Below are 52,830 nucleotides of genomic sequence, written 5' to 3'. Positions count from 1 at the left end.
TAAATAACTGATCCCAATAGTGCTACACCTTCGCTGTGCCATAGCCATTCCCCGGGAAAGGAGACACGGTATCCATGAAGTGTTTCACTCGGGCCAGCAGGTTTGCCATCCCTCTGCATTGATGATTGCGCGTGATGGTTTCATGTAACTTGTGCCATAGCCGTTCTATGTGATTAACCCAAGGGCTGTAAACTGGCTGGAACACCAGGCAGAACTTGGGATTCTTCTTCAACCATCGCTCGGTCTGTTTGCTTTTGTGAATGATGTAGTTATCGAGGATCAACGTGATGGTTTTGGCTCGTCGGTAGTGGTGGCGCAGCTTTTCCAGCATGGCAATAAACAGCGATGAGTTTTTCTTGATCCCGCTGACGTAAAGTACCCTTCCGTTGCCTGCGTGGAGAACGCCTGCCAGATAATGCTTGGCATTCTGCCCCGGTGTGACAACCCGCTTTTGCTGCGCTCTGAACATCCAGTCGGCTCCTAATTTGGGATTGAGGTCTATATCGACTTCATCCTCATAAAACACCGGATTATCGGCATCACAGCGGGCCAGCGCGGCGTCGATATTCGCCATTTTTTCCTGATAGGCTGGGTCTTTTATCCGCAAGGTCGGCACGGGCCTGCGCCAGACAATGCCCATACGAGGTAACCATCGGCGGAGCGTGGAGGCTGCCACATTGAGCCCTGTTAACCGATTGATTTTTATAGCCAATAGTTCAGTACACCAACGGCTGCGCTGATAACCAAAATCTTGCGGAGAAAACTGCATGAGCAGCACCAGTAAGGTGACAATCTTGGCGATAGGTAAGACTGGGGCACGGCCAGCCGGTAAGGCTTCTAGCGCATCTATGCCTTCATCTCGATACCACCGAAGCCAACGACCGATGGTCGAGCGCGCAGCGCCGGTAAGGTGATGAACATCGGTGATCGTGCGTCCTTCATGTAACAGCAAGATGGCCATCAAGCGACGAGCATGTCCTTTATCACGGGTGGCATGGATGATTTTGTGAATGCGGCGCCGTTGTGGTCGTGGCAGAGGTGGTAGGATAGGCATCAACTCAGTCCTTTGGGTGTGGCTTGTTTTGTTTAGCGACTAATCAGATCGCACAAACTGGACTGAGTTCCCTTCCTCCGGTGATCTACTATTCGGAACAGCTATTTAGCAATGATGCTTGTCCGGAATGTACTTTTGCTTACTACATCTTCATTTCTTTCTGTCATTTTCTATTTACCAGACTGGTTCACAATTTCTGTTTTGGATGTGGCGTTATAAGAAGTAAGTTGCCACTTAGGTTATATTTTTTTTCATGCTTTATGTGAAGAGAATTTACTGAGAATGGCAGCGCTCCTGAATACTTAGGTTTTCAATTGGTACATATTAACCGATGGCGTGGGTATGGAAAACTGGGATGAAGAAAAAATAGTATAGAAGTTCGAATAATGCAGCGTGTTCGGACAATCGAGGGTGTTAGTGTGCCGAAACTATAGCCAATAGCCTGAATCGAACAGGTCAGGTTTATTACGCGGCTATACCTGAGTTGGCTAATGTTGCCTTACAGATGGATCAATACATAAATCAATCCTGCCGCCGCTGGGGTCAATCAGCTGATCACGTTTGGCGATCATGCCCCCTCAGATTTCACCTGTAAAAATGCCGACCCTCGGGTCGGCAGTTTCAAGAAATAGGGTGTGGGGCGAAACAGTATGAGAAATGGTTGCCCTCTATGACCGGGCTATTTATCCGCCTTGCCCGCCGCATCGGCAAGTTTGGCCAGCTGTTTGTCATACCAGGCCACCGGGCGGTTTTCATCTTCCGCACGCTCCTTGCGCCGGATGGCGTTGCGCACCGCCATGGCACCCAGCCAGCGGAATGGCTCTGGCGGGAAGTAGCCGCGCGGGCCGCTTACCAGGGCGCAGTCACGCCAGGGTTTATCCTCCTCCCGCACTTCATCTCTCACCAAAGCCGCCAGTACTTGACCGCCCATCCAGCTCTGCGCCACCCCGTTGCCGGAGTAACCGAGGCCATAGACAATATTGGGCTGCCCTCGCCAGTGGCCGAAGAAGGGGAGGCCATCTACCGAGCGGTCGGAGGCGCCGCACCAGCTGGCGGCGATGGGCACCTCTTTGAGCGCCGGAAAGAAGCGGCGAAGGGTGCGGGTAAGGGGGGCAAGATAACGGCTCGGTGCATCAAACTCGGCCAGATGGCGGTTGGCAAAGGCGAAGGTGTTGCCCCCCTTGCCCAGCATCAGCCGCCCTTGCGAGGTGGAGCGGTAGTAATGCACAAAGGTGCGGCCATCCACCACGGAGCGGCCGTGCTCAAGCTGCTGGGCAGCCAGTGCATCCGGCGCGGGGTCGGTTATCACCATATCGGAGGAGACCAGCACTATGCTGCGGCGAAACTCGCGAAAGTGCTGCACCATGGCGCTGTTGAGGGCCAGCACCACCTTGCGGGCACGTACCTCACCTTGCGGCGTTTGCACCCGTGCAGGCTGGCCCGCCTCAAGGCGCTGCATGGGGGAGTGCTCATAAACCTCGACCCCCAGTTCCCGCGCCACCCGCAGCAGGCCGCGCACCAGCAGTGCCGGTTGCACCGAACCCGCGTGGGGGCTGTAGAGCCCCTCCAGATGAACGTGGGAGCCGCTCTGGCTCGCCAGTTTATCCTCTTCAATCACTTGCCACTGGTTAAGGTCTGCGCGTTTGAGTTCCTGCAATACCGGCTCCATCAGGCCGCGCTGGGCCTCGCTGGTGGCTGTGTAGCAGGTGCCCTCGACCCTCAGCTCCGCTTCTATGTTGTGCGTTTCGCAGAAGCGGGCGATCTCGTGCACCGCCTGCTCGGATCTTTGTACCAGCCAGGCGGCCTGCTCTTCCCCAAAGAGACGCTTTAAGGTCAGGTATTTGGCCGACCAGGTAAGCAGGCAGCCGCCGTTGCGCCCGGAGGCGCCGCTGCCGCAGCGATCTTTCTCCAGCACTATGACGTGCAGGTGGGGCTCGGCCTGTTTAAAGGCGATGGCGCTCCACAGCCCGGTAAAGCCGCCGCCGACGATGCAGACATCGGCCTCGTGGTGGCCGACTAGGGGCGTGGGCGGTGCGGGTTGTTCGGCGGCGAGCGCTTCGGCCAGCCAGAAGGGGAGAGTGGACATGATGACTCCTCGATAAGGTTATTGGTGGCGCCAGCGCTGGGTGCGATCCAACAGGGCGCGGCTCAAAAAGAGCTGGAGCAGCTTGACGGTGGCGGCGGCCAGCAGGATCAGGGTAGCCATGGCGGCGGCCGCGGCGGTATCGCCGGAATCCTCCATATTGAGCACGGCGATGGAGGCGAGCACGCTGTCGCTCGAATAGAGGAAGATCACCGCCGAGGTGGTGGTCATGGCGTTGACGAACAGATAGATAAAGATCTCCAGCAGTGCGGGCAGGGAGGCGGGCAGGGTGACTCGCCAAAACGCCTTCCAGAGCGGAATGCGCAATGAGATGGCCACCAGCTCCAACTCCTTGGGCAATTGCTTGAGGCTGGTCAGCGCCGTCATATGACCCACGGTGTAGTAGTGGATGACGCAGGAGAGCACCATCAGTGGCAGAGTGCCATAGAGGCTGCCAAAGAGCGGATTGCCGTTGAAAAAGAAGATGTAGCCCAGTCCCAGCACTATGCCGGGCACCGCCAGCGACAGCATGGCGAGCAGATGCAGCAATTGGCGAAGCCGTGGGAAGTGGCGCCCCTTCTCCTGCGCCCAGGCCAGCACCATCACCAGCACGGTACCGATAAGCGCGGTATAGAGGCCCAGCTGCAAGGTGTTGGTAAAGGGCTGCCAGCCGTAGACGCTGTTGCTGTCAAAGGCGTAGTGATCCAGCGTCAGCCCGAGGTTGTAGGGCCAGAACTGCACCAGCGAACCGTAAACGGCCATCCCCACCAGCGCCAGAAACAGCAGGGCCCAGAGCGTGCACCAACCGAGCGCCAGCAGATCCCGCAACCGATGGGGTTTGGGTTGATAGGGCACCGCCTTGGTGCTGCTCTGCTCCTGCATCTTGCTGCGCACTCTGTGCTCCAGCGCAAAGCTCAACAGTGCCGGCAGCAGCAGAGTGACGCTGGCAACGGCGCCGAGGGAGAAGTTCTGCATCCCGATCACCTGCCGGTAGATATCGGTGGCCAGCACGCTGTACTGGCCGCCAATCACCTTGGCTACCCCGAAGTCGCAGATGGTGAGGGTGAAGACGGCGATGGCGGCGCTGAGCAGGCCATAACGGGCGGTAGGCAGGGTGACGGTGACAAAGGTGCGCCAGCCGCTGCTGCCCAGCACCCGGGAGGCTTCATAGAGGCGGGCGTCGCTCTGGCCGAGCGCCGTGATAAGGATCATCAGGGCGTGGGGGAAGCACCAGAAGCCAAGACCGATGACGATGCCGATGGGGCCGTAGATGCTCTCGCCGCCGAGCAGCCCCTTGGCGATCCCCTGATTGCCAAACCAGTAGACCAGACTGATGGCGGGCAACAGGGAGGGCATCAACAGCGGGATCAAACCGATGAGGCGAAACAGGGGCTTGCCCGGCATACAGGTGCGGGTGAGGGCGTAGGCGTAGCCAAAGGCGATGGTCACCACCAGCGCGGTGATCAGCACCCCGAGCCAGAGGGTGTTGCCGATGGTGCGCCCCAGATGAGGGGAGTCGAAGTAGGCGCTGAAGTTGGCAAGGCCTATCCAGAGGCCATTTTCATCCTGCAGGCTCTTTTGCAGCATGGTGAGCAACGGTAGCAAAAGGCCCCCCACCAGCAGGGTGATACCGAGCACAAGCAGGATCAGTTGCAGCAGCTGATCCCGGCTCCAGCCGCGACAGAACCGCTGCCAGCGGCCGTCTTGGCGGGCTGTCACTGATGGCAGCAGGGAGGAGGTCGCGAAGGGGGCTGTCATGGGCGATCTCCTTCAAACAGCTGCATCGCCCCGGCGGGCCAGTGCAGCGAGCAGCGCATGCCGCTGCGCCAGCCACCCTGTTCGTGGCGGGGCAGCTCGTGGGTCGGGCGCTCCACCAGGATCTGCTGCGGGCCCAGATAGGTGTCGGCGGTGCAGATAAGACGCTGGGCAGCGCCGAGAAACTCCACCTGATCGATGGTTGCTTCAACGCCATGTTGGCCAAGATACGGCTCGCTCGGCGCACTCAGGGTGATTGCCTCGGGGCGGATCGCCACCTGCAATTTGCTGCCGGCAGCGGCCTGGTTGGCAAGTGTCAGCGGTTGTTCGTTGAGGCGCACCTGATTGGGGCTCAGCACCAGGGTGTCGAGGAAGTTCATGGTGCCGACAAAGCTTGCCACGAAACGGCTGGCAGGCTGGTGGTAGATCTCCTGCGGGGTGCCCACCTGTACGATGCGGCCGCCCTCCATCACCACGATGCGGTCGGCCATGGTCAGCGCCTCTTCCTGATCGTGGGTCACCATGATGGTGGTGATGCCAAGGCGCTGCTGCAGGGCGCGGATCTCGCTGCGAAGGTGGGTGCGTACCAGCGCATCCAGCGCGCTGAGCGGTTCGTCCAGCAGCAGCAGGCCGGGGGAGAGGGCGAGCGCCCGGGCCAGCGCCACCCGCTGCTGCTGTCCGCCAGAGATCTGGCTCGGGTATTTGTGGGACTGGGCAGTGAGATCCACCAGCCCCAGCCAGTGATCGACCCGCTCCTTGATGAGATCCCGCGCCAGCCCCTGATTCTCAAGGCCGAAGGCGATGTTCTGGGTCACCGTCAGGTTGGGGAAGAGAGCATAGGACTGAAACACGATGCCAAAATCGCGCTCCTGGGGCGGCAGGCGGGAGATATTTCGCCCCCCTTGCCAGATCTCGCCGCTGTCCGGCAGATCCAGTCCGGCGATGGCTCTGAGCAGGGTGGTCTTGCCGCAGCCGGAGGGGCCGAGAAAGCAGATAAACTCCCCCGGCTCAATGGTCAGAGAGATCCCCTTGAGGGCCTGAAAAGCACCGAACTGCTTGTTGAGATGTTGAATGTCCAGATAGGGCTGGGTCATGGTTCGACTCGCTACTGATTTGGTATATACCAGTTTGCGGGTGAAGTGTGACGGTCAGGTGATCGGGGGATGACAGCTTGATGACAGTCAAATGAGATCGGGTCGCCAGCAAGTGGCTGGGCACTGTGCGAATGGACTAAGCATCGCTACTTGAAGGCAATGTAAACTCGGGAAGTTAAAACCAAAAAGCGAAGGCCAACAGCTGTTGGCCTTCGACTGGCAGTTTATTGGCAGCGGTGTGTCTGGCGTGAACAAACCGCCGCCCTCTACGCTTACTGTTTGGCTTCGGTCTTGCCGTCGAAGCTGGCACTCCACTGGGCCAAGATGGCGTTACGCTCGCGGGCAGCCCAGCTAAAGTCGTTGTCGATCATCTGGCCTTTGATATCCGCCGGATAGCCCGCTCTAGGTTGGGCTACATCGGGGATGGCGACCACGGCGAACGACTTGTTGTAGAGGGCGTTGGCCTGTTCGGTGGCGGCAAAGTCGAGCAGCTGTTTGGCGGCTTCCAGCTTGGGGGTGCCCTTGATGATGGCGGCAGCTTCCATATCCCAGCCCGACCCCTCTTTCGGGAACACCACCTCGATGGGGGCACCCTTGGCCTTGAGGCTGGTGGCCGGGAAGTCGAAGGAGATCCCGATCACCGTCTCGCCGCTGGCGGCCAGCTTGCAGGGGGCGGAGCCCGAGTGGGTGTAACGGTCGATGTTCTGGTGCAGGCCGTTCATGAATTGCCAGCCCTGCTGCTCACCCATGGTCTGCAGCCAGCCCGCAACGCTCAGGTAACCGGTGCCGGAGGAGCTGGGGTTGGGCATGATCACCTTGCCCTTGTAGATGGGCTTGGTGAGGTCGGCCCAGCTGGTGGGGGCCGGGATCCCCTGTTTTTCCGCCTCTACCTTGTTGAAGCAGATGGCGCTGAAGAAGGCGTCCAGACCGATCCAGTGCGGCTCGGCCTTGCTGTCGCGAAAGCGGCTGTCGAGTTTATCCAGCCCTTTCGGTGCATAGGCATTGAGCATCTGCTGCTGATCGAGCTGCATCAGGCTGGTGGCGGCCAGTCCCCATACCACATCCGCTTTGGGCTGCGCTTTTTCTGCCAGCAAGCGGGCGGTGACCACGCCTGTGGAGTCACGCACCCACTTGATGTTGATGTCCGGATGCTGGCGTTCGAACGCGGTTTTCAGCTCGTTGAGCTGCTCCGGTTCGAAGGCGGTGTAGACGGTGAGATCGGTCGCGGCCAGTGCCGGGGCGGTCATGGCAGCCAGCACGGCGGCGGCCAGCAGATGGGTTCCCTGTTTCATCCTCTTCTCCAGTTAAATTGGTTTGGTATAAACCAGATTGGTCGAGAGAGAGGCTAGGGGATCTTTATGACGTGACCGTGACAGCCCCGTGACGTTTTGCCGTTCCTGATTTATCCGTGACTAATCCTGGGTATCCACCTCGATCTCCAGACTGTCGTGACGCCAGTACTCCAGATCGAAGTCGAGCACCCGGCCGTGCTGATCGAAGTTGAGCCGCTCGAGGCGCAGGGCGGGCAGACCGGCGGTGGCCCCCAGCGCCTTGGCCACCTCGTCCGGCAGGGCGGTGGGGAAGAAGCGCACCTGCATGCGGGCATAGTGGAGATCGTAATGGGCCTGGTAGATCTCGGTCAGGCTGCCGTTGAGATCCAGTGCCAGCAGGCCGGGCACCCGCTCTGGCAGGCAGTGGTTCTCGCAGTAGCAGATGGCGCGCCCGTTGGCATAGCGCAGCCGTTTGAGCAGAAACAGGCTGTCGAACGGCTTGAGCTGCAGCTGCACCATCAACGCGGGCGGCACCGCCTGGCGGCTTTTCTCCAGCAGTTCGGTGCGCGGCTCACCCCCTTGCTCCCGCACTATCTGGTGAAAGTTGGAGGTGCGTCGGGGGTTCAAGCGAAAGCGCGGCGGTGTGACGAACCAGCCGCGGCGATCCTCCCGATAGATAAGGCCGTTCGCTTCCAGCTGCACCAGCGCCTCGCGGATGGTAACCCGGGTGGTGCCATAGAGTTCCCCCAGCAGCCGCTCGGAGGGGAGCTTGTCGTTGGGGGCCAGACCCCCCGCCAGGATCTGGTTGGCGAGGGCATCCTTGATCTGCAGATATTGGGGTTTGCTCATGAAAATCCCTGGTTTTGCAATAAGTTGTGCAATGAGTTGGGCAATGGGCTGGGCACAGGGCAGGTCATCTGCCCGGTCGTTACACGGCAACATCAACATGCGTTGGTAGATACCAGCAGCGCCCCTGCTGTTCAGGCTTCCTAGATTATCGCGATCCCGGCGCTGAAAATGAATTTTTTGTTGCACGTAGCCCCACCCCTTTGACCTTGGCGGGGCAGTTACCCACAATGCGCTCATTCTGGTATATACCAAAAAGGAGCGAAGTCATGACCCATATTCCTGCGGCCCCCGCCGCCGTCGATTACCTGCTGCTGACCCCGGGCCCCCTCTCGACCACCGCGACTGTGCGTGCCGCCATGCTGCAAGACAGCTGCACCTGGGATGCGGACTACAACCTGGGCGTGGTGGAGCCCATCCGCCGCGAGCTGGTGCGCCTCGCCACCGGTCCGGAATATGAAAGTGACTACAGCGCCGTCTTGCTGCAAGGGAGCGGCAGCTATGTGGTGGAGAGTGTGCTGGGCTCGGCGATCGGCGTTGATGAGTGTCTGCTGATCATCAACAACGGCGCCTACGGTGCCCGCATGGGGGAGATGGCCCGCTGCCTTGGCCTGCGCCACCATGAGCTGGACTGCGGCGAGACCACCCGCCCGGAGCCCGCCGCCATCGAGGCGATGCTGGCGCGCCACCCCGAGATCACCCATCTGGCCATGGTGCATTGCGAGACCACCACTGGCATGCTCAATCCGCTTGATGAGGTGGCTGCGCTCTGCCAGCGCCGCGGCATTCGCCTGATCGTCGATGCCATGAGCAGCTTTGGCGGCATCCCCATCGACATGGGGCGACTTGGCATCGAGTTTCTCATTAGCTCGGCCAACAAGTGCATTCAGGGGGTGCCGGGCTTTGGCTTTGTCATCGCTCGCCGCGTGGCGCTTACGGCCTGCGCCGGTCGTGCTCGCTCGGTCTCCCTTGACCTGCATGCCCAGTGGCAGACCATGGAGCAGCAGGGGGGCAAGTGGCGTTTTACCTCGCCCACCCATACCGTGCTCGCCTTTGCCCAGGCCCTGCGCGAGCTGGATGAAGAGGGGGGCATTGCCGCCCGCCATCAGCGTTACAGTGAAAATCAGCGAATCCTGGTGGATGGCATGGCTGCCCTCGGCTTTACGCCGCTGCTGCCCGAACAGTGGCAGTCTCCCATCATCACCGCCTTCTACTCTCCGACCCACCCTGATTACCGCTTTGCCGACTTCTACCAGCGGCTCAAGGCGCAGAGCTTTGTCATCTACCCGGGCAAGGTCTCGCAGGCCGACTGCTTCCGTATCGGCAATATCGGCGTTGTGACCCCGGAGCGGGTGCGGGATCTGCTCGCCGCCATGACCAGCGCCTGTTACTGGCAAGGGGACGCGCGATGACCAGCATGCTGGCTCAGGGTCGTGATCTGCGTGGCCGCGATTTGCATGACCATAAGCTGCACGGCAGCGGCCGCGCCGATAGCGAAGGGGATATCAACCTTGGCGAGGGGCGGGCGCGTTGGTGGGCTGACCAGAGCGAGGCGGTGCAGGCGGGATTGGCGGAGGATAGCCGCTACTTCCTCCATCAGGCACTCTCCACCCCCTGTCTGGATTTGATCGAGGGGGCGCAGGGGAGCTGGTTGACCAGCGTATCGGGCAAGCGTTACCTCGATTTTCACGGCAACAGCGTCCATCAGCTGGGCCACGGCCACCCCAGGGTGGTGGCCGCGGTGCAGCAGCAACTCGCCGATCTGCCGTTTGCACCCCGCCGCTACACCCATCAGGTTGCCATCGACTGTGCCCGCACCCTGGCTGAACTGGCTCCCGGCGATCTCAACCGGGTACTGTTCGCCCCCGGCGGCAGCGAGGTGGTGGGGATTGCCCTGAAGCTCGCCCGTTTCATCACCGGCAACAGCAAGGTGGTATCCCTCTGGGATGCCTTTCACGGCGCCTCTCTCGATGCCATCTCGGTTGGCGGTGAAGCCTGTTTTCGCGCTGGTATGGGCCCGCTGATGGCCGGCGTGGAGCGCATTCCACCGCCCACCCGTTATCGCGGTGTCTGGTACCGCGGGGAGGGGGATGACCTGCACTACGCCGATTATCTGGAGTACGTCATCGAGAAGGAGGGAGGGATCGGCGCCTTTATCGCCGAACCTATCCGCAACACCGATGTGCAGGTGCCCTCGAAGGCCTACTGGCAGCGGGTGCGGGAGATCTGCGATCGCCACAAGGTGTTGCTGATCGTCGACGAAATCCCCAATGCCCTGGGCCGCACCGGCCACTGGTTCAGCTTCGAAGAGTTCGGCATCGAGCCCGACATCATCTGTCTGGGCAAGGGGCTGGGGGGCGGGGTGGTGCCGTTTGCAGCGCTTATCACCCGCGACCGTTTCAATCAGGCCGCAGCTATTTCGCTCGGTCACTACACCCACGAGAAGAGCCCTATCGGCTGCGCGGCGGCCCTCGCCACTATAGAGACAATCCGCGAAGCTGGATTGCTGGCAAAAGCGCAGGAGGATGGCCGTTTTATGGCGGCCGAGCTCGGCAAGTTGGCTAAGCGTCACCCGCTGATCGGGCAGGTGCGCGGTATCGGTATGCTTTGGGCGCTCGATCTGGTGGTCGATCACCAGAGTCGCATCCGCAACAGCCAGGCTGCCGAACGGCTGCTCTACCGCTGTCTGGAGCTGGGGCTCAGCTTCAAGGTCTCCCAGGGCAATGTCATCCAGCTCTCGCCACCGCTCAATATCGCCCGCGCCGATCTGGTGCGCGCTATCACCATTCTCGATCGCGCCCTTGGCGAGATCGCACTTTCACCGAAACAGGAACACCACCATGACTGACTTGCAGATTGCTGTAGACCCGATCACCGACGTAGAGGCGCTGATCCTCGACTGGGCCGGTACCGTCGTCGATTTCGGCTCCTTCGCCCCCACCTCCATCTTCGTCGAGGCCTTCGCCCGCGCCTATGACTTCACCGTGACCCTGGATGAGGCGCGCCAGCCCATGGGCCTTGGCAAGTGGGATCATATCGCCGCGCTGGGCCGTCTGCCCTCGGTGGATGCGCGTTGGCAGGATCGCTTCGGCCACCCCATGAGCCACGCCGAGGTGGACCACCTCTATCACACCTTTATGCCGCTGCAGATTGCCGCCGTGACCCGCTTCGCCGACCCGATCCCCGGCGTGTTGCCGGTGCTGGACGCTCTGCGGGTGCAGAGGCTGCGCATCGGCTCCTGCTCCGGTTATCCCCGTCCGGTGATGGAGGCGCTGGTACCAGCGGCGGCCGATCATGGCTATCGCCCGGATCATTGGGTCGCCACCGATGATCTCAAGGCAGGTGGTCGCCCCGGCCCCTGGATGGCGCTGGCCAACGTGATTGAGCTGGGAGTGAGCGCGGTGCATCGCTGCATCAAGGTGGATGACGCCGTACCCGGCATCAGCGAAGGGTTGAACGCCGGCATGTGGACCGTGGGGCTGTCGGTTTCCGGCAACGAATTTGGTGCCACCTGGGAAGAGTTTGCCGCCATGAGCGAGGCGGAGATCGCCGCCCGGCGCGCACCGGCCGAGGCCAAACTGCGGGCGGCGGGAGCTCACTACGTGATTGATACCCTTGCCGACATCGCCCCGGTTATCGCCGATATCAACCGCCGTCTGGCGGCTGGCGAGCGGCCATAGGCCATCGGTAGGGTCTAACAAAAGCGCTTGGCTGGCTTTAGATACAACACGCCCCCATCCGGGGGCGTGTTGTATTTACAGGGGGAAGCCGTGCGCGGTCAGCGGATATCGACCCGCATCAGGGGAGAGGGGGCGTTGTCGACAAAGTGGTGCCAGATATGGTCGTAGAGCGCCTTCTGGCCGGGGAAACTCACCAGCGCCTTGGCCTCGGCCAGGGAACACCAGCGATAGTCTATGTGCTCGTCGTTGAGGATCACCGCCTGATTGGGCGGGCAATAGACCACAAAGACCGGCACCACCTCCACCGTATTCAGGATCGCCTCGTAAAACTGCTCCAGATACTGGCCGTTGTAGAGCTCGGTGACCCTGATCCCCGTCTCTTCGCCAAACTCCCGAATAATGGTCTGCCAGCCGGTTTCACCCGCCTCCACCGTGCCCGCCACATGGCACCAGAAGCCCCCCTTGACCCGTTTCATCACCAGCAATTTTGTTTCGCCATCGACAGTGGTGAGGGCAACGCCAGAGACGGCCTTGCAGCGAATGGGGATCATGATCTTCTCTCCGGATTTGGGCTCTGTGATAGCCATGAACAGTGTGAAGGCCTGTTAATTGAAATACGCCTCGGCGGGCAGGCCCATGACCTCCATTTCATTCAGTCCATTTTTGGCCAGATAGTTGGCCACCAGATTGAACCCCACCCAGTAACCGGCATATTTGGGAAATGGCCGGTTATTACGGCAGTAGAAAAAGTCTAAAAAGTTGAACTGCTTGCTGGATAGATGGGGTGTCATCTCTGCCAGCAGCGATTGCCAGTCATGATGATGAGACTCCTTGAACAGCGAGGGGAGTGTGCCGCCATTGAACCTCTGCTCAAAGTAGCAGGCCAGCCCTTCAAAAATCAGGTTTTCGGCCAGGGTTTCTGTTTCCACCTTGTTCTTCTTTTGCACGATATGGTGGACTTCGTGGGCCAGCACGGCAGGCAATTCGGTGATGATCACCTCTTTGATGTCGGGCCGTTCCAGATCAAGCTGGAGTTCTATTCGATACATGTTGATGGCCCAGCCACCGATACCTGAGTCGGGCGCATCCCCCTCGGCAAAAGGGCTGAAGGTGACATCCAGTTGGGAGAGATCGAACAAGGCATTCAATTTGTGCGCCGTCTCGGCAAAAACGTGCCTGATGGTGTCATCGAGCCCATCGAATTTGCCCGAGTCGTTTAACAGGGTGAGTTGCATCCAGACATCCTTGTCTATTGAAAGAGAGTGCTGAGCCACTTGCGTGGTCGCGGCGCCATATCATCACGATTACCCTCCTTCAATCAAGGGGTTACCCGCCCATTATGCTTGCCGTCTGGATCGCCTCGATCAGCGCGGCCCGATTGATGCGAGGGCGCTCGCCATCGAGCAGTTGCTGCCACAGGGCAATGGCTTGCCTGTAGCGGCCATGCAGGAAGTGATCGGAGGCGAGCAGCATCAGGGCGCTCACTTCCCCTGCATCTTGCTTGAGGGCGCTCTCCAGCAGGCGGGTTGCCTCGGGAGTCAGCTGCTGGCCCGCCTGATAGTAGAGCACGGTGGCTTGGGCGGCTTGAGTCGCCGCGCTGGCGCCCCCCTCCAGCAGAGCGAGACGCTGGTAGGCGAGCAGGGCGCTGTCATATTCGCCCCGATAGAGATAGAGCTGGCCAAGCGCCGCCCAGCTGTCGAGATCGGCAGGATTGCGCTGAAGTTTCTGATGCAGACTCCCCAGCTCTTTGTCCTGCAGATCCTGCGGGCTCAACCCCGCCAGCGGATCGGGACGGGATGCATAATCCTGCCATGCCTGATAACGGCCGCTGCCGAGATACACAGCGGCAACGGCTACGCATGCCATGATGCCAAGCAGCAACAAGGTCCGCCCGTGCCGGTTATTGCGGCTGCGATTGTCATGCTGGTTGGCCAGTTGCGCGCGCAGGGCCAGCTCAGCCGCCGGGATGGCGTTGGCCAGGCGGGCGGCGCTCAGCTCACTGTAGAGTGGTTGGTCGGGGGAGAGGCCTGCTTGCTCCCCGTGCATGATCAGCAAATTCAATTCGCTGCGCGGATCGGCGGCGTATTGATGGATTGCCTCATCGATTGCCTTAACGACAGGGATGGCCCGCGCGTTCATGCGCGTCAGGCGGCGAAACAGGGTCAACAGCGCCAGCCCCAACAGCAGCAGGGGTCCGCCCCACAGCAGCGCCGTGCTGGCCTTGAAGGGGGGATCGTAGCGGACGAAATCGCCGAAGCGCTCCGTCATGCGGGCGATCACCTGTTCATCAGACTGCCCCTCGTCTACCCAGCGGTAGACCTCGAGTCGCAGATCCCGCGCGATGGGGGAGTTGGACTCCACCAGATTCTGGTTCTGGCACTGGGGGCAGCGCAGGGCGCGGGCCAGCTCTTGCGCCCGATTTTGCAGCTCGGGATGGCGAAACTGATAGGTATCGACCCCGCTGGAATATGCAGTTGCACTCAGCAGCATGCCGAGGGCCAGCAGGGCGCAGGCAAGAGAACGGCGCATCATGGCTGTGTCTCCCGAGCTGATATTGCAATAGTTGGTGCAGTAGTGGCGGCCTTCATTCGCGCATCCGCTCGCGCCTGGTCGAGCAGGGGGGCAAACTGACGTTGCCAGATCCCTTTGGTGAGCTCGCCGGTATGGCGGGCAAGCAGGGCACCATCGGCATCAAACAGATAGGTCTCTGGCGTGCCGTAGACGCCGAGCTCAAGGGCCAGTTTGCCGTCGGGGTCGGCCAGTACGGCGCGATAGGGGTTGCCCGCCTGGATAAGCCAGGCGCGGGCGGCATCCCTCTTGTCCCGGTAGTTGAGACCGTAGAGGGGCACGGTGCCCGCGAGCTCGCTGAGCAGCGGATGCTCGGCGCGGCAGTTGGCGCACCAGCTGGCCCAGACGTTAAGCACAAAGGGCTCGCCCTTGAGGCTGGCGGTCTGGATCTGGCTCCCATCCAGCAGATTGTTGCTTTGCCACGCAGGCAGGGTACGGCCGAGCGTCGCCTCATCCTGGCTGTAGGGATTGTTGCCAAGGCCGAGCCAAAGCAGGGCGCCGAGGCCCAGGGTCAGCAGCAGTGGAAGAAAGAGGCGCAGGCGGGATCTCATAACGCCTCCTGTTCGAGCCGGGGATGGGAGGTGCCAACCTCAACGGGACGGGAGGCAAGCAAGGGGCGACGGGCGAGCAGGCGCAGGGTGCCGCCCGCCATCATCAACAGGCCGCCGAGCCAGATCCAGCGCACCAGCGGCTTGTAGTGCAGCCGCATGGCATAGGCATCTGGTCCCATCTTCTCACCCAGCACCACGTAGAGATCGCCGAGCATTCCCCACGCGATGCCGGGTTCATTCATGTTCATGGTGCGCACGCTGTAGTGACGTCGCTCTGGGGTGAGCCTGGCGATCTCTTTATCTTCTTTATGCACGCTGAGCGTGATGCGCTCGGCGGTGTAGTTGGGGCCGATGATCGGCTCGCGTCCCTCATAGCGAAATTCGAACGCACCGAGCTGGTAGGGCTGGTTGGCACTTAGCACTGTGCCTCCTTCCTGACTGTGGTGGCTCATTTGCGCGATGCCGAGGGCGCACACCGCCACCCCGAGGTGGGCCAGCAGGCTGCCGAACCGATTGAGGGTGAGCTCGCGCAGCGACGTCAGTTGCAAGAGCGGGAGCAACAGGCTAGCCATCAGCCAGAGGCTCACTATATTGGCGAGGATGCCGTTCCAGTTACCGGAAAACGATCCCTGTTCCAGATAGGCAAGGCTAATGAGCCCGCCGCCAAGCAGGCCAAACAGCGGCGGCAACAGAGCGTTGAGTCGGGAATGTGGCGCAAGCTCCTGCCAGCGCAGGCGCGGGATTCGGGTCATCAGCGTCATCAGGCAGAGGGCCAGCGGTACGAAGATGGTATTGAAATAGGGGGCCCCCACCGAGAGCGAGCCCAGATGGAGCGACTGGAACACCATGGGGTAGAAGGTGCCGAGCAACACGCTGGCGCAGGCCACACAGAGCAGCAGGATGGCGGCGCCGAGCAGCCCCTCTTTTGACCAGAAGCCAAAGCGGGCATAGGGGGCGCGAATGTCCGCCCGCAGGGCAAACAGGGTGAGAGCGCTGGTCAATAGCAAGCCGAGCAGCAACAAGAGGGTGAGGCCGCGGCTGGGGTCCACCGCAAAGGCGTGCACCGAGGTGAGCACCCCGGAGCGCACCACAAAGGTGCCGAGCAGGCTCAAGGCGAAGGTGAAGATGGAGAGCAACAGCACGGCATGACCATAGGCGCCGCGCTTCTCGCAGATAATCAGGGCGTGCAGCAGGGCTGTGCCTAGCAGCCAGGGCAAGAGGGAGGCATTTTCTACCGGATCCCAGAACCACCAGCCGCCCCAGCCGAGCTCGTAATAGGCCCACCAGGAGCCCAGCACGATACCGGCGGTGAGAAAGACCCAGGAGCCGAGCGCCCAGGGGCGACTCCAGTGGGCCACGGCACCATCCAGCCTGCCCGAATGGAGCGCCGCCATGGCGAAGGCGAAGTTGACTGCAAAGCCGACGTAACCGAGATAGAGCAGGGGTGGGTGGATGATAAGGCCGATATCCTGCAGCATGGGGTTGAGATCGCGCCCCTCCAGCGGTCCCGGAAACTGGCGGTAAAACGGGCTGGAGAAGATCAGGGTATAGAGGCCGAACAGCCCGACAATCAGCCCCATGATGGCCAGTACTCGAGCTGTGATCAGCGGATCGACCCGCTTTGAACAAATCGCTACCAGAGCGCCCCACAGGGACAGTGCAAAGACGAAAAAGAGCATGGAACCCTCGTGGCCGCCCCACACCGCCACCAGCTTGAAGCCCAGCGGCAGGGCGCTGTTGGCGTGCTGGGCCACATAGCTGACGGTGAAATCATCCCGGGCAAAGCAGCTGGCGAGCAGCAGTAGGGCGGCTAACAGCAGGATGGCATTGATCAGCGCCAGCGGCGTGGCGCTGCGCAGCAGGGTTGGGGAGGCGAGCCGTAATCCCAGCCAGGGCAGTGTGCCCTGCAGCAAGGAGAGTGCCGCCGCCAGCAACAGTGAGAGATAGCCGAGCTCCGCCAGCACACAACCTCCAGTCAAGCATTCGTCTATGTTATGCCGCAGCGTCTGCACCGTACCGGCGCTGGGGGATAACATCCACATTCCTAGCAACAATTCATCGCAACAAAATAAGCGCCAGTCACCCGAAGGTGGCTGGCGCCGGTGAGTATACGGTTACACGACCGTCATCTGGCCGGCATAGAGCACGAAGTAGCGCAGCAGCAAGATCCCCACCAGGGTCAGGCTGCAGACCAGCACCAGATGGCCATTGCGCTCCCGCAGGGGCGCCGGGGTCAGCAGGGCCAGCAGCTGGGGCAGCAGCATGCCGATCCCCACCACCCCTATCCAGAACACCTGAGCCCAGAAGCCGCTGCCGATGGCCGCCCACATCGCCACCTCTTTCTGGCCGCCACCGAAGTAGAGGCCGGTAAAGAAGCAGACCAGCAGCAACACCTCCACCGCCAATACCGGCCGCTCGAAGCGATGCACAAAGCTCACCCCCTGGCTGTGATGGTTCTCCTTGAAGAGCGTCACCGCCAGCAAGATGGTGGAGGCGATACCTGAGCTGATGCCCGAGACCAGAAACAGCACCGGCAGCACCGGGTTGTTCAAGAGCGGATAGGTCTTGAGTGCCGAGAGCAGAAAGCCAGTGTAGGCCCCCAAGAGCACGGCAAGCAGCAGCAAGAGCGGCGCCAGCAGCCGTTCGATGCGGGCGAGCCAGCCTATCAGCTCATCCACAAAAGCGAACTTCTCTTGCAGCAGGTGACGACGCAAGGTCTCAATCTCGGTGCGAAACACCACCGCCAGCCAGGCGAACAGCACCGCCATATAGAGCTGAAACAGCATGACCCCCATCGACATCACTGAGTCGAACTGGTAGTGGAACATCAGCTTCCAGAAGGTCCAGGGGCGGGCCAGATGGAAGATAAGGATCAGTAACCCCAGGATCACGCTCGCTGGCGCCAGAATGGCGGTTGCCTTGATGATGCCGCTCTCGCTGCCTGCCCCCTTGCGGCGCAACAGCACCGAGAGGGTGGTGGCCCCGGCGGAGATGCCGAGCAGGAACAGGTAGATGGCGATCGGCCAGTCCCAGACAAGTGAAGGGAAGTGAAATGCGTCATGCAACATGATCCATTCCTCCCTCTGTTACTGCGGTAGATGGCGATCGGACAAATCCCCAGACAAGGGAGGGAAAATAAAATGCCGCTTGCATGGTCATGACGTTATCTCCCCTTTGGGCACGCGGTACATCTTGGGCGAGGTGCCGAGCGCCTGCTTGTAGCGATAGGTGGTCTCCTTCACCAGTCGTTGGGCGATGGGGCTGTCCGGATCATCCAGATTACCGAACACCAGCGCCTTGGTGGGGCAGAATTCCACGCAGGCCGGCTCCTTACCCACCGCCATGTTGGTCTTGCGGCAAAAGTCGCATTTGTCCGCCACTCGGGTGACCGGGTTGATAAAGCGCACCTGATAGGGGCAGGCGGCGAGGCAATACATGCAGCCGACGCAGAGATCCGCGTCGACATCGACGATGCCATCCTCCTTGCGAATATGGGAGGCGCCGGTCGGGCAGACATGCACGCAGGGGGCGTTGTCGCAGTGCTGGCACGATTTGCGAAAGAAGCGGTACTCGGCGTCGGGAAATTCACCGACGGGGCCGGAGCGGATGATCTCGAGGCGCGAGACCCCTTCCGGCACTTTGTTGACCTCCCGGCAGGCATCCATGCAGGCGGTGCAGCCGATGCAGGCCGTCTCATCGTGGATCATGCCATAGCGGATCCCGTCGATGGTCTGGCTGTGGGCGAGGGGGGTAGCAAGGGAACGAGTCGGCCCCGTCATCATGATAAGGGCCCCCGCACCCACGCCCGCCATAAAATTACGGCGAGAGCAGCTCATGAGGCCTCCTTGCCGGTAGCCGGTTTGGACTGCTCCTGCCGGGCCTTGCTGGCCTCATGTTGCTTGCTGTGGCAGTCGACGCAGAGCTTGATGCGGGATTTTTCCGGGATCCCCACCATGGGCTCCTTGGCCGGATGCAACTGGTGGCAGCTGGTGCAGGTGAGCTTGGTAGCGTGCACGTCGTGGGCCCAGAGCGCCTCGCGCAGTGGTTTGGGCTCGTGGCAGCTCATGCAGACTCCATTCTGCTCGCTGATGGGATAAAGCTTGATGCTCTCTTTATCCTTCAGGCTGTGGCTGAAGCGCATCACATCCTTGACCCCTTCCCGGTGCTGGGGGGAGGGCTGGCCGTGGCAGTTGGTGCAGGTGACAGGTGCCAGGTTGTTGGGATTGGTCGCCTGACCATGCTTGCCGTGCATCCCCTCGCTCTGCTCCTTGTGACAGTCGGTACAGGCCTTGTCGGGATTGCGTAAAAATTCCACCTCATGTGTAGCTGGAACAGAGGCTGCTGCCGACTCGGCCGCCTGACCCTGCAGGCTGGTGAGCAGCATGGCTGCCATCAGCATCAGTCGTAAAAAATCCATCGTTAAATCACCCATAGGAAGCCTCCATCCGCTGCGGGCCTGGTCTGGCCGGGCCCGCAGGCGCCGTTACTGTGCCAGCCGTCCGGCCGCTTTGGCCTCGGCATCCCAGGCGGGGACCGTGGTCTTGAGGAACTGGGCCTTGTCGCTGTTGAACTGCTTCATATCCATGCCAAGGGCGGCTTGCGCTTTCTCCTTGGTGGAGATGTCGGGGATGGCGATTTCGTGGCTGATCCCCTTGCTGGCCAACAGGCGCGCCAGCTTGGTGCGGGCGTCAGCGGCTTTATCCAGTGCGCTGCCAAGTACCTTGAGGGCCACTTCGGGGGCGTGCATCTGCACCCCGTGGGAGGCGATGGCGTAGTCCCAGCGCCACTGGGCGTGACGGATGTCCTGCAGAATATCCTTCATCTCTGCCTCTGTGGCGCCGGCATCCCAGGCCGCCTTGGCTTCAAAGTGGGCGTGAACCAGCTGCTTCTCGACCTTCAGCTTGGTTTCGATCACCGCCTCTTTGCGCTGCTTGACGATCCCTTGCAGCATCTCCTTGCTCTGGGTGTGGCAGTTGCGGCAGGTCTGCTCGAAACGATCGAAGGGGTTACCCACCTTGTGATCCGTGTAGACCTTGCCCTGCTCGTTCTGCACCTTGGGCATGTGGCAATCGACACAGGCGACGTTGTTCTGGCCGTGAATGCCGGCGCGCCAGGTTTCGTACTCGGGATGCTGGGCTTTCAGCATGGGGGTTTTGGAGAGGGCATGAGTCCAGTCGGCAAAGCCGATTTCATCGTAATAGGCCTCCATCTGCTCCACCGTGGTGCCCTTGTCCCAGGGAAATTTGACCGCCTTGGTGGGGCCGCTGAAGTAATACTCCACGTGGCACTGGCCGCACACCTGGGACTGCTGATCAAAGCGCCCCTGCTCCTTGAACGGCTTGCCGATGGCGGTCATGGCCCGATCGGCATAGGGACGGGAGAGGTGCAGGGCAGGTTTACCCTCCTTGAACTCCTTCGAGGCGGTGTCGTGGCAGTCGGCGCAGCCGATGGTGTTGACTATTTCCGGCCCACCCTTGGCCCACATCCCCTTGAAGTAGCCATCTTCACCCTTCTCGTCGATAACGCGGGCCACGTCCGGGCCTTTACAGCTCCAGCAGGCCATCGGCAGCGGGCCATCTTCGGCGGTCTTGGGGGCGCCGGTGCGCAGGGTTTCGCGTACGTCGGTCAGGGCATAGAAGTGACCACGCGGCTTGTTGTAATCCTTGGCGAAGGGGTAACCGCCCCACAGCACCACCATGTTGGGATCTTCCGCCAGCGCGTCGGTGCGCTCCTTGCTTTCGCTGGTGGCTTGCCAGCTGGTGAACTGATCGGCGTGATCCTTGGCGAACAGCTCGCTGCGCGCCTCTATCTTGCCATTGGTGGTTGCGTCATCAGCCAGTGCCCAGCCGCTGGTGCCAAGGCTGGTAGTCAGCAGCAGGGTGGCGAGGCCCAGTTTGATATGCCTGTGTTGTGAACCCACGTTTATCACTCCCAGATAAATGTTTTGGTCTCGTCTGACCCGTTCCATCTTGGTGTGGATCTTCTCCTCGTCGGGCGGGGTGGGCAGACATTCGCTTGCGGGTGAATAAAACCGCGCAATATATGATCGCTCGAGGGTTACCCTAACAAATAGGTAAATTTAATGATGATTTATCGGGGGGAGAGTTGTGCCAGATCAATTGATGCACAGGATTGATTGCTGAAATGAGACCTGGATTAAATTTTATGGAAACTCAACTTCTTGTTAACTGCCGAACATTCGATGGCAGGAGTTTGAACGGAACAGTTACGTACTGGCACTTTTTGCTGCTGATCCTGATTGCTGTCGTATTGTTCACTGATTCTGGCAATGACTTATGCTAATAATTGACTGAATATGCAAATTCTCGGTATTGTGGTGTGAGCTTTTGACCTTCGGATTATGATCCATTTATTGAAGCTGCAGTGGATTTATCGTCAAACGACAGAAATGGTCACATGGAGTCTGATAGGCCTATTAATAAAGGTGATGGGGTTAGGTTCATACAAATCTCATTTTATTAAAAAGGGCCTGTTAGATGCGAAATATTGTAAGTTATGGCCATTTTATGGCAATCATTGCCGAAAATGGCGAAAAGACCCACTTAGTCTGGTTCGGTATGATTATTGAACAGACAAGTACCCTGTAGGTACTGATGTTGGTGGTTAAGGTTTTGCTGGAGGTTGTATGGCAGAGTTGCAAATTGAAAAGTCCACGGTGATCTCCCAACTCGAGGGCTCCGTGTTTGTCATCAGTGCAGATGGATCTGTCATACGAGCAAAGGTGGGGATGGCATTGCAGCCGGGGGATCGCCTGCAAGCTGCCCAAGGGGGCCACTTTCAACTAGCCAAGCCGGGCAGTGATCCTGCTGGTGAGCAAGATATGGCCGCCAAACCTGAGCCCACGAAGCCTGCTGCTGATGGACAACCGACCGATCCGGAACTGGCCTCATTGCAAGAGGCGATCCGTCAGGGTATTGACCCGACCGAATTGTTCCAGGAGACCGCTGCCGGTAACGCAGCCGCCGCGGGTAATATCGGTGGTGTAGCCGGTTCCAGCTCGGGTGGATTTGTGGTGGTCGATCGTACCAACGATTCCACCCTGGCCGAGGCCGGTTTTGATACCGATCATGCGGTGCAACCTGTTGGCGATGAGCTGCTGTTTTCCGAAGAGCGCGATTTCTTTGCTGCCATCACCATCACCGAGCCCCAAACCAGCGACAACATTATCAACGCCGATGAAGCGGCTGGCGTCATCATTCGTGGTGTGGTGGATGATGTGGAGGTAGGCCAGCCGGTCACTGTGACCCTTATCGATCAGGCGGGAAATTCACTGACGGTGACGACAGTGGTGCTGCCCGGCCTGGTGTGGGAAGCCAATTTTGGCGATGTGACCGGCAAGCTGGTGGATGGCCCGTTGCAGATTGTGGCCAATACCCAGGATCAGGCGGGCAACAACGCCAGCGATACCGGACAGACCCTGCTCGATACCATCACCACCATTACCCTCGATCTCGCCGATGAGAGCGACACCGGCGCCAGCCAGATCGATGCTCTGACCCGCGACAATACCCCGCTGCTGCAAGGGAAGGGGGAGCCCGGCGCCACCGTAACCCTGAGCCTTGGCGGCAGCGTGCTCACCGTCCTGACGGTGGATGCCGCCGGTAACTGGCAATATCAGCTGCCGCAGAGCCTGGCCGATGGCCAGTACCAGTTTCAGGTCAATTCCGTGGATATTGCCGGCAACCGAGCCAGCGATACCCTCGTTATCAATGTTGATACCCAGGCCTTTATCGATATCGATGATCTCGATACCGCAGCCCTGTTTGGCAACAGCCGCGCCACCCTGAGCGGCTCCACCAGCAATGTGGAGGCGGGTCAGAGTGTCATCATCACACTAGTCGACAGCAATGGCCAGCCGCTGTTGACCACCTCGGCACAGGTCGGGGCCGATGGCCGCTGGCAGGTATCAGGTCTTGATCTCTCCGGTATCAATCAATCCTTTGAAGTGCGTGCCAGTGTCACCGATCTGGCGGGCAACAGCGCCAGCGATGGGGCGCCGCTGATAGGTCAGAGCGAGACCCTGATGCTCTCCGAAGCCGGATTGGCCGGTGGCTCGATCACCGCGACCGGCAGCCTCAATACCGGTGCTGGTCAGGATGGCAATCTGCAAGTCCAGTTTGCCGCTGATCAGAGTGCCTTGGAAGGGCTGGGGCTCGTCAGCCATGGCGCGCCCCTTGGCTACACCATCAACGGTCATACCCTGACCGCCAGTGCTGGTGGGGCGACTGTCTTCACCCTGACCCTCAACAATGACGGAAGTTACCGCATCGTCTGGAGTCAAAGCCTGGATCACGGTCAGGACGTGTTGCGCCTGCCGTTCAACCTCGAATATCGCGACAGCGACGGCGATCTGGTGAAGGCGCCGCTGGTGATCAATCTGGTGGACAGCAATCCGCCCAACTTTGACGTTGATCTCCCGCCCATTACCCTGACCGAAGATGCCTTTATCAACGGTGCTGCCGTAGTGGGTGAGAGCCGCTTTGTAGTCAAACACGGTGTCGATCCTTTGTTGGTGGATTCGCTGGTGTTCAGTAATCAGAACAGTACCCTGACTACCCTCAACGGCTCGGGTCTTGCCAGCGATGGTCATCCGCTGACCTTTGAATTTGCCGGTGATCGCACCCTGGTGGGTTACTACCTGGATGGCAGTGGCCAACGGGTGGAGGTGCTGCGCGCCGAATTGAAGGCTGAGCAGCAGGGCAGCGATCTGGCTGGGCGGGTGGTGGTCACCCTCACCGGCCCGCTCGATCATCAGGGGAGCGACATGCTTTCCCTCGATTTGCAGGTGAGCGCCAACGAGATAGATGGGGACAGCACCAGCGCCAACCTGACGTTGACTGTCAATGATGGCAGTGATCCCGCATTGGGTATCGACAAGGGGGTCGCCCTGCAAGAGGGGGGCAACCAGAGCATCGATGGTCAGCTGCCGGTGACGGTGGGCAGCGATCGTCTGGTCTCCCTCAACTTTGAGGCGAGCCAACCGGCGCTGGCGGGGCTCACCAGCCAGGGCAAGGCGACGAGTTACGAGGTTCAGGACAACCAGCTGATCGTCAAGGATTGGCAGGGCAAGACGATCCTCACTGTTACCATCGGGCTGGATGGCAAATACAGCGTCTCCCTGACCGGGGTGTTTGACGAGCCGGAAGCGACCAACAGCCTCAATCTTGGCCTGAAGGTACAGGGTTCAGATTTTGACGGCGACAAGAGCAATCTAGGCACCCTCAATATCACCATTACCGACGGTGCCTTGCCGCAGGTTAATCCTGTCTCCCTCACGCTCACCGAACATAGCAACTGGCAGCAGGGCCAGACTCTTGACGGCGATCTGACTATCACTGCGGGCACCGATCCGCTGGCCAGCATCACTTTCGATGCCAATCAGCCTGGGCTGCAAGGGTTCACCTCGGGCAAGCAGGCCGTGACCATCACGGTGGCTGACCATCTTATCGAGGGGCGTACCCCAGATGGCAAGCTGGTGTTTGAGCTGACCCTCGGCAACGATGGCAAATACAGCTTTACCCTCCATCAACCGCTGGATCAGGGCAGTGCCGACAGTCTGCTCAAGGCGGGCTTTACCCTGCTCGACAGCGATGGTGACAGGGTCTCCTCCACCATTACGGTTGCGGTGGGGATGGTGCCAATCCGACCATCTCCGCCGTGACCGGCACCACCATCACCGAGATGGCGCAAGGTGAGGCAGCCGCGGTCAGCACCATGAGTTTCTCGGTCGCGCACGGCAGCGATGCCCTTGACCCCAACTCTCTTGGTTTTGATATCGCCGCTATCCAGAGCACCCTGACCGGACTCACCAGCCACGGCAACCCGGTCACTTTCACCGTCGATCCCGCAACCGGCCAGCTGCTCGGGACCGCCGGTGGGCAGGTGGTGCTGCGCGCCGAGCTGAGCCTGGTCGATAACAACGGTAACTGGAGCGTCACCGCCAAGGTCACCCTGAGCGGCGAGCTGGATCACAAGGGGAGTGAATCCCTCAACCTGCCGCTTGCCGTCACCCTGGCCGACAAGGATGGCGATCGCATCGGTACCACGTTGCCGCTCACCATCGTGGATGGCAAGGCACCTAGCTTTATTCCGGGCAAAGGCGTGTCTCTGGATGAGGGGGACCTCACCGGCAGCAACAGCCTGAGCCAAACCGGTCACTTCGACGTGCAGGCAGGGTCGGATCGAGTGGTCGAGGTGGCCTTTGCCGATGCCAGCGAACAACCTGCGCTGACCGCCTTGGGTAAACCGGTGCAGTACGAGCTGGTTGATGGTGACCCGCTGATCCCAGGCAGCCAGCAGCTCAAGGGCTATGTGATGGTGGATGGCCAGCGGGTCGAGGTGTTCGAGGTCAAGCTGGTTGGCAGCCTCGATCAGGCGGGCAAAAACGGGTTTGACTATCAGGTGACCCTCTATCAGGGGCTTCATCAGGGCAGCAACGCCGTGACCGAGCTGCCCATCAAGGTGATCGTCAACGACTACGACAAGGCGGGCGGCAACAACGACAGCACCAGCGGCACCCTCAATATCCAGATTGGGGAAGGGGAGAAACCAACCCTGACCCTGACCGATGTAACCCTCAATGAAGGGCGCTTCGATGGCGCCAACTCGGCCACTGATGACCTGCAGGCGAGCGGCAAGATCACCATCAAGGCCGACTCGGATCCGGTGACTGATGTGCGGCTGACCCTTTCCAGCCAGGTCATGGATGCCAGTGGCAAGCCCATCCCCCATAACGGCGAAACCCTGACCTGGAAAGCGGTTGGCACCGATGGTCACACCTTCCAGGCGGTGACCAGTGGCGGTCTGGTAGTGATGACGGTGTCCATCCCCACTGCCCCTGCCACCATCGCCGCTCATACCAGCGCAGAGATAGGTTATCAGGTGACGGTGCATACCAACCTGGATCACGGTGCAGACAACAAGCTGGAGCTGACCCTTCCGGTCGAAGTCACCGACAGCGATGGCAGCAAAAATCAGGGAACCGCTACCATCACGGTGAGTGATAGTGCAGATCCTGTGCTCGGTCTCGATAAAGGCGTCGCCCTGCAAGAGGGGGGCAACCAGAGCATCGATGGTCAGCTGCCGGTGGCGGTGGGGAGCGATCGTCTGGTCTCCCTCAACTTTGAGGCGAGCCAACCGGCGTTGGCGGGGCTCACCAGCCAGGGCAAGGCGACGAGTTATGAGGTTCAAGACAACCAGCTGACCGTCAAGGATTGGCAGGGCAAGGCAATCCTCACCGTTACCATCGGGCTGGATGGCAAATACAACGTCTCCCTGACAGGGGTGTTTGACGAGCCGGAAGCGACCAACAGCCTCAATCTTGGCCTGAAGGTACAGGGCTCAGATTTTGACGGCGACAAGAGCAATCTCGGTACCCTCAATATCACCATTACCGACGGTGCCTTGCCGCAGGTTAATCCTGTCTCCCTCACGCTCACCGAAGATAGCAACTGGCAGCAGGGCCAGACCCTTAACGGCGATCTGACTATCACTGCGGGCAGCGATCCGCTGACCAGCATCACTTTCGATGCCAATCAGCCGGGGCTGCAAGGGTTCACCTCGGGCAAGCAGGCCGTGACCATCACGGTGGCTGACCATCTTATCGAGGGACGTACCCCAGATGGCAAGCTGGTGTTTGAGCTGACCCTCGGTAACGATGGCAAATACAGCTTTACCCTCCATCAACCGCTGGATCAGGGCAGTGCCGACAGCCTGCTCAAGGCGGGCTTTACCCTGCTCGACAGCGATGGTGACAAGGTCTCCTCCACTATTACCGTGGCGGTGGGTGATGGCGCCAATCCGACCATCGCTGCCGTGACCGGCACCACCATCACCGAGATGGCACAAGGGGAGGCTGCCGCGGTCAGCACCATGAGTTTCTCGGTCGCGCACGGCAGCGATGCCCTTGACCCCAACTCCCTCGGCTTTGATATCGCCGCTATTCAGAGCACCCTGACCGGACTCACCAGCCACGGCAACCCGGTTACTTTCACCATCGATCCCGCAACCGGCCAGCTGGTCGGAGCCGCCGGTGGCCAGGTGGTGCTGCGCGCCGAGCTGAGCCTGGTCGATAACAACGGTAACTGGAGCGTCACCGCCAAGGTTACCCTGAGCGGCGAGCTGGATCACAAGGGGAGTGAATCCCTCAACCTGCCGCTTGCCGTCACCCTGGCTGACAAGGATGGCGATCGCATCGGTACCACGCTGCCGCTCACCATTGCGGATGGCAAGGCGCCGAGCTTTATCCCAGGCACCGGTGTGACCCTGGATGAGGGGAACCTCACCGGCAGCAACAGCTTGAGTCAAACCGGTCACTTCGATGTGCAAGCCGGGTCGGATCGGGTGGTGGAGGTGGTGTTTGCCGATGGCAGCCAGCAACCGGCGCTCACTGCACTTGGCCAGCCCGTCAAATACGAGCTGGTTGATGGGGACTCCGCCATCCCCGGTAGCCAGCTGCTCAAGGGTTATGTGATGATGGATGGCCAGCGGGTCGAGGTGTTCGAGGTCAAGCTGATTGGCAGCCTCGATCAGGCGGGCAAAAACGGGTTTGACTATCAGGTCACCCTCTATCAGGGGCTTCATCAGGGCGCCAACGCCGTGACCGACCTGCCCATCAAGGTGATCGTCAACGATTACGACAAGGCGGGCGGTAACAACGACAGCACCAGCGGCACCCTCAATATCCAGATTGGGGAAGGGGGGAAACCGACCCTCACCCTGACCGGAGTGACCCTCAATGAAGGGCGCTTCGATGGCGCCGCCAATAACCAGACGGCGGATGATCAGCAAGCCAGCGGCAAGATCACCATCAAAGCTGACTCGGATCCGGTGACCGATGTGCGTTTGACCTTTGCTGGTCAGGTGATGGATGCAAATGGCAAGCCCATCACCCATAACGGCGAAACCCTGACCTGGAAAGCGGTTGGCACCGATGGTCACACCTTCCAGGCGGTGACCAGTGGCGGTCTGGTAGTGATGACGGTATCTATCCCCACTGTCCCTGCCACCATCGCCGCTCACACCAGCGCAGAGATCGGTTATCAGGTGACTGTGCATACCAACCTGGATCACGGGGCGGATAACAAACTCAACCTGACCTTGCCAATCAAGGTAACCGACAGCGATGGCAGCGTGATCACTGGCAGTACCACTGCGGTGATCACCGATGCTGACAATCCCGTGATCACATCTATCGAGGGGGTCACCGTCAAGGAGTCGGATCTCAATGGGGGCAGTGGCCAGCATAGTGGCACAAGTCCCTCAGGCAGGGGAGAAGTTGCCATCGGTCAGGTGGCGATTGCCGCCGGGAGCGACCGGGTGGCTTCTCTGCAATTGGATGTGGCCCGTTTCAACGCCCTCAACACCCTCACGTCGGGGGGCAAGGTTGTCACCATTGGCGCCGATAGCCAGCCGGGTGTCTATCTTGGCAAGGACAGCGCAGGCAAGCTCATCTTCAAGCTGACGTTGGATGTCTCCGGCCGCTACACCTTCGAGCTCATCGGCAATCTGGATCACAGGGCTCAGGGCAAGGATCTGCTGGATATCCAGCTGCCGTTACAGGCGCGGGACAGTGATGGAGACCTCAGCGCAGAAGTGATTGGTCATGTGAGCGTGCAGGATGATGTGCCCGTCGCCGTGGATGCGAACAAGACCCTGAATGAAGGAGCGAAAGTGACCGGCGATCTGCTGGCCACCGCCAGTGAGGGGGCGGACGATGCAGTAGTGAAATCGGTCACCATCAATGGCACCGAGCACCCCATCGCCGCAACGGGCAATACCACCATCTCGGTAACAGATGGCACAGGACAACTCATCGGCACTTTGGTTATCAATGCAGAGGGTAACTACAGCTTTACCGCCAAGTCGGGTATCAATCACAGCAATAGCAACCTGATACAGCAGATCACGTTCCACCTGGTGGACGGCGACGGGGATAGCGATGATGGCATCCTGACCCTGACCATCCGGGACGAGGCTGGCACGCTCAGCGTGAGCGCCGTCACCGGCCAGGAGGATGCCGGAGCAACCGATCCTAGCCAGGGGATCCCCATTACCATGAATCTGGATGTGGGGGATTTCGATCGGGGCGAGCATGTGGAGCAGCTGCTTATCCAGGCACCTGCCAATGCCCAGGGAACCTTCTATTTCAACGGTGTCGCGCTGACCACCATTACCCTGGGTGGCAAGACCTGGTATCAGGTGCCGCCTGAGGCCATGGTGGCGGTGGCCAACACCAACGACAAGTTCCAGCTCACCGGTGTCACCTTCGTGCCTAACCACGACTACTCGAACTACGACCTCGGTGGCAATCCGCTGCGCTTCCCGGTGCAGTTGCAGGTGGGCGTCACCGAGGGGAGCAAGCCCCCGGTGCTCACCGGCAATCTGGACATCACGGTGCAAGGTATTGCCGACAAGCCACTCTGGGATGGAGCGAGCACAAATCAGCACTACACCACCAATGAAGACAGCACTGGCATCGCTCTCAATGTGAAGGCCACTCTCACCGACATCGATGGCTCCGAAACACTGAGCTACCAGATCAAGTGGGAGTCGGGTCAGGGGACGCTTACCCTGAACGGCAAGGTGCTTACCCCGGGGGCAAACGGCCTCTATACGGTGGCTGCTGGCAACATCAACAAGGTAACTGTGGTTCCGGGCAAGGATTTCAGTGGTGACATCAAGCTGTCGGTGACGCCGATCAGCACCGAGAAGAACCCGATCGCTCAGGGTCAGGGTACGGCTCAGGGAGACAAAATTGATCTGGTGATCAACGTCAATCCGGTGGCAGATGACGCCAAGCTCACCGTGCGTGACATTCAGGGCAAGGAAGACACCCTGCTCGATCTGGGCAGCAAGATTGCCCTCGCTCATCTGGGTGACAAACTCGATGGCTCCGAGCAGATGTTTGTCCGCATCAGTGGCCTGCCTGACGGTGCAACCTTGTTGCTGGGTGGTTCCGCCGTTGCACAGAACATAGCCGGTTACTATGAGGTTCCTTTTGATCGGATTGGCGAACTCAAGCTGCAACCGCCGAAAAACAGCAACGTCGATTTCGACCTGATCATCAAGGGGGTGGTGAAAGACACGGCGACCTTGACCGATGCCAACGGCCAGACCCATACCGTGGTGAACGAAAAGGAGACCGGCTCCCAGACCCTTCATGTGGATCTGGTGGGGGTGGTGGATCAGCCTCACTTCGAGCTTGGCAATACCGGCTGGGAGGCCGAAGGGACAGGCTATGCCATCACCGTGGGCGAAGATGGGCGGGCGCCGCTCAACTTTACCCTCACCTCGGGCGAGTGGGTCGATACCCCGCACGATACCTCCGAGAGCCTCAACGTGGTGCTGCAAGGGCTGCCGGAAGGTGCTCGGGTCTTTGATGCCAATGGCAAGGAGCTGACCCTCACCTTTGCCGGACTCGACGCCCATGGCAAGCCGACCTATCAGGTCGATGTCTCCGATTTTGGCAACCTGCTTATTCAGCCGCCTCATAACAGCACGGCGGATTTGAACCTGATCGCCAAGGTGGTGGTGACCGAGAACGATGGCGATCACAAGAGCTTCAATGTGCCGCTGCATATCAAGGTTGAACCGGAGATTGACGCCACCGACTACAGCAAGACCAGCAATGGCCTGGAAGATCAGTTTACCGTGCTGGACTGGTATCCGACCCTTACTGACGGCGCCGAGAAGGTGACGGCACTGAGTCTCTCCGGGGTGGAGGATGGCTACCAGATCTGGCTGCGAGTCGGCAGTGTCGAGAGTCCGCTGACCGTGGTCAGTGGCAAGGTCACCCTGACAGCCGCCCAGCTCGACAGCCTGCTCAACGGGGGGCAACTGCTGGTGAAGGCACCGGAGGATAGCGATCGGGATACCACTATCCAGAGCCATGTTACCGTGACCCAGCATGATGTGGATTCGGTCGCGGTGGCCGAGAAGGTGATCGATGGCAATCTGCATGTCGATATCCAGGCCGTGGTGGAGCCCGATGGCGTGCTGACCCAGAGCGGTGGAGCTCTCGTGGGGCAGAGTGGGGCTGATATAGACCTGACTGGACGCTTCGTCTTTACCGACCTCGATCCCTCGAGCGTGGAGGAGATCGACTATCTGGTGATCAACCTGCCGGTGTTGAACGGTGGTGCAGGCGACCAGTTCGTGGTGGTTGGCGGTATCAACAACGGTAACGGCAGCTGGATCGTGCCGGCGGGCAACCTCGGCAGCTTCAAGCTGCATGCGCCGGACGGGTTTGTCGGCAAGGTCGAACCGATCCGCATCGATGCCATGGTTATCGACCGGGGCGATGATGGCGATGCCAGCGCCCATGTCAAAGTGAGCCTGGAAACCAGTGCCGAATTTGAAAACAAGCCAGTGACGCCCAAGACGCCGGCGGCGACTGTCGATATCGACGACAACGCCGTGCTGGTGGGCAAGGAGGATATCCGGGTTGATTTTGGTCAGCAGCTCAAAGGCGTGATCCATATCGGTGCCGCCGACCAGGCGAGCGACGAGGTGACCATTGTCCTCAAGGGGTTGCCGGCGGGCGTCACTATCAGCGGGGCCGAGTACAACATCTCGACCGGTGAGTACGTCATCAAGGTGCCGCCGTCACTGGCGGGCCTGGAAGGGTTGACCCTCGGCTTACCGCAAGACTTTGCCGGTTCGCTCAATATCGAGGTGAAGGTGGTGAATACCGATACCGCCAGTGGCGACATCAAGGTTGACAGCAGCACGGTACGGGTCGATGTGGCCCCCGTGGTCGATGTGAATGGTGGCCGTGGCGAGCATCCGGAACTGACACTGACCGTGCAGGACACCAACCAGGACGGGCAGCCGGACAATCTGGAAGATAGCGAGATCCACCTCGATCTCTCGGTGAAACTGGCCGATATCAGCCCCTCCATCGCGGGCGGCGGTCTCGAAACCGTTGAGCGGGTCACCATCACGGTGGATGCGAAATATGGTTACTTCATCGATGGCAGCGGCAAGCCGGTTAACACTCTGGTGGTCAACGACGTGGCGGCGCTCAAGGATTTGGTGTTTGTGCCCAAAGAGCATTTCAGCGGTCAGGTACCGCTCGACATCAAGGTCGATATCGTCGATACCGCGCTGGTCGGTGGCCAGCAGGTGACCGACAGCGGCAGCTGGAGCGGCCAGGTCGGCTTTGAGGTGAGACCGGTTAACGATCCGGCCCAGCTCTCGGTGCACAGCGTCACGGGGAGCGAAGATGGCACGGTCAACCTTGCCGGATTTGGCGCAACCCTTATCGATAACGATGGCTTGGAGCAGATCGTCGCGCTACAGATAAAAGGGGTACCGGATGGCTTCACCCTGTCGGCTCCGGCGGTCAACAATGGTGGCGGCGTCTGGCAGATCCCGGTGGGGACCGATTTCTCCAAGCTGACCCTGATCCCGCCCGCTGATTTCAGCGGCACCGTGGATCTGTCGCTGAGCGCCTTTACCCTCGACAAGGGGCTCACCATTCCGCTCGAAACCAGTGGCAGCTTTACCGTCACCGTCAATCCGGTGGGGGATGCCCTTATCGCCGACATTCAGGGTCAGGCGAGCGGTACCGAAGGGGATGTGATCACGCTGGATCTGGGGCTGGAGACCCGGGATACCCAGCCAACCGGCGGCAGTGCGGGTAATGTGCATGAGAACAAGCCCGAGCAGGTGCGGGTCACCATCGAAGGGGTGCCTGATGGTGCCGAGATCCGCTTGCCAAATGGCGTGGCGGGGACGGTTGTTGATCTGGGTGGCGGTCGTTGGCAGGTCACTACCGAGGGCGGCAAGCTGGGTGCAGTCGAGCTGGTGACCAATGATGCCAACGGTGCACTGGATCTCAAGATCACCGCCCAGAGCCTCGACAACGGCGCCCTTGGCCCCGAGGTCAATGGCACCATCCATGTGGATGTAAGCCCGGTCAACGATGCGCCAATCAACGTATTGCCAACGACCCCTCAGGTCGCGCAGGAAGATCAGCCCTTCGTCATCCACGGTTTGCAGGTGAAAGATGTGGATGCGGGCAACAGCCCCATCAAGATCACCCTGTCGGTGGAGCATGGCACCCTGACGCTGCCTGCTGCCTGCTGGCAGCGGCGTGACGGTGGTCGGCAACGGCACCGGTTCGCTTGTGCTGACCGGCACGCTGGCCGATCTCAATGCCTTGCTCTCTGGCGGGGTCACCTATCAGGGCAACAGTGATTTCTACGGCAATGACGCCCTGACCATGGTCACCAACGATCAGGGGAACACGGGTAGTGGCGGGGCACTCAGCGATACCGATGTGCTGCCCATCGAGGTGCAGCCGGTCAACGATACCCCGGTCAATCAGCTGCCTGGCAGCATGACGGTGAAGGAAGATGGCTCCCTGTCGCTCTCCGGTGTCAGCGTGAAGGATGTGGATGCAGGCAGTGCGCCTGTCTCCATGGTGCTGCGGGTCGAGCATGGTGTGCTGACTCTGTTGGGTGCAACCGGTGCCGTGATGGTGCAGGGGGCGGGTACCAGCGAGATCACCCTGGTGGGGTCGTTGGCTGATCTCAACCAGTTGCTGGCAAGCAACCTGCACTATGAACCGGCCAAAGATTTCTGGGGAGAGGATACCCTTACCGTCACTACCTCCGATCAGGGCAACAGCGGTGCGGGCGGTTCTCTGAGCGACACCGATCAGGTGACCATCACGGTCACTCCCGAGCCGGATATGCCGGGTCTGACGGTGGATCAGCATGCGTTCCATGCCTTGCAGGGGGCAGTTATCCCCCTTGGCATCAATGCCAGCGTGGTCAATCCGGCCACCGGTGAACTCTCCATCCGCATCAGCGGCCTGAATGGGGCTCAGGTGCAGGATGAGCATGGTCAGAGTGTCGGTCATGCCGATGGCAATGGCGACTGGTTGATCCCGGCCGATCACTCTGTTCCGCTCTACTTCAGCGGTTTTGGTGACGGTGACCATGTGCTGGGGATCAGTGCCGAGTCGAGTGTCGGCGGCTCAACCGTCAGCACGCCCCTTGAGACCATCACGGTGCACGGCCAGAGTGGTCATGAGCTGGTCGGTTCCGATCAGGGGGATTGGCTGTTTGGCTCCTCTGGCGATGACCGTCTATTGGGGGGGCATGGCAACGACATTCTCACCGGCGGGGCTGGCAGTGATCTCTTCGTTTGGCAGCACGGGGATGAGGGGAGTCAGGGGCTGCCCGCCATCGATACCATCACCGACTTCCATCCGGAGCAAGGGGACAAGATCGATCTGGCTGACATGCTGCAAGGGGTCACTGGCAATGGTGTCGATGATCTGCTCAAGCATCTCTCAGCCTCGGTGACCACGGGGAGCAATGGCCTGAGTGATGTGAATCTCTCGGTTTCGCCCGCGGGTGATGGCCAGATAACTCAGCAGATCACCCTGAAGGATGTGGATCTGACCAGCTGGAATCTCACCAGCACCTCGTCCCACGATATCCTGCAGAGCATGCTGGAAGATCAACATAGCCTGATCATCCAGCACCCCTGATAGCGAGCGTGAAGCGTAAAAAGAAGAGCCGGCAATTGCCGGCTCTTTGTTTATCTCTGCGTGGATTGTTTTTATGCGGCCGCAAGGGCCGGAGTAGTCAGGCCAACGCCTGGGCCAACAGGTGGATCGGATGTTCACAGCGGAAGCTGGTGCTCATCTCGATCTGCCATTTGCAGGTCTCGCAATCGGTGATCACCAGATCGGGGGAGAGGCGGTTGATCTGATCAAACAGCCCCTCGCCGATGGTCTGGCTGGTCTGGTAGTTCTCCGACTTGAAGCCGTAGGTGCCGGCGATGCCGCAGCACTGGGACTCCAGCACCGTCACCTTGACTCCGGGAATGGCGCGCAGCAATTCGAGGGTGTAGATGACGCCCCCCATTTTTTCCATGTGGCAGGGGGTGTGGTAGGCGATGTGCAGATTGAGCGGCTTCATCGCCGGTTTGTTACCCTTGTAGAACTCGTTCCACAGGAAGCGGGTCACCAGCGAGATGCGATCCCGCACCTTGTGGTTGTCCTGCTCCAGCAGGTGGGGATATTCATCGCGCAGGGTAAAGCCGCAGGTGGAGGAGGTAGCCAGCAGCGGCATCTCGTTGCCCAGCAGGGAGTTCTCCATCTGCTTGATGTTGAAGGCTGCCTGCTGTTTGGCCTTGTCCATGAAGCCGTTGGCAATCAGCGGCACGCCGCAGCACTTCTCCCGCTCCAGCAACTGCACACCGATGTTCATGGCGTTGAGCACCTGCACCAGCTCCTTGCCAAGCTGCGGGTGGTTGTAGTTGACATAGCAGCCGTGGAAATAGGCAATTTGGCGCGCAAAGCGGGCCTGAGCTTCTTTTTGCTTCTTGTACCAGCCGCGGAAGGTGCCCTGGGAGTATTTGGGCAGATCGCGGTGGGAGGAAACCCCCAGCGCCTTGTCCAGCACCAGCTTCATCGGCTTGAGGCCGGTGGTGAAGTTTACTACCGGGGCCATCAGGGTAGACATGCTGCCCATCAGATCGGTGTGGGAGAGGACGAACTCGCGGATCCCCGGTTTGAAGCCGCTGTACTGGTGTTTGGCCTTGGCGATGATGTCGCCGATGCGCACCCCGCTCGGGCAGGCTACTTCGCAGCGTTTGCAGTTGGTGCAGTGCTTGAGGGCGCTGTCAAAGAGCTCGGGGCTCTTGATCCGCAGCCGCTCCCCATCCGGGCCCGCCTGTTTCGGGCCGGGGTAGGCGGGGTTGGCCTTGGCCACCGGGCAGTATGCGGTACAGACGGTGCATTTGATGCACTGATCGAAAGTTTGGTTGGCGTGATCCAGTAGCATGTCAGTTCTCCTCCCGTAGGGTGTGAAGGCACGGGATATGGGACAAAATCATCATTGAGCTGAACTCAAAATGTGACCGGCGGCCTGCCAGCCGGTGGCAACGGCAACGCCGGAGCCGGAACCTTCACGAATTGGGTCGTAATGGGCCAAGACACTGCCCGCGCCATAGAGGTTGGTGAGCGGATTGCCGCCACGCAGCACTCTGAGCTTGTCGTCGGTCTTGACCCCGAAGCCCATGAAGGGGTGGTGGTCAAACAGGCGACGACCGGCCCAGGCGTCACGCTCCTCCAGACTCAACACATCAGCATCGAAGATGGGCTCGCGAATGCCACGCAGACGGGACTCCAGCCCGCGGCTGAAGAAGCTGCCGGAGGCGAGCACAAAGTTGTCCGCCTCGAACAGCTGATCATCGCCATTCTGGGTATGTACGCCGACCACCCGGTCACCTTCGTAGCGGGCGCCCAGCACCCGCTCGCTGGTGAGGAAGGTGCCGCCAAGGGCCATAAAGCGGCGCTTGAGCGCCTCCTGCATTCTCATTCCGATCAGAGACGGCGGCATGGTGGCCACCTCCTTGATGGTGCAGCCGGTACGCTGTTCCAGCTCCGCCATACGCGGGCCTACCAGCCCCAACGACAGGCAGGCGGGCAGCACGATATGGCGGCAGCCGGGTACGCCGCTCTCCTGCACCATGCGGCTGATCTCGCGGGCCAGATCGGCCACCAGATGATGCTTGTCACAGAGGCGCGCGATATCGGCTGAGCGAAACTCGTGGGGGTTGCGGCTGAATTCCGCCAGCTGGGGCAGGCGGATTTCGCCGGTCAGAATACGGCAGTGGGCAAAACGCGGATGGGTCGCCAGATTGGCCGCCGCCAGTGCTGGATGAAAGTCGCGAAAGCCCTCGAGGGTGGCCAGCAGCAGTACATCCGGGATGGGCGCATCGGTGACGCAGGCACAAGTATCGGGGGAGAGCCAGGTGCGCTTGAGGGTACCGATGGGAGTCAGGCGCTGGTGATTGGTGTCGTGGCGCACCAGCGGCAATCCCTGCTCGGCGCAGTGGCGCTGCAGATCGGCCAGACTCGCTTCAATATTCTGCATTCCGACTTTGCTGTAGGGGTGATCCGGATGGGCAGCCATAAAGGCGGGCAGGGCGGCGCGGGGATCTCCCTCGCTTTCGAGCAGATCGACCGAGCCGGAGGAGAAGTGCAGGGCACTCTGGCCGGAGGCCATCAGCAGGGTCTTCTGGCCCGCCTCTACCAGCCGCAGGGCGGCCGAGAGTCCCGCCATACCACCGCCGATAACGATATTGTCAAACTTCATGACGGCTCTCCTTGTGAGTGGTCTCGCTGGTTGGGTCGCGTGGGGTATCGGCAACCAGCTGCGGCGCCGTCCATTCTCCCAGGCCAAACAGCCCTTCGTAGATCCAGTAGGTAAACTCGGCCTCGCGCAGAGCATCACCCCACAGCACCGGGCGGGTGCCCTTGTAGCGCTCTTCCAGGAACTGGCGCAGCATGACGCAGGCCTGACGGCCGTCAGCCTTGCCATACTCCTGCATCAGACCGGCGGCGCGATAGGCACAGAGCTCGCCCTGACAGGGGCCCATGCCAAGACGAGTGCGGCGGCGCAGATCGATGAGGTTGTCCACATCCAGCTCGCGCAGGGCGTATTCGATTTCACCCGCGGTGACCATTTCGCACTCGCAGATCAGGGCGTTGGCCTTGGGATTGTCACGGAAGAAGGCGATGACCCGCTCGCCGTGGCGGTACTGGGCGGAGCCTTCGACCGGCACCGAGAGACCGGGAGCGGAGACCTTTTCCGGATCCCGCGAGCCGGGCAGGCTCAGTTCGGCGGTCTGGCAGGGTTTGCTGTTGTCGAGTTTCTTGGCCAGCAGATCGGTGGCCCACTCCGCCATCAGGCGGTAGGTCATCAGCTTGCCACCGGTGATGGTGTTGAAGCCCTTGAGACCGTCACGCTCGGCGTGATCCAGCAGCACGATACCGCGGCTGATGTTGCGGCCGGTGTCGTCACCGTCCACCGCCACCAGCGGGCGTACCCCGGCGTAGGCGCGCAGCAGACGGGTGCGGGCCATGATGGGGGCGAGCTTGATCCCTTCGCGCAGCAGCACCTCCACCTCTTCCGGTTCGACGGTGAGCTGGTCAATCTTGTTGTAATCGATGCGACTGGAGGTGGTGCCGATGAGGGAGATGGTATCGCCCGGCACCAGAATGTCCGCATCCGCCGGTTTGCGGGCGCGGTTGAGCACCAACTGGTTGATGCGGTAATCCATGATGAGCAGGGAGCCTTTGGCCGGGAACATGCGGATGCCGAGATCGGCGTATTCGCAAATTTGCTGGCCCCAGATGCCTGCGGCGTTGATCACCTCCTGACACTCCACCTCGAACGCTTCGCCGGTGCGAGTGTTGATCGCCTTGACGCCGTGTACCCGATCCTGAGTGCGCAAGAGTCCCAGCACCTTGCTGTGGGTGAAGATGCGCGCGCCATGCTCTTTGGCGTCCAGCACGTTGGCGGCGGCGAGGCGGAACGGGTCGACCGTACCGTCCGGTACATGGATGGCGCCGATCATCGCCGGGTTGGCGTTGGGCTCCATGCGCAGGGCTTCACCGGGATCGAGCTGGCGGGTTTCGATACCGGCCAGAGCGCAGGCATCCATAAAGGTGGTTTGGAAATTGATGTCATCTTCCGGCAGGGTGAGGAAGAGGCCGCCCGTGTCTTCGACACAGTGGCTGGCGATCCGCTTGAGGATACGGTTTTCCTGGATGCATTCGCGGGCGGACTCCTGATCCGTCACCGCGTAGCGGGCACCGGAGTGGAGCAGGCCGTGGTTGCGGCCGGTGGTGCCGGCGGCGATATCATCGCGCTCGAGCAGGATGCAGTCGATGCCGCGCAGTGCGCAATCGCGCATGATGCCGGCCCCTGTGGCACCGCCGCCTATGATGACGACTTGTGTAGTTATTCTTTTCATTGTTGCCCGTCTCATCTCTTCCAGATAAGGCCAGTGTGGCCTACTTCTGAGTGGAAATGTTTGATATGGGCCAAATTTGCGTTCGCAAACGCTCATTTGCTCGCGCGTTAATGAGCATTATGTGACATTTGTCACGCTTGTTATCGCATCGGTTTGTGGGCTGGTGGCGAATAACAGGCACAAAAAAGGGGCATCGGATGCCCCTTGTCACTGTTTGACGAGTTTGGTGGGTGTGTGATGCGTCAGCTGCAGCACTTCTTGTGCTTTTTGCCGCTGCCACATGGGCAGGGATCGTTGCGTCCTGCCTTGAGGGGCGCCGGATCCTGCTCTCCCTCGGTGTAGACCCAGCGCCCCTGATAACGCACGAAGCGAGAACGCTCATGGAGGCAGTGACGCTCATCCCCGTCCAGAAACCAGGCTTTGAACTCCACCATCCCGGTTTCATCCTCCGGGCCGCCCTGGCTGGCGATGATCTCGAGACCATCCCAGCGGGTGTCGATGCGTGAAAGCTCTTCGGCGGTGAGACCGCCAAGGTGGGCCGGGTGCCAGCTATGGACCAGATACTCCCCCAGACCGAGCACAAAAGCACTGTAGCGAGAGCGCATCAGCTGCTCCGGGGTGTCAGCCACTGCGCCACTGTGACGTGAGCCACAGCACAATTCGAGAGAAAGGGTTGAGCCGCAAGGACAAAGATTCATGATTTTCACGTTCTGGCCGATTTGTTTAAGGGAATTGTAACGAAAGCTGGGCTCGCCCTGCCAGCACCTATACTGATGAGTAAGCAAGGAATTCCAATAAAAACAGCTGCAAGGATGTGAAAGATGACGCTAAAGCAGAAAATCCTGTTACTGGGTGCAGTACCCGTGCTGCTGATGGCCCTGGTGGTCAATCTCAGTAACTACATGGTCTCCAAGAGTGATCTGGAGTCTGATCTGGTGGTGGCGAGGGAAAATGCCATCAAGGAGCGTAAAGCGCTGCTCAGCAGTTACATCATGATGGCCAAAACCGCCGTCGATGCCGTGTATTCCCTGCCGGATTCACCGGAAAATCGTCAAAAGGTCAAAGAGTTGCTCAGGCCGCTGCGTTACAGCAGTGACGGCTACTTCTTTGTCTATGACTTCGAGGGCAACACCATACTGCTGCCGGTGCGTACCGAGCTGGAGGGGAAAAACCGCTGGAACGACAAGGATGCCAAGGGCAAGTTGCTGATCCAGGAGATCCTCAAGTCGGCCCGTCAGGGGGATGGTTTTACCGAATACTGGACGGCCAAGCCCTCCATCGGTCGCGATGCTCCCAAACTGGCCTTTACTCTGGTGCTGGACAAATACCAGTGGGCCATTGGTACCGGTTTTTATATCGATGATATCGATAACGAGCTGGCAGCCTTGCGGGCAGAGCGCGAGAGCAACATGCATGCCTCGTTGCAGAGCAGTGTGCTGGTGATCCTGTTGATCCTCGGTATCACTCTGGCGGCGACCGTCATTGTGGGCAACCGGGTCACCAAGCCGCTGGCGGATGCGGTGCTGGCATTGAACGATATCGCCAACGGCGACGGGGATCTGACTCAGCGCCTCAAGGTGCAGAGTCAGGACGAGATTGGCCAGCTGGCCAGCGCTTTCAACCGCTTTGTCGAGCGGATCCAGTCGGTGGTGAGTCAGGTGGGCGAGACCAGCAACCACCTCTTTAGCGCGGTCGACAAGTTGCACCATCTGAGCGAGCACTATGACCATCAGATGCAGGGTCACAGTCGCGAGACCGATCAGGTGGTCACCGCGGTGACAGAAATGAGCTCCACCGCGCAGGAGGTGGCGGCCAGTGCCTCCAATGCCGCGACGGCAACCAGCGATGCGGCCCGTGAATCGGACGCCGCCCGGGGGGTGGTGAGCGGGGCCATCAACAGTATCAACCGGCTGGTGGGGGAGGTGCATACCGCCTCCGGCGTTATCGAACAGCTGGCGCAAGAGACCGCCAAGATCGGCTCTGTGGTGGAGGTCATTCGCGGCATTGCCGAGCAGACCAACCTGCTGGCGCTGAACGCCGCTATTGAGGCGGCCCGTGCCGGTGAGCAGGGACGCGGGTTTGCGGTGGTGGCGGACGAAGTGCGTTCGCTGGCCGGCCGTACCCAACAGAGCACCAAGGAGATCAACGAGATGCTGCAACGTCTGCAGGGTGGGGTGAAGCAGGCGGTGGAGGTGATGCAGGCGAGCGAGGATCGCAGTCAGGAGACGGTGCAGGAGGCAAGCCATATCGCCAGCTCCCTCGACAGCATGGTGATGGCGGTCAGTACCATCAACGACATGAACATCCAGATCGCCACCGCCGCCGAGGAGCAACACGCGGTCTCCGAGGAGATCAACAAGAACCTGGTGGCCATTCAGCAGATTGTCAGCGAGCTGACCAGTGCGGCGGTAGAATCCAACAGCACCACCCGCGATTTGGCCAGTACCGGCGACAAATTGCGCAAACTGGTCTCGCAATTCCGTTATTGATCTTGCAATGGTCCGTGACGGCAACCACAAGATGCGGCTTGACCCCCGGTTCAGGCCGCACTTTATTTGGGGATTGACCAATAATGTGTGAAAATTGCCAGCCTCTTTTTTTCAGCCTTTTCCCCATACCCTATGAATGAGATCGTGAAAGGTAGTATCGATTTGATCCGGCAGCTCAATTACGGCCTGGTCTATGCCAGCCTGGAAGAGCACAAGGAGCTGTCGCGCACCGATCTCTCCCGCCTGACCGGTCTCTCGCCAGCCAGCATCACCAAGATCACCAGGGAACTGCTCGATGGGGGTCTGGTGGTCACCTGTGGTGAAAGTTCGGTGGGGCGTGGCCGTCGTCAGACCTTGCTGCGCATCAACGAACGCCGCTTCCAGTTTCTCTCCATGCGTCTTGGCCGTGGCTACGTGGATATGGCGCTGTTTGACTTCTCCGGTCGCTCGCTGGCCCGCCAGCGCCACCTCTTTACCGAGGAGGAGCGCGCCGATCTGCTGGGCAGTCTGGTACACGCCATCAAGGTGTTTTTGCCGAGAAAGTCCCTCAGTCTGGCCTGTATCGCCCTCTGTCTGCCGGGTCAGGTAGAGCGCCACTCCGGTATGGTCAAGCACTTCCCCTTCTACGATCTGCGCAACTGGCCCCTTGGCCCGACTCTGCAACAGGCGTTCTCGGTACCTGTGCTGGTGAGCGGTGACGTGCGCACCTGGATCCAGGCTGAGCGGGAGTGGGGGGCTGCCAAAAATTGCGCCGATGCGGTACTGGTGTTCGTGCACAACGACATCGGGGTCGGCATGGTGGTCAATGGCCAGCTTATCGAGAGCGAGAATGCGCTGCTCGGGGATCTCAGCCACCTGCAGCTCGAGCCCTATGGCCAGCGCTGCTACTGCGGCGGCTTTGGTTGTGCCTGCACCCTGGTGACCAATCAGGCGCTGGAGGCGCAATACCGGGATCTGCGCGAGCGGATGCAGGAGCACGACTTGCCCGAGAGCGTCACCATCCGCGAGCTGTGCGAGCTGGCGCTGGCAGGCAACAGCCTTTGTCAGGATATTCTCCATCAGGCGGCGGGTCGTCTCTCCAAGGTGCTCTCCAATCTCATCTGCCTGCTCAATCCGGGCAAGCTGCTGCTGGGTGGGGAAATCACCCGTGCCGATCGGCTGCTGTTCCCCATGTTGCACCAGTCGCTGGCCAGCCAGTTGCCCGCCGAATATCTGGTGCGGCTGCAGATTGAATCCACCCACTTCTACGAAGATCCCACCAAGCCCACTTCGGTGCAGGTGCACAAGGCACTGCGCGATGGCAGCCTGTTGCTGGAGCTGCTGCGCAGCTGTCAGGAGTCGTAAGGCAAGAGGAGTTGGCACTGCATCTGGCGAAAGGGGCAGGGATTGCTGTTCCGCCAGCGCGTAACTCGGTACAATCTTGCGCTTTTCCGGCAGCCCCCTGTTATCGCGCCCTATGGCGCCGTGACATGTTGGCACCGCTGCCGTTCCTGTTTTGACTCCAGTTGTGAACCTAGATGAAGCCTGTTCCTGATCACGCCGTCAACCGCCTGCGGGCCTGGCGCAAGAGTATCTCTACCCGACCGTTTCTTGCCCGTGGCGGCACCCTGGCCCGCTGTCCGGCCTGTCAGCTGCGCGAGGATTGGTGTGCCTGCGAGTGGCGCCCCGAGCTCAAAGCGGAGGCCGGTTTCTGCCTGCTGATGTATGACAGCGAGCCGATGAAGCCCTCCAACACCGGTCGCCTGATCGCCGATGTGTTGCCGGATACCACCTGGGCGTTTCTCTGGTCGCGCACCCAGCCCCATCCCGAGCTGCTGGCCCTGCTGGCCGATCCCGCGTGGCAGCCCTATGTGGTCTTTCCCGCTTGCGAGAAGGAGCCTGCCCGCCTGACCGGCGAGGTGACGCTGGCACCGGGTAAAAAACCGCTCTTTATCCTGCTCGATGGCACCTGGCCGGAGGCGCGCAAGATGTTCAACAAGAGCCCCTACCTGGACGGTTTTCCGGTGCTCGCCATCAAACCCGATGCGCTCTCCACCTACGGCATGCGGGTGGCCAACAGCGAGGAGCACCTCTGCACCGCCGAAGTGGCGGCCTGCGTGCTGGAAGTGGCGGGAGAGCTCAAGGCAGGGCAGGCACTGCAGCACTGGTTCAACTTGTTCAGCAGCCGCTACATGGCCGGTCGGGTCAGCCGTTTCCCCGGTGCCGATGAGGAGCATCTCTGTGAGGCACTGGCGGCCATCAAGGAAGCGAACGTCGCTTCACCGGCTTGCTAACTGGCCCTCTGAGGGGGCAGGGGCCTGACAGCTCAAATCAATGAAAATCAGGAATCAATTGGCTGCCACTGTTTCGTTAGATTCATGGTCAGTGGCCCGTTAGGATAGCGGACAGCCTGTGCAGCCCCCCGCACAACGTCGTTTTGGTGTTCTCCGGTTGCTCGACCCTTCGGGCAACCCACTCTCGTGAGGTCTATGGATGGAATTGGAACTGGTTACCCTGTTTGCCCTGTTCGGTGTGGCGCTTGTCGCCGGCTTTATCGATGCCATCGCTGGTGGTGGCGGCCTGTTGACGGTGCCTGCTCTGCTGGCCACCGGCATGCCCCCCGCGCTGGTGCTTGGCACCAACAAGCTGCAGAGCAGTTTTGGCTCCTTCTCTGCCACCTGGTTCTATGCCCGCAAGGGGCTGCTGGAGTGGGCCATGATCTGGCCTGCGGTGATCTGCACCTTTATCGGTGCGGCCATCGGCACGCTGGCGGTGCAGACCATAGACGCCGCCATTCTCGAGCGCCTGCTCCCTTTTCTGCTGATGGCCTTTGCCTGCTACTTCTACTTCTCGCCGCGGGTAAGCGATGCCGAGAGCTCCCGCCGTCTGACTCCCATGTTGTTTGCGCTGCTGGTGGGGGGCGGGGTCGGCTTCTATGACGGCTTTTTCGGGCCGGGGACCGGTTCATTCTTTGCCATCGGTTTCGTGGCGCTGGCAGGCTTTGGCATGGCGCGCGCCACCGCCCACACCAAGCTGCTCAACTTCACCTCGAATATCGCTTCCCTGCTGTTCTTTGCGCTCGGCGGCAAGGTGGTGTGGAGTGTCGGCTTCTGCATGGCGCTGGGGCAGTTTATCGGCGCCCGCTTCGGCTCCAAGATGGTGTTGAAAAAAGGAGTGAAGCTGATCAAGCCGCTGCTGGTGACCGTCTCCTTGCTGATGTCTGCCAAGCTGGTCTGGAGCCAGTATCCGGAGCTGTTTGCCTGGATCTGATGTGCGCCTTGCTTGCCGCATCGCAATTGTTAACGGGGCCCAAGGGCCCCGTTGTCATATCTGGTGTTTTACATGGCTAGCGCGGTGTGTCGCTGCGGTGGCGAAAGTGTTGGTGCAGGGCGCTCACCAGCCTGGCGATCCGCTCTCGTTTTAGGCTGTTTGGCCGGTAGACCAGATGAAGGGGGCGGCCCAGCCCGGGCAGTCGGCGGGCCATCTCCCCCTGTTCTCCCACCAGCCCCAGCAGGCCAGCGGGGAGCAGCACAGGGCCAATACCTGCCTTGGCGAGTTCGATGAGCGCCAGATAGGAGTCGAGCTCCATGGCGGGCTCCAGCCCCAAATCAGCCAGCGGTTCGCGCAGGTAGCGGTTGGAGGGGTTCTCCAGATCCATGGTGAGGATCTTGCGCCTGCTTTCTGCGCTGGCTGGTGGCAGGCTCTGCTGCGCCTCGCCCACCAGATAGAAGGGCTCCTCAAGCAGCAGATCGGCGCCGAGGCCATGGCCGGGAGGGAGCCGACCGGCGCAGATGCCGAGCAGGGCATCACCGCTGCGCACCCGCGCCAGAATGACCGGGGTGTGGTGGGTAGAGAGGGCAAGGTGGGGATCGCGCTCCAGATAGTCGCGCATAAAGTGGGCGAGATAACCGGCCAGCAGGGTTTCGGAGCAGGCGATGGGGAGGGGGCTCTGATCCGCCAGATCCTGACTATCGGCCAGCACCCCCTTCATTTCGGCCAGACTCGGGGCAACTCGTTCCAGCAGCTCCTTGGCCTGCGGGGTGAGGCGGATCTGGCGCCCCTCCGGCTCGATCAACTTCTTGCCAAGGCGCTGCTCCAGCTGGGCAATCCGCTTGCTCACCGCCGACTGGCTGATATAGAGGCGACTGGCCACCTTGGCCATGGTTCCTTCACTTGCCAGCAGGCTCAGCGTCTCCAGCCCTTCCAGTAACATCTCGCCCCCTTGTTTATCGCCATCAGGATCGTCACAGATTGATCAGCGCTACCTTAGGGGCTGACTGGCTCAGGAGCAAGGGTCGTTTGCTGCCTTGGCCGGTCGAATACGCCACTCGCTTAAGGGCGGTGCGAAGATCACCAGATTGCCGATGAGGCTCACCACCACTCCGGCCACCGAGACCGGCTGCCAGACAAAGCCTTCATAGAACGTAGAGAGGGTAAGCGCCACCAACGGAAAGAGCACGGTGGCGTAGGAGGCCTTGCTGGCACCGATGCGCCCAACCAGGGTCAGGTAGGCGGTAAAAGCGATTACCGAGCCAAACAGGGCGAGATAGACCATGGCCGCCAGATAGTGGCCATCGGTCGGCACCACCAGTTGCTGCCCGAGCAATGTGACCCAGCCCAGCAACAGCACCACGCCGTAAACCATGCCCCAGGGCACCAGTTGCAGTACGTGGTAGCCGCGGCGTTGGCCCCGGGCCGAGATCAGATTGCCCAGCGAAAAGCAGAGGGTGCCGCCGCAGGCGAGCAGCAGCCCCTTCCAGCCGTTTGCACCCAGTTGCGCATCTGCCAGCACCGGCCAGAACAGTAACAGGGTGCCAAAGAGTCCCAGCAAGGAGCCTTGCAACCAGCGCAGGGTGGGGCGCTTGTTCTCGAACAGCCAGAGGTTGAGGCCGTTGAAGATGCTGGCACTGGCGAAGATCACCGCCGACATGCCGCTCGGGATATAGCGTGTGGCGTGGTAGAAGCAGAGAAAGTTGGTGGAAAAGAGCAGGGCACCGAGCAGCGCCGCATAGCGCTGGCCATGCCACGGCAGGCGCGGAAAGCGGCCGCTGGCGGTGAGCAGTGCAAACAGCGCAACCGCTGCCAGCAGGAAGCGGTAGAGAACCGATACCTCGATGGGAATGGGGCCAAGTTGCCAGGCGATGGCAATCCAGGTGCTGCCCCAGATAAGCACGGTGGCAAGATAGAGCATCAGATTCATCACAGTTCCGGTGAGTCAGGGAGAGATGACCCACTATGGGGCGAGCCCTGATGACTGGATTGCACCATCTTGCGGTTTTTCATCGCCCTGCGCTGTCATCTGCGGGCGCGGTCGGTAAGATGGATGGCAGCGAGATAACCCGTACACATAACCGGAACAGGTGGCAGGGGAGAATGAAAACAGCAGGGGTATTTGATGCACTGGTCAGCACCGGCGCCCGGCTGGAGGACGCCTGCTGGCTCGAACCCGGGCTTGGGGTCGCCAGTTGGCGCAACTGCTATGACCAGACCCGCTATCACAAGCCGGGCCACCACACCCTGAGCGTCTATCTGCAAGGAGGCGAGCAGACCGAGCGACTCGATGGGCCGGGTGGCCACGGCGGCACCGGCAAGGTGTGCATCATGCCGGATCACCACAGATCCGAGTGGCTGGTGCGCGAAGAGTTTCGCTTCTTTCATCTCTACTTCACCCCGGCTCACCTCACCCGTATCGCCGAGGAGGCGTGTGACAAGGAGGGGCGCCACCTGCAACTGGTGGACAAGACCTTTATCGACGATCCGCAGGCGGCTTCGCTGGTGCAGCGCCAACTGATGCAGCTTCAGTGGCAGCACGGGGTCGATCGGCTGGCGCTTTCCCACGGCGCCTGGATGTTGATCCTCCACGCCTATCGCCACCACACCGAGGAGGCTCCCGGTCTGCCGCCTCTGCGCGGCGGGCTGGCGCCCGTGGTGATCAAGCGGGTGCAGGAGTATCTGCAGGCCCATCTGGCCGATTCGGTCACGCTGGCCATTATCGCCAGTCAGTGTGGCTTCTCTTCCCAGGCCCATTTCAGCAATCGTTTTCGCGAGGCGTTTGGTTTGACGCCGGGGCAGTGGCGGGCGCAATTGTCATCTTCTAGTCACAGATAACCCTGAGACTTTGGGCAAAAGAGGTGTACTCTCTACCACTTATCCATTGAAAGGAATGCCCATTGAATTATCGCAAACGTCAAATCCGTACCCGTCATCTCTGGTTCAGCCACTGGAATGCCCCGCAAGATCGCACCGCTGTTGTTACCCCTCCCGAACCTGCAGTGCCTCACAGTTCACGTTGAAAAAGCCCCGCCTGCGATAGGATTTTTCCGGTAACTTTGCCACTATTGCCCCATCACAATGATGTGGACATGGCTGGATGTTTCTGGAACGTATTGAAGTAAAAGGTTTTCGCGGTATAAATCGCCTGTCGCTCGGGCTGGATCAGACCACAGTATTGATCGGCGAGAATACCTGGGGTAAATCGAGCCTGCTGCGCGCCCTCTGGTGTCTGCTGGGGCAGGATGCCGAGCCCTATCAGTTCACCGCCGAGGATTTTCACCAACCGGAAGATCCCGAACTGGCCCCGGCGCGCCATTTGCAACTGGTGCTCACCTTCAGTGAGCACAGACCCCAGATGTGTCAGCACTCCCGTCGGCTGGCCCGTCTTTGCCCCTCCTGGGTGCTGCACAAGGACAAATTCCACCGCATTCACTATCGCGCCAGCGCCGAGCTGCAGGCGGATGGCTCTGTGCTCACCATTCACGACTTTCTCGACGGGGTAGGCAAGAGCCTGCCCATTGCCAACACCCACGAGCTGGTCTGCATGCTCATCACCATGAACCCGGTGTTCCGGCTGCGGGACGCCCGTACCGCTCGCAACGGGGTGGAGACATTGCAGTGGGGAGATCTCTCCGAGCATCGCCTGAGCGAGCTGGCGGACAAGCTGATCGACGAACCCCAGCGGATCGGCGAACCGGAGCTCAAAGAGGCGTTGCAGGCGGTGCGCCAGCTGATGGATCACTACTTCAACGCCCTGGCCCCCATCAAGAACAAGCCGCGCAGTCAGCGCGACATCATCAATCGCCCCATGACATTGCGCAATCCGGGCAACCTGCATACCCTGCTGCGCCGCGCCGATAACCGCGCGCTGCAGCTGGCGATGGCGGGGATGGCGGCTACTCTGCTGCAAGCGCGGGGCAACCGCGAGCTGGAGGAGGGGGCCCGTCCCATCATGATCCTGGAGGATCCTGAGAGCCGGCTGCATCCGACCATGCTGGCGCTGGCGTGGGGGCTGCTGGAACAACTGCCGGGTCAGAAGCTGCTCACCACCAACTCGGGGGACTTGCTCTCCTCCCTGCCTCTCAATCAGGTGCGGCGGCTGGTGCGCCGTCAGCAGGATATCCTCTGTCACCAGCTGGGGGGCGAGCGTTACAGCAGCGACGATCTGCGCAAGATCGCCTTCCACGTGCGGATCAACCGCCCCATGTCGCTGTTTGCCCGTTGCTGGCTGCTGGTGGAGGGGGAGACCGAGATCTGGTTGCTCTCCGAGCTGGCGCAGATCTGCGGTTACAGTCTGCGGGCCGAGGGGGTGAGGATCATCGAGTTTGCCCAGTGCGGCCAGTCGCCGCTCATCAAAGTGGCGCGGGATTTTGGCATCGAGTGGCACCTGCTGACCGATGGCGACGAGGCGGGGCTCAAGTATGCCACCTCGGCCCGTGGCCAGCTCAAGGGCGAGCGGGAGCGGGACCGACTGACCCAGCTCCCTGCCGCCGACATCGAGCACTACCTCTATCACAACGGTTTTGAAGCTGTGTTTCGCCGCGAGGCCGGGGTGGGCGGGCGCGCCATGTGGAGCGCCAGTCATATCATCAACAAGGCGATCCATCACCGCAGCAAGCCGGGAATGGCGCTGGCGGTGGTGGAAGAGGCGGAGCGGCTCGGCGCCGAGCATATTCCGCCGGTGATCCGCCAGATGTTTGCCCGGGTGGTGGCGCTGGCCCGCGGTCAGGGCTAAAGCCAGCGCTGCATCCCGTCACTATGGATATGGCTGCCAGCAGGGCGCCCCTCAAGGTGGGCTCTGCTGGCAGCAAATTGCCCCGGATTGTTTGCCCACTATTGTTTGTCGCGATTGGGGATTGCCGCCGGTTTGGGTATACTCGGCCCTCTCTGGCGCCCCGGTGGCGCACCTCGAATCTTTACTGCTGGAGGCGTCGTGTTCGTCCAACTCCCTTTTTGGCTCTTTCCCCTCACCGGATTGATGGCGCTTGGCGCCCTGATCGCCCTCGGCATCGTGTTGTGGCGCGGTGATATCTGCCCTGGCCAGCGCTCGCGCATCAGTCAGCAGCTCTTCTCCATCTGGGTCATTACCGCGCTCTCCCTGATGCTGGCGGTAGAGGCCAAGGCGGCCAGCTGGCTCATCTGGAGTGGTGGGGGCGCACTGGTGCTCGGAGTCGGCTTGTCACTGGCTCAGTCACGGCTGGAGGGCAAGCGTTCAGTCCCCTCGACACTGCTCTGGCTACCAGCGTTGCCGCTCGCTCTCTATGGCATCGGGCTGCTGCAACTGCAGGGCTGGGTGAGCGGCCTGCTGCAGATGGCGATACTGGGGGCGGCCTTTGCCCACCTGATGCTGCTGCGGGCCCGTCATCGTCTCAAGGCATTCAACACCCTGTTGCCGCTGGCCGGTCTGGTGGGGGCGATGGCCAGCCTTGTCTGGCTGGCAGTGCTGGTGGGCTGGCAAGGGGGTGAGGCCAATCTCGATGCCCTGCTCCCGGCGGTGGTGACCCAGGCAGCGCTGCTGGTGGCCTCTCTGCTGCTCTGGTTCAGCCCGCTCTATTTACAGCGTGATACAGCGCCAGTGGTGGTCTCCACCTCCCTGTGTGGCCTGCTCATCGCCCAGATCGCCGCTACCAGCGTGTTGCACCAGCTGATCTGACACTGGCACTGAAAAGAGAAAGCCCCGAGCCAACACTCGGGGCTTTTGCATATCTGGCTTGCAGGAATCGCAGCAATCTAATAGCAACAATCGATCAATAGAAGTCATCGGCCCCGCAGATAAAGAGGCAACTACTGCGCGGCTGGGCGAGATACTCCCGGGTCAATCCCTCCAGCGGCATGCCGAAGGTGCAGATATCTTGCGGCGAGGGGAGGGCGGTATCGAGGATCCGCCGCCAGTAGCCGCCGACCCCCTTGGGCGGGCTCGGCAGGTTGAAGGTGAGGGGCTCCCAGTAGGCGTTGAACAGTACATAGAGCGCCAGCTTGGTTTCGCTCGACAGCGCCGACATGGCGATGGCGTGGGAGTGGGGGCTGAAATCCGGTTGCCCGGCGTTGACCCCGTGCCAGCAGATCTCGCTGTGGCGCAGGATCTCGGTGAGCGACAGCGGCATGCTCTCCTGCTCCGGGCGCTGGAACAGGTGTTTGCGGTACTGGATCAGCTCCTTCATAAAGCGGAACATCTCCTGACTGCGGGCATTGGGCAGCCAGTTCATCCAGCAGGTGGCATTGTCCTGGCAGTAGCCGTTGTTGTTACCCCGCTGGGTGCGGAGCAGCTCGTCTCCCATCAGCAGCATGGGGGATCCCACCGAGAGCAGGGTCGCCACCATCATGTTTTTGGCCTGGCGCATCCGCAGGGCGTTGATCTGGGGATCTTCCGTTACCCCTTCATGGCCGTGGTTCCAGCTGAAGTTGTGATCGCAGCCGTCACGGTTCTCCTCCCCGTTGGCTTCGTTGTGCTTGCTGTTGTAACTGGCCCAGTCCCACAGGGTAAAACCGTCGTGGCAGGTAACGAAGTTGATACTCTTCTCGGGATCGGCGTGGTGATAGTGGTAGATGTCGGGGCTGCCGCACAGCCGCTCGACAAAGGCGGTGACGCTGTTGTCATCCCCGCGCAGAAAGCGGCGCACATCATCCCGGAACTGGCCGTTCCACTCACGCCAGCGGGCGCCGGCCAGTGACCCCACCTGATAGAGCCCCCCCGCGTCCCAGGCTTCGGCAATCAGCTTGATGTCGGCGATGTTGGGGTCGGTATCTATGGTGCGCAGGGTCGGCGCATTGGCCTGCGGCTGACCCGACTCGTCCCGCGACAGAATGGCCGCCAGATCGAAGCGGAAGCCATCGACGTGCATCTCCTGACGCCAGAAGTGGAGGCTGTCCATGATCATCCGCAGCACCACCGGATGGGCGCCGTTGAAGGTGTTGCCGCAGCCCGAATAGTTGGTGTCCTTCTGGTTGTTGTCGAGGATGTAGTAGGCCTCGTTGTCGATGCCGCGAAACGAGAAGGTGGGGCCATCATCTCCCCCTTCGGCGGTGTGGTTGTAAACCACGTCCAGGATCACCTCGATATTGGCCTTGTGCAGCGCCTTGACCATGTCGCGAAATTCGGTCAGCGGATCATCGCCGCAGGCGTATTGGGCGTGGGGGGCGAAAAAGGACATGGGGCTATAACCCCAGTAGTTGGAGAGTCCTTTGGGCGCATCCTGAGGATCGAACTGGAACACCGGCAGCAGCTCGACGGCGGTGACACCGAGAGATTGCAGGTAGGGGATCTTCTCAATCAGCCCGAGATAGGTGCCACGCAGCGCCGGATCGACCCCGGAGCTCGGGGACTTGGTAAAGCCCCCCAGATGCAGTTCGTAGATCACCGAGCGGGAGAGGGAGTGAGCGGGCAGTTTGTCTCCTTCCCAGTCGTAGTGGCGAGTATCGACCACCTTGTTCTTGGCGCAACAAGCCAGATTGCTGCCTGGACGGGCCGCCGCCCATCGATCGTAATTGGCGCCAAGCTCGATGCTGCGGCCGTAAGGGTCGAGCAACACCTTCTCGGCATCGAAGCGGGTGCCGCCATATGGGCGCCATGGGCCCTGAATGCGATAGGCGTAACGCTGCCCGACCGAGATCCCCTCAACATGGATATGCCAGTAGTAGGCGGTGCGGTTAAGGCGCGGGGAGAGGGGGATCACCTCGGGGGTCGCATCGTCTGCGCTTGCGAAGAGCAGCAGTTCGACCCGGCTGGCGAGGCGTGCCCAGATCGCGAAGTTGACGCCGTTACTGTCGGGTGTGGCCCCCAACTGACGGCAGTGACCGGCGGAGATGCGCATATTCTACCTACCCAAAATGAGGAGTGTTCACCTTATTGAGTGTAGTGCCGGATGCTTGGCAAGGACTCGATTGCCTGAAAAAACAGCATGATGCTGCTAATGACCGCACTATTTGTCCGATTAATCTACGAATAAACTTTTTTTGAGATATTTACTTGCAATCTGTGCGCTGGCGCCTATTATTGGCGACCTCAGACGCGGGGTGGAGCAGCTCGGTAGCTCGTCGGGCTCATAACCCGAAGGTCGTCAGTTCAAATCTGGCCCCCGCAACCATCTGAGATCCTGACCTGTCAAGGCGGTGTAACCGGTTGGTGGGAAAGGAGAAATCGAACTGGCTACTGCTCGGCCACTTCGAGAAAAATTCGGACGCGGGGTGGAGCAGCTCGGTAGCTCGTCGGGCTCATAACCCGAAGGTCGTCGGTTCAAATCCGGCCCCCGCAACCAACTCTTTCGTCAGCTTGCGATTGTGTAAACAGTCGAAAGCAGACAAACGCCACCAAGCTACTGCTCGGCTTGAGGGTGACAATTCGGACGCGGGGTGGAGCAGCTCGGTAGCTCGTCGGGCTCATAA

Annotated in this window: 32 protein-coding genes, 2 tRNA genes and 2 pseudogenes; 14 read left to right on the top strand and 22 right to left on the bottom strand. The window is 60.6% G+C overall.

Features of this window, described 5'->3' with window-relative positions; genetic code table 11:
* Positions 1–22: 22 nt before the first annotated feature.
* The 6 genes from AB5Y84_RS03085 to phnR form a co-directional block, all read right to left on the bottom strand.
* Positions 23–1,054: an IS630-like element ISAhy2 family transposase gene (locus AB5Y84_RS03085; RefSeq protein WP_001809438.1), complete on the bottom strand. Its 1,032-nt coding sequence runs from the start codon at positions 1,052–1,054 to the stop codon at positions 23–25.
* A 679-nt stretch (positions 1,055–1,733) separates the two neighbouring features.
* Positions 1,734–3,140, bottom strand: coding sequence for an FAD-dependent oxidoreductase (locus AB5Y84_RS03080; protein ID WP_368176340.1), 1,407 nt, complete (start codon positions 3,138–3,140; stop codon positions 1,734–1,736).
* Between the two features lie 18 nt (positions 3,141–3,158).
* Positions 3,159–4,895 (bottom strand): putative 2-aminoethylphosphonate ABC transporter permease subunit, encoded by a 1,737-nt coding sequence (locus tag AB5Y84_RS03075; RefSeq protein ID WP_368176339.1) that lies wholly within the window; start codon positions 4,893–4,895, stop codon positions 3,159–3,161.
* Positions 4,892–5,986, bottom strand: a complete 1,095-nt coding sequence (locus AB5Y84_RS03070; protein WP_368176338.1) for a putative 2-aminoethylphosphonate ABC transporter ATP-binding protein — start codon at positions 5,984–5,986, stop codon at positions 4,892–4,894. The genes AB5Y84_RS03075 and AB5Y84_RS03070 overlap by 4 nt, the downstream gene beginning before the upstream one ends.
* A gap of 272 nt (positions 5,987–6,258) precedes the next feature.
* Entirely contained in the window at positions 6,259–7,278 is a 1,020-nt protein-coding gene (locus tag AB5Y84_RS03065; protein WP_005352506.1) for a putative 2-aminoethylphosphonate ABC transporter substrate-binding protein, read from the bottom strand.
* Positions 7,279–7,398: 120 nt separating this feature from the next.
* On the bottom strand, positions 7,399–8,106 hold the full coding sequence (phnR, locus tag AB5Y84_RS03060) for a phosphonate utilization transcriptional regulator PhnR (RefSeq protein WP_157160679.1): 708 nt from the start codon (positions 8,104–8,106) through the stop codon (positions 7,399–7,401).
* 266 nt (positions 8,107–8,372) lie between these two features.
* Between phnR and phnW the strand changes: the two genes are divergently transcribed.
* Genes phnW through phnX form a run of 3 tightly spaced genes read left to right on the top strand, consistent with a single transcriptional unit; the run spans position 8,373 to position 11,783 of the window.
* Positions 8,373–9,515, top strand: coding sequence for a 2-aminoethylphosphonate--pyruvate transaminase (gene phnW, locus AB5Y84_RS03055; protein ID WP_368176337.1), 1,143 nt, complete (start codon positions 8,373–8,375; stop codon positions 9,513–9,515).
* Positions 9,512–10,951: an aspartate aminotransferase family protein gene (locus AB5Y84_RS03050; protein ID WP_368176336.1), complete on the top strand. Its 1,440-nt coding sequence runs from the start codon at positions 9,512–9,514 to the stop codon at positions 10,949–10,951. The genes phnW and AB5Y84_RS03050 overlap by 4 nt, the downstream gene beginning before the upstream one ends.
* Complete coding sequence (gene phnX, locus AB5Y84_RS03045; protein ID WP_257724976.1) at positions 10,944–11,783, top strand: phosphonoacetaldehyde hydrolase; 840 nt, start codon at positions 10,944–10,946, stop codon at positions 11,781–11,783. Before AB5Y84_RS03050 ends, phnX begins: the two co-directional genes overlap by 8 nt.
* Before the next feature lie 98 nt (positions 11,784–11,881).
* On the opposite strand, the gene AB5Y84_RS03040 is transcribed toward phnX, so the two are convergent.
* The 9 genes from AB5Y84_RS03040 to nrfA all read right to left on the bottom strand — a co-directional run bounded on the left by AB5Y84_RS03040 (position 11,882) and on the right by nrfA (position 20,828).
* Positions 11,882–12,334: an NUDIX pyrophosphatase gene (locus AB5Y84_RS03040; protein ID WP_263717311.1), complete on the bottom strand. Its 453-nt coding sequence runs from the start codon at positions 12,332–12,334 to the stop codon at positions 11,882–11,884.
* 54 nt (positions 12,335–12,388) lie between these two features.
* Entirely contained in the window at positions 12,389–13,018 is a 630-nt protein-coding gene (locus AB5Y84_RS03035; RefSeq protein WP_368176335.1) for a DUF2268 domain-containing putative Zn-dependent protease, read from the bottom strand.
* 91 nt (positions 13,019–13,109) lie between these two features.
* A complete protein-coding gene (gene nrfF / locus AB5Y84_RS03030; protein WP_368176334.1) occupies positions 13,110–14,315 on the bottom strand; it encodes a heme lyase NrfEFG subunit NrfF in 1,206 nt (401 codons plus the stop codon).
* Positions 14,312–14,902, bottom strand: coding sequence for a DsbE family thiol:disulfide interchange protein (locus AB5Y84_RS03025; RefSeq protein WP_236380749.1), 591 nt, complete (start codon positions 14,900–14,902; stop codon positions 14,312–14,314). The genes nrfF and AB5Y84_RS03025 overlap by 4 nt, the downstream gene beginning before the upstream one ends.
* Positions 14,899–16,866, bottom strand: coding sequence for a heme lyase NrfEFG subunit NrfE (gene nrfE, locus AB5Y84_RS03020; protein WP_368176333.1), 1,968 nt, complete (start codon positions 16,864–16,866; stop codon positions 14,899–14,901). Before nrfE ends, AB5Y84_RS03025 begins: the two co-directional genes overlap by 4 nt.
* 150 nt (positions 16,867–17,016) lie before the next feature.
* The gene (gene nrfD / locus AB5Y84_RS03015; protein WP_368176332.1) at positions 17,017–17,970 is read right to left on the bottom strand and encodes a cytochrome c nitrite reductase subunit NrfD; all 954 of its coding nucleotides are present in this window, start codon (positions 17,968–17,970) and stop codon (positions 17,017–17,019) included.
* An 87-nt stretch (positions 17,971–18,057) separates the two neighbouring features.
* Entirely contained in the window at positions 18,058–18,738 is a 681-nt protein-coding gene (gene nrfC / locus AB5Y84_RS03010) for a cytochrome c nitrite reductase Fe-S protein (RefSeq protein ID WP_368176331.1), read from the bottom strand.
* Positions 18,735–19,334 carry a cytochrome c nitrite reductase pentaheme subunit gene (gene nrfB / locus AB5Y84_RS03005; protein WP_368176330.1) on the bottom strand — a complete coding sequence of 200 codons (600 nt, stop codon included), beginning with the start codon at positions 19,332–19,334 and terminating at the stop codon, positions 18,735–18,737. Before nrfB ends, nrfC begins: the two co-directional genes overlap by 4 nt.
* Before the next feature lie 51 nt (positions 19,335–19,385).
* Complete coding sequence (gene nrfA, locus AB5Y84_RS03000) at positions 19,386–20,828, bottom strand: ammonia-forming nitrite reductase cytochrome c552 subunit (protein ID WP_245097671.1); 1,443 nt, start codon at positions 20,826–20,828, stop codon at positions 19,386–19,388.
* A gap of 720 nt (positions 20,829–21,548) precedes the next feature.
* On the opposite strand from nrfA, the pseudogene AB5Y84_RS02995 reads away from it, so the two are divergent.
* Together AB5Y84_RS02995 and AB5Y84_RS02990 are read left to right on the top strand one after the other, a co-directional pair.
* Positions 21,549–24,652: pseudogene (locus AB5Y84_RS02995) on the top strand (retention module-containing protein); the annotation flags it as partial.
* 234 nt (positions 24,653–24,886) lie between these two features.
* Positions 24,887–34,427, top strand: a pseudogene (locus tag AB5Y84_RS02990) (type I secretion C-terminal target domain-containing protein); the annotation flags it as partial.
* Between the two features lie 97 nt (positions 34,428–34,524).
* Here the strand turns inward: AB5Y84_RS02990 and glpC are convergent.
* From glpC to AB5Y84_RS02970, 4 genes are all read right to left on the bottom strand, one after another.
* Entirely contained in the window at positions 34,525–35,727 is a 1,203-nt protein-coding gene (glpC, locus tag AB5Y84_RS02985; RefSeq protein ID WP_120414388.1) for an anaerobic glycerol-3-phosphate dehydrogenase subunit GlpC, read from the bottom strand.
* A 51-nt stretch (positions 35,728–35,778) separates the two neighbouring features.
* Positions 35,779–37,044, bottom strand: coding sequence for a glycerol-3-phosphate dehydrogenase subunit GlpB (glpB, locus tag AB5Y84_RS02980; protein WP_257724966.1), 1,266 nt, complete (start codon positions 37,042–37,044; stop codon positions 35,779–35,781).
* Entirely contained in the window at positions 37,034–38,707 is a 1,674-nt protein-coding gene (gene glpA, locus AB5Y84_RS02975) for an anaerobic glycerol-3-phosphate dehydrogenase subunit A (protein WP_257724965.1), read from the bottom strand. The genes glpB and glpA overlap by 11 nt, the downstream gene beginning before the upstream one ends.
* Before the next feature lie 242 nt (positions 38,708–38,949).
* The gene (locus tag AB5Y84_RS02970) at positions 38,950–39,405 is read right to left on the bottom strand and encodes a YchJ family protein (RefSeq protein WP_257724964.1); all 456 of its coding nucleotides are present in this window, start codon (positions 39,403–39,405) and stop codon (positions 38,950–38,952) included.
* Between the two features lie 123 nt (positions 39,406–39,528).
* On the opposite strand from AB5Y84_RS02970, the gene AB5Y84_RS02965 reads away from it, so the two are divergent.
* The 4 genes from AB5Y84_RS02965 to AB5Y84_RS02950 all read left to right on the top strand — a co-directional run bounded on the left by AB5Y84_RS02965 (position 39,529) and on the right by AB5Y84_RS02950 (position 44,445).
* Complete coding sequence (locus tag AB5Y84_RS02965; protein ID WP_139406894.1) at positions 39,529–41,196, top strand: methyl-accepting chemotaxis protein; 1,668 nt, start codon at positions 39,529–39,531, stop codon at positions 41,194–41,196.
* Positions 41,197–41,328: 132 nt separating this feature from the next.
* Positions 41,329–42,540 carry an ROK family transcriptional regulator gene (locus AB5Y84_RS02960; protein ID WP_005333476.1) on the top strand — a complete coding sequence of 404 codons (1,212 nt, stop codon included), beginning with the start codon at positions 41,329–41,331 and terminating at the stop codon, positions 42,538–42,540.
* Between the two features lie 173 nt (positions 42,541–42,713).
* Positions 42,714–43,469, top strand: coding sequence for a tRNA-uridine aminocarboxypropyltransferase (locus AB5Y84_RS02955; protein ID WP_064338080.1), 756 nt, complete (start codon positions 42,714–42,716; stop codon positions 43,467–43,469).
* A gap of 199 nt (positions 43,470–43,668) precedes the next feature.
* Positions 43,669–44,445 carry a TSUP family transporter gene (locus tag AB5Y84_RS02950; RefSeq protein ID WP_005333472.1) on the top strand — a complete coding sequence of 259 codons (777 nt, stop codon included), beginning with the start codon at positions 43,669–43,671 and terminating at the stop codon, positions 44,443–44,445.
* Positions 44,446–44,521: 76 nt separating this feature from the next.
* On the opposite strand, the gene AB5Y84_RS02945 is transcribed toward AB5Y84_RS02950, so the two are convergent.
* Both AB5Y84_RS02945 and AB5Y84_RS02940 read right to left on the bottom strand, forming a co-directional pair.
* Positions 44,522–45,388, bottom strand: coding sequence for a LysR family transcriptional regulator (locus AB5Y84_RS02945; RefSeq protein WP_368176329.1), 867 nt, complete (start codon positions 45,386–45,388; stop codon positions 44,522–44,524).
* A 69-nt stretch (positions 45,389–45,457) separates the two neighbouring features.
* Complete coding sequence (locus tag AB5Y84_RS02940; RefSeq protein WP_368176328.1) at positions 45,458–46,375, bottom strand: DMT family transporter; 918 nt, start codon at positions 46,373–46,375, stop codon at positions 45,458–45,460.
* 173 nt (positions 46,376–46,548) lie between these two features.
* Here AB5Y84_RS02940 and AB5Y84_RS02935 point away from each other — a divergent pair, with 173 nt between their 5' ends.
* From AB5Y84_RS02935 to AB5Y84_RS02925, 3 genes are all read left to right on the top strand, one after another.
* Complete coding sequence (locus AB5Y84_RS02935) at positions 46,549–47,283, top strand: helix-turn-helix domain-containing protein (RefSeq protein WP_368176327.1); 735 nt, start codon at positions 46,549–46,551, stop codon at positions 47,281–47,283.
* A 262-nt stretch (positions 47,284–47,545) separates the two neighbouring features.
* On the top strand, positions 47,546–49,183 hold the full coding sequence (locus AB5Y84_RS02930) for an ATP-dependent endonuclease (protein WP_005333463.1): 1,638 nt from the start codon (positions 47,546–47,548) through the stop codon (positions 49,181–49,183).
* Positions 49,184–49,381: 198 nt separating this feature from the next.
* Entirely contained in the window at positions 49,382–50,101 is a 720-nt protein-coding gene (locus AB5Y84_RS02925; RefSeq protein WP_368176326.1) for a hypothetical protein, read from the top strand.
* A 94-nt stretch (positions 50,102–50,195) separates the two neighbouring features.
* Here the strand turns inward: AB5Y84_RS02925 and glgX are convergent, their stop codons facing one another.
* The gene (glgX, locus tag AB5Y84_RS02920; RefSeq protein WP_058058466.1) at positions 50,196–52,259 is read right to left on the bottom strand and encodes a glycogen debranching protein GlgX; all 2,064 of its coding nucleotides are present in this window, start codon (positions 52,257–52,259) and stop codon (positions 50,196–50,198) included.
* A 196-nt stretch (positions 52,260–52,455) separates the two neighbouring features.
* Here glgX and AB5Y84_RS02915 point away from each other — a divergent pair.
* Positions 52,456–52,532, top strand: a tRNA-Met gene (locus tag AB5Y84_RS02915).
* Positions 52,533–52,626: 94 nt separating this feature from the next.
* Positions 52,627–52,703: transfer RNA gene (locus AB5Y84_RS02910), tRNA-Met, on the top strand.
* Positions 52,704–52,830: the final 127 nt, after the last annotated feature.

Source organism: Aeromonas sp. s11 (genome assembly GCF_040907945.1).
GTDB classification, from domain to species: domain Bacteria; phylum Pseudomonadota; class Gammaproteobacteria; order Enterobacterales; family Aeromonadaceae; genus Aeromonas; species Aeromonas veronii.
The sequence above is the reverse complement of the archived record's forward strand: the minus strand, read 5'-3'. Positions and strand labels throughout refer to the sequence as shown.

Coding starts and splice junctions, on each gene's coding strand:
- AB5Y84_RS03085 (WP_001809438.1), bottom strand. CDS start 1,054: ATGCCTATCCTACCACCTCTGCCACGACCACAACGGCGCCGCATTCAC.
- AB5Y84_RS03080 (WP_368176340.1), bottom strand. CDS start 3,140: ATGTCCACTCTCCCCTTCTGGCTGGCCGAAGCGCTCGCCGCCGAACAA.
- AB5Y84_RS03075 (WP_368176339.1), bottom strand. CDS start 4,895: ATGACAGCCCCCTTCGCGACCTCCTCCCTGCTGCCATCAGTGACAGCC.
- AB5Y84_RS03070 (WP_368176338.1), bottom strand. CDS start 5,986: ATGACCCAGCCCTATCTGGACATTCAACATCTCAACAAGCAGTTCGGT.
- AB5Y84_RS03065 (WP_005352506.1), bottom strand. CDS start 7,278: ATGAAACAGGGAACCCATCTGCTGGCCGCCGCCGTGCTGGCTGCCATG.
- phnR (WP_157160679.1), bottom strand. CDS start 8,106: ATGAGCAAACCCCAATATCTGCAGATCAAGGATGCCCTCGCCAACCAG.
- phnW (WP_368176337.1), top strand. CDS start 8,373: ATGACCCATATTCCTGCGGCCCCCGCCGCCGTCGATTACCTGCTGCTG.
- AB5Y84_RS03050 (WP_368176336.1), top strand. CDS start 9,512: ATGACCAGCATGCTGGCTCAGGGTCGTGATCTGCGTGGCCGCGATTTG.
- phnX (WP_257724976.1), top strand. CDS start 10,944: ATGACTGACTTGCAGATTGCTGTAGACCCGATCACCGACGTAGAGGCG.
- AB5Y84_RS03040 (WP_263717311.1), bottom strand. CDS start 12,334: ATGATCCCCATTCGCTGCAAGGCCGTCTCTGGCGTTGCCCTCACCACT.
- AB5Y84_RS03035 (WP_368176335.1), bottom strand. CDS start 13,018: ATGCAACTCACCCTGTTAAACGACTCGGGCAAATTCGATGGGCTCGAT.
- nrfF (WP_368176334.1), bottom strand. CDS start 14,315: ATGATGCGCCGTTCTCTTGCCTGCGCCCTGCTGGCCCTCGGCATGCTG.
- AB5Y84_RS03025 (WP_236380749.1), bottom strand. CDS start 14,902: ATGAGATCCCGCCTGCGCCTCTTTCTTCCACTGCTGCTGACCCTGGGC.
- nrfD (WP_368176332.1), bottom strand. CDS start 17,970: ATGTTGCATGACGCATTTCACTTCCCTTCACTTGTCTGGGACTGGCCG.
- nrfC (WP_368176331.1), bottom strand. CDS start 18,738: ATGAGCTGCTCTCGCCGTAATTTTATGGCGGGCGTGGGTGCGGGGGCC.
- nrfB (WP_368176330.1), bottom strand. CDS start 19,334: ATGGGTGATTTAACGATGGATTTTTTACGACTGATGCTGATGGCAGCC.
- glpC (WP_120414388.1), bottom strand. CDS start 35,727: ATGCTACTGGATCACGCCAACCAAACTTTCGATCAGTGCATCAAATGC.
- glpB (WP_257724966.1), bottom strand. CDS start 37,044: ATGAAGTTTGACAATATCGTTATCGGCGGTGGTATGGCGGGACTCTCG.
- glpA (WP_257724965.1), bottom strand. CDS start 38,707: ATGAAAAGAATAACTACACAAGTCGTCATCATAGGCGGCGGTGCCACA.
- AB5Y84_RS02970 (WP_257724964.1), bottom strand. CDS start 39,405: ATGAATCTTTGTCCTTGCGGCTCAACCCTTTCTCTCGAATTGTGCTGT.
- AB5Y84_RS02965 (WP_139406894.1), top strand. CDS start 39,529: ATGACGCTAAAGCAGAAAATCCTGTTACTGGGTGCAGTACCCGTGCTG.
- AB5Y84_RS02960 (WP_005333476.1), top strand. CDS start 41,329: ATGAATGAGATCGTGAAAGGTAGTATCGATTTGATCCGGCAGCTCAAT.
- AB5Y84_RS02955 (WP_064338080.1), top strand. CDS start 42,714: ATGAAGCCTGTTCCTGATCACGCCGTCAACCGCCTGCGGGCCTGGCGC.
- AB5Y84_RS02950 (WP_005333472.1), top strand. CDS start 43,669: ATGGAATTGGAACTGGTTACCCTGTTTGCCCTGTTCGGTGTGGCGCTT.
- AB5Y84_RS02945 (WP_368176329.1), bottom strand. CDS start 45,388: ATGTTACTGGAAGGGCTGGAGACGCTGAGCCTGCTGGCAAGTGAAGGA.
- AB5Y84_RS02940 (WP_368176328.1), bottom strand. CDS start 46,375: ATGAATCTGATGCTCTATCTTGCCACCGTGCTTATCTGGGGCAGCACC.
- AB5Y84_RS02935 (WP_368176327.1), top strand. CDS start 46,549: ATGAAAACAGCAGGGGTATTTGATGCACTGGTCAGCACCGGCGCCCGG.
- AB5Y84_RS02930 (WP_005333463.1), top strand. CDS start 47,546: ATGTTTCTGGAACGTATTGAAGTAAAAGGTTTTCGCGGTATAAATCGC.
- glgX (WP_058058466.1), bottom strand. CDS start 52,259: ATGCGCATCTCCGCCGGTCACTGCCGTCAGTTGGGGGCCACACCCGAC.